Consider the following 56820-nt stretch of genomic DNA (forward strand, 5'->3'; position numbering starts at 1 on the left):
TGCGCAGCGCTTCAACAGCGGCATGGGCACCGAATTCCTGGCGCGCATTGGCGAGCTCGCCAGCGCCGCGCTCTCGCGCCTTCGTTAAGCCTTATCTGCCGTGACTGCGGACGATACGGCCCTGGTAGAAAAATACCTGGAGTACGTCCGCGTCGAAAAACGCCTGGCCACGCGCACGGTCGAGCTGTACGCGCTGGACCTAGGTAAGTTGGCGGCCAACGCCACCCAGGCCCAGGTGGCGCTGCGGGACGTCAAAAACAACCACATCCGCCGCTGGGTGGCGCAGATGCACAGCGGCGGGCGCAGCGGCCGTGGCATTGCACTCATCCTCTCGGGCTGGCGCGGGTTCTACACTTGGCTGGGCCGCCAAGGCCTGGTGGCCAGCAACCCCGTGCAGGATGTGCGCTCCCCCAAAGCCCCCAAGCCCCTGCCCAAGGCCCTGGGGGTGGACGATGCAGTCCAACTGGCCGACTTCGAGAGCGACGACAACGCCTGGCTGGAAGCACGCGACGCAGCCATGGTGGAGCTGCTCTACGGCAGCGGCCTGCGGGTCGGCGAGCTGGTGGGGCTGGACGTGGTGGCTGGCAAAGACGCCAAAGGCTGGGTCGACCTGCAAGCCGCCGAGGCCCATGTGCTGGGCAAGGGCAGCAAGCGCCGTACCGTGCCGGTCGGTGCCTCCGCCCTGGCGGCCCTGCAACGCTGGCTTGATTTGCGCGGCCCCAGCGGCACGGCCAGCGCCGCGCCGTTGCCTGCCGCCCTGGCAGATGCCAGCACGGCGCTGTTCACGGGGCGCAATGGCACGCGCCTCACCGCGCAAAGCATTTGGCAGCGTCTCAGGCGCCGCAGCCAGCTGGCCGGCCTCAACGCCCCGGTGCATCCGCACATGCTGCGCCACTCGTTTGCCAGCCATGTGCTGCAAAGCAGCGGTGATTTGCGGGCGGTGCAGGAGCTGCTGGGCCACGCCAACATCACCACCACACAGGTCTACACCCGGCTGGACTTTCAGCACCTGGCCAAGGCATATGACGCGGCACACCCGCGCGCGAAGTTGAAAAAAGGGTCTTAACTCCCTTTCGCTTGCCGAGTCTCCGAGCCTGCGGAGCGGGCCTGCGGGCGGCCGATTTCTGCGCGTTTGGCAGTATGAGGCCGCCCGCAGGCCCGCTCCGCAGGCGGCGCACTCGCAAGCGACAATACCCGGCTATGAAAACCATTCGCCTGCGCGCCGGCAAAGAGCGCTCCCTGTTACGCCGCCATCCCTGGATTTTTGAGTCCGCCATTGCCAAGGGCGGTGGTGACAGCGGTGAGACCGTGCGCGTGGAGTCGGCTGAAGGCCAGTTCCTAGGCTGGGCAGCCTTCAGCCCGCAGTCCAAGATCCGCGCCCGGGTCTGGAGTTTTGATGAAAAGCAGCGCATAGATGCTAGCTTTTTCATAGCTGCTTGCGCAGCATCCGTGAGGGCTAGAGTCCGATTTGACATAAAAAGTGACGGCGTGCGCCTAGTCCACGGTGAATCCGACGGGCTGCCCGGCCTCATCGTGGACCGCTACGGTGACACGCTGGTGGCCCAGTTCACCTCGGCTGGGGTGGAGAAGTGGAAGGATGTGATTGCCGATGCGCTGTTGGCGGCCACCGGCCTGAGCAAGCTCTACGAGCGTTCTGATGCCAGCAGCCGGGCTCTGGAGGGCTTGCCCGAAGCCACTGGTTGGCTGCGCGGCGAGGGTGCCATCGAGCTCGTGCTGCAAGAGCACGAATGGAAGCTGGCGCTGAGCATTGCCGAGGGCCACAAAACCGGTTTCTACTTGGACCAGCGCGACAGCCGCAAACGCTTTGCCGACACCACGCGCCGCCTGGGCTTCCAGACAGTGCTCAACTGTTACTGCTACACCGGCGGTTTCACCGTGGCGGCGCTCTCGGGCGGCGCGGGCCATGTGACCTCCATCGACTCCAGTGGCCCGGCCATTGAGAAGGCGCGCGCCAACGTGGCGCTCAACGGCTTTGACGCCAGCCGCGCCACCTTCATGGATGCGGACGTGAACGCCAGCCTGCGCGCCTTTGCCGCCGAGGGGCGCACCTTTGACGCCATCATCCTGGACCCACCCAAGTTTGCGCCCACCGTGGCCCACGCAGAGCGCGCCGCGCGCGCCTACAAAGACATCAACCGCTTGGCCTTCAAGCTGCTGGAGCCGGGTGGCGTGCTGTTCACTTACAGCTGTTCGGGGGGCATCAGCGCTGATCTGTTCCACAAAATTATTGCCGGGGCCGGGTCGGACGCCGGGGTGGATGGCTATATCACCGAGCGCATGGGTGGCGCCCCCGACCACCCGATGACGATTGCCTTTCCCGAGGGGGAATACCTCAAGGGCCTGGTGGTCATGCGCCGCTGAGCCACCTACTTGTAGGGTGGGTAGGGGCTTGACAGGCTCGCTACACTCCCCAAATAGCGTTTTTGCACTGCACCATTTTTGGAATTTGAACATGAGCTTGATTCCCGCCACCATCCTGACCGGTTTTCTGGGTTCCGGAAAAACCACGCTCTTGAAGCGCGTGCTGGCCGAGGCCCATGGCCAGAAAATTGCCGTCATCGAAAACGAGTTCGGTGAGGAAAACATCGACAGCGATATTTTGGTGAGCGACACCAATGAGCAAATCATCCAGATGAGCAACGGTTGCGTCTGCTGCACCATCCGCGAGGACCTGCGGACCACGCTCAAAGACCTGGCCGAGAAAAAGCGCAAGGGCGAATTGGACTTTGAACGCGTGGTGATCGAGACCACGGGTGTCGCCGATCCCGGCCCGGTAGCGCAAACCTTCTTCATGGACGACGAGATCGCCGAAACCTATTTGCTGGACTCCATCTTGACCCTGGTGGACGCCAAGCATGCGGTGCAGCAGCTCAACGACCGCCAGGAGGCGCGCCGCCAGATCGGTTTTGCCGACCAGATCTTCATCAGCAAGTCGGACCTGGTGTCCAAGGACGAGCTCGATGCCCTGACGCACCGCATCAAACACATGAATCCCCGCGCGCCCCAAAAGGCGGTGCACTTTGGAGATGTGTCTTTGAAAGAGGTGTTTGATCTGCGCGGCTTCAACCTGAATGCCAAACTGGATATCGATCCCGACTTCTTGAAGGAAGACGATCACGACCACCATGACCATGACCACGCCCATGGAGAGCATTGCGACCACCCCTCGCACCAGCACGGCCATGCGCAAGGTGACCACGGCGGCCATGGCCACCACCATCACCACGATGACGACGTGAAGAGCTTTGTTTTCAAGTCCGACCGACCGTTCGATCCGGCCAAGCTGGAAGATTTTTTGGGCGCCATCGTCAACATCTACGGTCCGCGCATGCTGCGCTACAAAGGTGTGCTCTATATGCAGGGCACCGAGCGCAAGGTGATTTTCCAGGGCGTGCACCAGCTCATGGGTAGCGACTTGGGGCCGGCTTGGGCTGAGGGCGAGCAGAAGTGCAGCAAAATGGTTTTTATCGGCATTGACCTGCCCAAGGACATCTTCCTGCAGGGCATGGAGCAATCTCTCGTCTGACCCACCTTCACAAGACCACCCCAAACACCGGCTGGGAGCCAAATGATTGTCTCGCTTTTGCAACTGATGGGTTTCCCGATGGGGAAACCTGTACACTCGCGCGCCGAAGAAACCCGCGTTTCACCGCCTGCCAAGGCGGCCAAAGCGGCAGCAGCCACCAGGGACCATGCGCAGGCGAGTACTGCCAGGAGACAAGAAGTGAAAGCGACATCCGGGAAAGATTCCAAGGCCAAGGCCGTGACACCCAAAAACGCCAAAGCCAAGCCCGCAGCCAAAGTGGCTGCCAAGCCGGTAGTGAAGGCGCAAGCCAAGACCGCGGCCAAGGCGCCCCCCAAAACTGCGAGCAAACCCGTGGCCAAAAACGTAACTGCGAAAGCCAAAGTGGCGGCCAAGCCGGTGGCAAAAGTCCCTGCCAAACCTGCGGCCAAACCCGCAGCCAAAGTGGTTGCAAAAGCAGCCGCCAAACCCATCGCAAAACCGGTGGTGAAAGCTCCGGTGAAGGTGGCTGCCAAGGTTGTAACGAAGGTGTCCAAGGCAGCCCCCGCTCCAGCCGTTAAAATCAAGGCAGTCCCTGATAAACCGGCGTCCAAGCCCGCTGCCAAGGTGCAGACTCCTGCCAAAGCCACACCTGTCAAAGCGGTTGCCGCCCCAGCAGTGGTCAAAACACCTGCGGTGGCTTCCGTACCCGCTCCTGCGGTTGCGGTGCCTGCCAAGTCAGGCCGCCCTTCCTCCCGGTTGGCACAGCTTACTGTGCCCTCCATGGCGCAATCTGTGGCCTCCACAGCCGCCAAAGCCAGCTATACCCCTACCATGACATCCCCCGTGATTGCCCCTGTGATTCCTGCCGCCGTCAAGAAAGACGCCAAGCTTGTCAACAACTGGAAGACCAAGCCGGTAGCCGAATTGACCGATGCCGAGTTGCTGGCCATGCCCGACTCCGAGTACATGAACGATGTGCAGCTTGCGGCTTTTCGCCTCAAGTTGTCGATTCTCAAGCGCGATATCCTGAACAGTGCCGGTGAGACGACCGAGCATCTGCGTGAAGACACTTCAGTCGTGCCTGACCCTGCAGACCGTGCGACGATTGAAGAAGAGCATGCTCTGGAGCTGCGCACCCGTGACCGCGAACGCAAGCTGCTCAAAAAAATTGAGCAATCCATCTCTCGCATTGATGCGGGGGACTATGGATACTGCGATGAGACCGGTGAGCCCATTGGGGTGGGCCGTTTGTTGGCCCGTCCCACGGCTACGTTGTCGCTGGAAGCTCAGCAGCGCCGCGAGCTCAAACAGAAAATGTTTGGCGATTAATCGCAATTCCTAGCCTGCGGAGTACACCCACTAACTTATGGCGACCAAAGACGACCGACCTGGTTTATTGTCCAAGGTGGCGATGTTTGTGCGCAACCCGACCAAGGATTGGTCGGAGTTGGACCGCGCTGAGCCTGAGCCGGATAGTGGCTATGACAAGCAGGCCTTGAAGGCCATGATTGAACGCAAGCGGCAAAATGATTTTGTTCGCAAGCGGGAATTCGATCAATTGCGCAAGTTACGCAACCGCGATCCGTCTGCTACCGCAGCGCTGGCTCGGCCCTCTTTTTTTCAGACCAGTATCCCCACGGATCCCGACGGCCGTGCGGTCACCCTGAAAAAAATTGATGAAATCGAAGCCCAGATGTCCAAGCAGTGGTGGAAGGGCAAGCAAGACGCCGCAGCAGCTGCACAAACAGGCTTTCCTGTGGCCGGAGCTGCGAGTGCGGTCGTGGCGCCCCCGTCACCCTATGCATCAGCCCCCACGGTGCCAGCGCCCATATCGTCCCGGTTTGAGCCTACCGAGTCGTCTGAGCTGCATTCCAGCGTCTCTGGTGCGGCGCCTTCTGAATATGCCCCCACACAAATGGGGCGGGGTATGCCGCCGCCTATGTCCAGCCATGTTCCCTTGCCAGCGCGCGCGCCGCAAGGTGTTGCAGGTAAGGGCGGCGAGTCTGGAGCTGATCTGACGTTTTCTACCTCCGAGCTTTTTGCTATTGAGGTGGATGACATGGCGACTGACCCTGAGCTGGAGGAGGCCGCCATTCGATTTGCCAATGGCGATGATGCTGGCGCCGAGACTGGTTTGCTCAATGCCTTGCAGAGCATTACGGCCACACCGGAGTCTTCTGTGTCTTGGGCGGCTGCGCTGATGGACTTGTACCGGGCCACCAATAACCGGGCACGATTTGATTGGGCTTTGATGGAGTTGGCCCATGTGTGGGGCAATGCAGTGCCGACATGGGTTTCACTTGCAGATGCATCCCAGGGCATGGACACCACTGCCGCTGCACCGTTTGCCGCCTCAGGTTATGCGCGTCATGTGCAGGCGATAAACAATGCAATTTGGCACTGTCCTTCTCGATTGACGGCCCAGGCGATGGAAGAATTGCGCGAGGCCATGTCTACGCAGCCGATGCCGTGGGTGATTGATTGGTCAGCGATTTCCACTCTGGACGCTGAGGCCATGCCTTTGCTGGGCGGTTTGTTCGGCAGCTTGTGTGACGAACCAGTCGCTCTGCAGTTTGGCGGTACTGACAGCCTGGTGCTGGCACTGCGTGCCGCGACCCCTTCCGGGGATCGTGCGGTGGACCCTGACTGGTGGGCGGTACGGCTGAATGCGCTGCGAACCATGCAGATGTTGGATGAGTTTGAGTTGGCCGCGCTGGATTACTGTGTGACCTACGAGGTTTCTCCGCCCGCGTGGGAGCCTGCTCGTTGCATGTACGAGCCAGCAGAAATTTCTGCGGCTGGTGCTGCAGGGGCCTCGTCAAACTACGAGTCAGCTGCCACGGTACCGATGGGGTTGGACAGTGTGTCAGTGTCGGGCCTGGAGTTGCGCGGTGATGTACTGGGCGATGCCACGCAGGCCTTGGCGGGGCTGGACGCGGCGCGAGACGAAGGCGGTCGAATCGTGGTGTCTTGTCGCAATTTGATCCGCGTGGATTTTTCCGCTGCGGGCAGCATCCTTAACTGGGTGGCCATGCGCCAGTCAGAAGGCAGCACGGTGCAGTTTCAGGATGTTCATCGTCTCGTCGCTGCATTCTTCAACGTTATTGGCATCAATGAGCATGCCAGGGTCGTTCCTCGCGCCATGTGAGTGCGCGCGCACGGTGTGCGCAACGGCTTGATTTGGGTGCGATCCACCCCACATTCACACCATGGAACAATTTCACGGCACCACCATCATTAGCGTACGGCGCAAGACTCCGCAGGGCGACCAAGTTGCTATCGGCGGCGATGGCCAAGTTACCCTTGGAAATATCGTGGTCAAGGGTTCAGCCCGCAAGGTGCGCAAGCTGCACCACGGCAAGGTGCTGGCCGGGTTTGCGGGTGCCACGGCTGATGCGTTCACCCTTTTCGAGCGTTTTGAAGCCAAACTCGATAAACACCAAGGGCATCTTGTGCGGGCCGCCATCGAGCTCACCAAAGACTGGCGTACCGACCGCGTGCTGCGCCGGCTGGAGGCCATGCTGGCAGTGGCTGACAAGGATGCCTCTCTGATCATCACCGGCAATGGGGATGTTCTGGAGCCCGAAAACGGCATCGTGACCATCGGGTCGGGTGGCGCTTATGCGCAGGCTGCTGCGGTTGCGTTGCTCAATCACACCGAGTTGCCAGCAGCGGATATTGTGAAGCGCTCGCTAGAGATTGCGGGCGAACTGTGCATTTACACCAATATGCACCACACCATTGAGACCCTGTGAACGACATGCAAGCATTGACTCCCCAAGACATCGTTGCCGAACTGGACAAACACATCGTCGGGCAGGCACAGGCCAAGCGCGCGGTGGCCATTGCCTTGCGCAACCGCTGGCGTCGGCAAATGGTGGATGCTGCGCTGCGCAGTGAAATTACACCGAAAAATATCCTGATGATTGGCCCCACCGGCGTGGGGAAAACCGAAATTGCCCGCCGTCTGGCGCGCTTGGCGGATGCACCTTTCATCAAGGTCGAAGCCACCAAGTTCACGGAGGTCGGTTATGTGGGCAAGGATGTGGATGCCATCATCCGTGACCTGGCCGACATTGCTGTCAAACAAACGCGTGAGGCAGAAAAAGCCAAAGTGCGTGCCCGGGCCGAAGACGCAGCGGAGGAGCGCATTCTGGATATTCTGGTGCCACCACCGCGCACCGAATTTGGCGTGACGGCCGCCAGCGAGACACCAGAAAACACGGCGCGCCAGACCTTCCGCAAGAAGTTGCGCGAGGGCCAGTTGGCTGATCGCGAGATTGAGGTGGATGTGGCTGCGCCTGCCCCTCAGCTGGAAGTCATGGGGCCAGCTGGCATGGAGGAAATGACGGAACAGCTGCGTGGCATGTTTGGCCAACTGGGCCAGAACAAGCGTCAGACGCGCAAGCTCAAGATCAGCGAGGCGCACAAATTGCTGGTGGACGAAGAGGCCGCCAAACTCGTCAACGAAGAGGACATCAAGACCCAAGCCTTGCATCTGCTGGAGCAAAACGGCATTGTGTTCATTGATGAGATTGACAAGGTGACGTCGCGCAGCGAGGGCAGTGGTGCCGAGGTGTCGCGTCAGGGTGTGCAGCGTGACTTGCTGCCCCTGGTGGAGGGGACGACGGTGTCCACCAAATACGGCATGGTCAAGACCGACCACATTCTCTTCGTGGCTTCCGGTGCTTTTCACCTGAGCAAACCCAGTGACCTGATTCCCGAGTTGCAAGGGCGTTTTCCTATTCGCGTTGAGCTGCAATCCCTGTCGGTGCAAGACTTTGAAGCCATCCTGACGCAGACCCATGCCTCATTGGTCAAGCAATACCAAGCGCTGTTGGCCACTGAGCAGGTGGCGCTGGCCTTCATGCCCGAAGGCATTACGCGTTTGGCCCAAATTGCCTTTGAGGTGAATGAGCGCACCGAGAACATTGGTGCGCGCCGCCTGTCTACCGTGCTGGAGCGCCTGCTGGATGAGGTTAGCTTTGATGCCACGTCTCTGGCGGGACAAACTGTGACCATTGATGCCGCCTATGTCGATGCACGCTTGGGTGAGCTGAGCCAGAACGAAGATCTTTCGCGTTACATCCTGTAAGCCGTTCGGACGAACGGTGCGTGAAATTCTTGTTTCATGCATCACTTTCATAAGGCGCGCTAAGTGCTTAATTTAGAACGATTTTTGCTTGCTGCTCGCCTGCAAAAACGCTTCTAAGTCCTTGATTTCATTGGAAAAAATTCGCGCAAGCCCTCTTGCAAGCGCGGCTTTTGCTGATACAGTGCAAAAAAGTGCAATTTAGTGGTGAAAAGTGCCGCGCAATTGCTATTTCTACGCTGTCGCAACAAAAGTAGGTATTTCACGGTGTTCCAAGGGGCTTCGTCACTCAGTTTGGATGCAAAGGGTCGGTTATCTGTACCGACCCGGCATCGTGACGTCTTGAGTGCGACGGCGGCAGGCCAACTCACGATTACCAAACACCCGCATGGGTGCCTGATGGTGTTCCCCCGCCCCGAGTGGGAAAAATTCCGCGAACGTATTGCGGCACTGCCCATGTCTGCCCAGTGGTGGAAGCGCATTTTTCTTGGCAATGCCATGGATGTGGAAATGGATGCCACGGGTCGCGTGCTGGTATCGCCTGAGCTGCGCGAAGCTGCAGGCATAGCCAAAGACACCATGCTGCTGGGCATGGGGAACCACTTTGAGCTGTGGGACAAGGCCACTTACGACGCCCAAGAGGCGAAGGCCATGCAGGGCGAGATGCCCGATGTCTTCAAAGACTTTTCTTTCTAAGGTGTGACGGTGGAAGCTCCTTGGACCCACACCACCGTCTTGTTGAACGAAGCAGTCGACGCATTGTTCAGCAACGACGGTCAGCCGTATGCGGGTGCGGCTGATGGCACTTATGTGGATGCCACTTTTGGCCGTGGCGGCCACTCGCGCCGCATTCTGGAGCAATTGAGTCCTGCCGGCCGCTTGGTGGCCTTTGACCGCGACCCTGACGCTGTAGCCCAGTCAGCCAGCATCACCGATCCCCGGTTTTCCATTCGCCACGAAGGTTTTTCTCACTTGGGGGAATTGCCTCCTGCCAGTCTGGCTGGCGTATTGATGGACTTGGGCGTGAGCTCTCCCCAAATCGACAACCCACAGCGGGGCTTCAGCTTCCGCTTCGAAGGTCCTCTGGATATGCGCATGGATACCACGCGCGGTGAGAGTGTGGCCCAGTGGCTGGCAACAGCCGAGATCAATCAAATCACGGAGGTGATACGTGAATACGGTGAAGAACGGTTTGCTGGGCCAATTGCAAAGGCGATTGCTGCTCGCCGACAGGAACGGGGGCCAATTTCAACCACCTCCGAGTTGGCCCAGCTCGTGGCTGACACGGTCAAAACCCGCGAGCAGGGCCAGAACCCTGCAACGCGCACATTTCAGGCTCTTCGGATTTTCATCAACGCCGAGCTTGAGGAGTTGCAACAAGCGTTAGATGCGAGCCTGGATGTGCTGGAAGTGGGCGGGCGCCTGGCGGTGATCAGCTTCCACTCGCTGGAAGATCGCATCGTCAAGCAGTTCATCGCCAAGCACTCCAAAGACGAGTACGACCGACGCGCACCGTTTGCTGCCCCCAAAGTCATGAAACTCAAGGCGCTGGACCGCATCAAGCCTAGTGCGGCCGAAGTGGCGGGCAACCCGCGTTCGCGCAGCGCCATTTTGCGTGTGGCACAAAGGATGGCCGCGTGATTCGCTTGAACCTGGTGCTGCTTTTGGCCGTGGTAGCCAGTGCCCTGTATTTGGTAGGAATGCAGTACGAGTCACGTCGAGTGTTTGTGGAGCTGGAGCGTGCGCGCGCTGAGGCGCGTCGGTTGGAAACCGAGTTTGAGCGGCTGCAGGTCGAAAAACGCGGCCAGGCCACCCCTGCGCGCGTGGAGCGCTTGGCCAAAGACCAGTTGCAAATGCGCCAAGCCACGCCGGGCATCACGACCTACGTGACTTACAGCGCTCCCGGAGCCGCACCATGAGCCGTAGCGTGCTCTACACATCCAGTCCCTTGCTGGCCAGCCGCACACCGGTCTGGCGCAGCAAGTTTGTGGTGGGTGTGATTGCGCTGGGCTTTGTGGGGCTGGCGGCGCGTGCGGCCTATATCCAAGTGGTGGCCAATGACTTCTTTCAGCGCCAGGGTGAAGTGCGTTTTGCCCGTACGCTGGACTTGCCGGCCAACCGCGGTCGCATTCTGGATCGCAATGGCTTGATTTTGGCCTCCAGCGTGCCGGCGCCCAGTATCTGGGCGATTCCCGAAGATGTGGAAATGGACAAGGCCCAATTGCAGCGTTTGGCGAAATTGCTGGAGATGCCGGCTGCCGACATCTCGCGCAAGTTGGCCAATGAAGACAAGACTTTTGTCTGGATCAAGCGCCAAGTCGATGCTGCGGTTGCCAAGCAAATCGCAGAACTCAATATCAAGGGCATTTACCAGCGTAAGGAATACAAGCGCGAGTACCCCGAGGGTGAGTCCGCTGTGCATGTGGTGGGCTTTACCAATGTGGAAGACAAGGGCCAGGAGGGGGTGGAGCTCACCTTCAACAAAGAACTGGCCGGACGCAGCGGGTCGCGCCGCGTGATCAAAGACCGTCTGGGGCGCGTGGTGGAAGATGTGGGCGACCAAATCCCGCCTCTTGAGGGCAAGGATCTGCAGCTCAGCATTGATAGCAAGGTGCAGTTTTTTGCCTATCAAAAGCTACGTGATGCGGTGCTCGAAAACAAAGCCAAAGCTGGCAGTGTGGTGGTGCTGGATGTGTTGACCGGAGAGGTGCTGGCCTTGGCCAACTACCCCAGCTACTCGCCTGCCAAACGTGCCAACCTCACTGGCGCACAGTTGCGCAACCGGGCCCTCACGGACACCTTTGAACCCGGTTCCACCATGAAGCCATTCGTGGTCGCCCTGGCGCTGGAGCAGGGCATGGTACGGCCCGAAACGCCGATACAGACTGCGCCCGGCCGTATCACCATCACCGGCTCCACCATTACCGATTCGCACCCCCATGGGGTTTTGTCGGTGAACGAAGTCATCCAGAAGTCCAGCAACGTGGGCACTGTCAAATTGGCCATGCAAATGGAGCCCCACGAGATGTGGGATATGTTCAGCCAGGTGGGGCTGGGGCAAAAGCCCCAGGTGCCTTTTCCTGGTGTGGTGAGTGGTCGTCTGCGCGCCTACAAAACTTGGCGCCCGATTGAACAGGCCACCATGAGTTACGGCTATGGCCTGTCGGCCAGCTTGTTCCAGTTGGCGCGCGCCTACAGTGTGTTTGCGCGTGATGGCGAGCTGGTGCCGGTGACCTTGCTCAAAACCTCGGAGCAGGTGGCCGGTGTGCGTGTGTTTGAGGCGCGCCACGCCAAGGCGGTGCTCAACATGTTGCACATGGCCGCCGGCCCTGGAGGCACTGCGCCCAAAGCCCAGACTATGGGGTACTCCGTAGGAGGAAAAACCGGCACGGCCCACAAGCAAGAAGGCAAGGGGTATGCGGAGAAAAAGTACCGCGGTTTCTTCGTGGGCGTAGCCCCTATTGATAACCCGCGCATTGTGGTGGCCGTGATGATTGACGAACCCAGCAACGGCAAATATTTCGGCGGTGATGTTGCTGCGCCCGTATTCAGCGAAACCGTGCAGCAAACCCTGCGCATGCTGGGCGTGCAACCTGACATGGCGGTGCGCCCCCAGATCGTGACTGAAGCGGTGGAGGAGAGTTTCTGATGCGCCACCTCACGTCACCTCTAGAGGCCGTGCAATGGCTTCGCGAGCGGGGCGCCATTGCCTTGTGCACCGATAGCCGGCAAATTGCTGCGGGTGAAGCCTTCGTCGCTTGGCCCGGTGGGGTTGTGGACGGCCGCGCTTTTGTGGCCCAGGCGCTGGACAGCGGCGCCGTGGCCGCGCTGGTGGAGCAGGACGGTGCGTCCGCCTTCGCGCTGGATGCCACCCGTGTAGCCAGCTATACGGGCCTGAAGGCCGACGCCGGCCTGATCGCCGCCGCGTTCTATGGACAACCATCTGCCGTTCTGCCCGTGGTGGCTGTGACCGGTACCAACGGTAAGACCAGCACGGCCTGGTGGCTGGCCCAAGCATTGAGTGCTTTGCCTGCCGCGCACGCGTTGCCATGCGGTGTGATTGGCACTCTGGGAGTCGGGCAGCCGCCCCATGTGCAGTCCACTGGCTTGACCACCCCGGACCCGGTGCGGGTGCAGCAGACGCTGCGGCAATTTGCAGACCAAGGTTTGCGCGCGTGTGCTATGGAAGCCTCCTCGATTGGGATCGAGGAGCACCGCATGGCGGGGACCCAGATTCGGGTGGCCGTGTTCACCAACTTCACCCAAGACCACTTGGACTACCACGGCAGCATGGCCGCCTATTGGGTCTCCAAGCGCAAGCTGTTTGCCTGGCCCGGTCTCGGCCACGCCGTGGTGAATATCGACGACACACAAGGCGCAGTCTTGGCCGATGAACTGGCGGGCGCGCTGGACCTGTGGACGGTGTCCAGCCAACAGCCTGCACGCCTGCGCGCGCAACAGCTGCGCCATACCGCCAGCGGTATGGCCTTTGACGTGGTGGAGGGCGACCTGTCGTGCCCGCTCCAAGTCGGGGTCGTTGGTCACTACAACGTGTTGAATTTGCTGGGTGTGATTGCCGCCATGCGGTGCCTGGGCGTACCCCTGGCTGACGCAGTCGGCGCCTGCAGCACTTTGTTGCCCGTGCCGGGTCGCATGGAGTGTGTGGGCGGGCAAGGCGCACCGCTGGTGGCCATCGATTACGCCCATACGCCGGACGCCTTGGCCCAGGCTCTGCACGCGCTGCGCCCCATGGCCCAGGCCCGTGGCGGGAACCTGTGGGCGGTGTTTGGCTGTGGTGGAGACCGTGACGCATCGAAGCGCCCCGTGATGGGAGCGATTGCCGCCCAGCATGCCGACCGCGTGGTGGTGACCAGCGACAACCCGCGCAGCGAACGTCCCGAGGCCATCGTGGCACAGATCCTGTTGGGATTGGTGGACAACAAAGGTGTAGAGGTGGAAGTGGACCGCGCTTTGGCTATCCGTGACACGGTTATGCAGGCCGCGGCCAATGACGTGGTCCTGCTGGCTGGCAAGGGCCACGAGGAAACCCAGGAAATTGCGGGTGTGAAACATCCTTTCTCTGACCAGTACCATGCCCTGGCCGCGCTGCGGGCGCGCCAGTCCTCGACCGGAGGTGCCGCATGAGTGCCATGATGACACTGGCCCAAGTCGCCGCATGGCTGGACGGCGCACATCTCGTGGGCCCTGCAGACCCAGCGATTCTGCGGGTCCACACCGACACCAGGACCCTTGCCAGTGGTGACCTGTTTGTGGCTTTGCAAGGCGAGCGGTTTGATGCCAACGCCTTCTTGCACGACGCCCAAGCCCAGGGTGCCACCGCCGTACTGTGCCACGCTGGCTTGCCCGCAGCGGCCTACCCTGTGGGCCTGCCACGCATCGAGGTGCCTGACACCAAGCGGGCTTTGGCCCAGCTGGCTGCCGCATGGCGTGCCCAATTCACTTTGCCCTTAGTGGCGGTGACCGGCAGCAATGGCAAGACCACGGTGACCCAGATGGTTGCTGCCATTCTGGAGGCACAGGCCCCCGGCGGTGCGGCCTTGGCCACCCGTGGCAACTTCAACAACGACATCGGCGTGCCCCTGACCCTGCTGCGCTTGCGCCGCGAACACCGCCTGGCCGTGGTCGAGTTGGGCATGAACCACCCCGGCGAGATCGCCGGGCTGGCCGCCATGGCACAGCCCACGGTGGCCCTGGTCAACAACGCGCAGCGTGAGCACCTGGAATTCATGCACACGGTGGAAGCCGTAGCCCAGGAAAACGGCACCGTGATTGCCGCTTTGCCGGCCGAGGGTGTGGCAGTGTTTCCGCTGGACGATGACTACACCGCCGTCTGGCAAGGCCTGGCAGCGAACCGCAAGACGGTGCAGTTTGGATGGCACGCTGCCGGTTCTGCGCAAGAGGTGCTATGCACTGGCGCCGAGTGGGTGGAAGGTGCCTGGCAGGTTCAGGCCAGCACGCCTTGGGGCGCACTGCAGTACCGCCTGGCCATTGCCGGGCGCCATAACGTGAAGAACTCGCTGGCCGCAGCCGCATGTGCCTTGGCTGCGGGTGTCAGTCCCCAGGCGGTCGTGCAGGGACTGCAGGCCTTTGTGCCAGTCAAAGGCCGTTGCCGTGCCTTGCAGATCACCCACAGCGGTCTGCACGCCACGCTGGTGGACGACACCTACAACGCCAACCCCGACTCCATGCGCGCCGCCATCCAGGTGCTGGCGGATCTGCCGGGCCAGCGCCTGCTGGTGCTGGGGGACATGGGCGAAGTCGGTGAACAAGGCCCTGATTTCCATGCGGAAGCTGGGCGGTTTGCCCATGCCCAAGGCATTTCCCATGTCTTGGCACTGGGAGATATGGCTGTCCACGCCGTTGCCGCCTGCCCCGGTGCCGAACATTTCCCTGATGTCGAGACCTTGATCGCGCGTGCCAGGGGCTTGTTGCCCGGTGTGGCCAGCGTGCTGGTCAAAGGGTCCCGTTTTATGCGCATGGAGCGCGTGGTAGAGGCCTTGGCCCAGCCCGCGCCCGCTACCGGAGGTGGCAACCATGCCGTTTGATATTTTTGGAGCGTTTTCATGCTGCTGAGCCTGGCCCAATGGCTGCAAACTTTGTCGCCCGAGTTCGGGTTTTTCCGCGTGTTCCAGTACCTCACCTTTCGTGCGGTGTTTGCAGCGCTCACCGCCTTGTTGATTGGTCTGGCTGCTGGCCCCTATGTGATTCGCCGCCTGCGTGAGCTGAAGATCGGCCAACCCATCCGTGGCTACGGCATGGAAACCCACCTGAGCAAGAGTGGTACGCCCACCATGGGCGGGGTGTTGATTTTGCTGTCGATTGCCGTTTCCACGCTGTTGTGGGCGGACCTGTCTAATCGTTTTGTTTGGATCGTGCTGCTGGTGACGCTGGGCTTCGGTGCCATTGGCTGGGCCGACGACTGGCGCAAGGTGGTGCATAAAGACCCTGAAGGCATGCGCTCGCGCGAGAAGTATTTTTGGCAGTCGGTCATTGGCCTGTTGGCTGCGCTCTACCTGGTGTTCAGCATTTCGGAGAGTTCCAATCTGCGCGTGATTGAGCTGTTCTTCAATTGGGTGCGCTCGGGCTTTGACGTGAACCTGCCGCCCAAAGCCGGCCTGTTGCTGCCGTTCATCAAAGAGGTGAGCTACCCGCTGGGCGTATTGGGCTTTGTGGTGCTGACGTATCTGGTGATTGTGGGCTCCAGCAACGCCGTGAACCTGACTGACGGCTTGGATGGCTTGGCCATCATGCCGGTGGTGATGGTGGGTTCTGCACTGGGTGTTTTTGCCTATGTGACCGGCAGCGCCGTGTACTCCAAGTACCTGTTCTTCCCGCACATTCCCGGCTCGGGCGAACTCATGATTTTCTGCGCCGCCATGGCGGGTGCAGGCCTGGCCTTTTTGTGGTTCAACACCCACCCCGCACAGGTCTTCATGGGGGATGTGGGCGCACTCGCCTTGGGTGGCGCCTTGGGCACTATCGCCATCATCGTGCGCCAGGAAATTGTGCTGGCCATCATGGGCGGCATTTTTGTGGCCGAAGCCCTGTCGGTGATGTTGCAGGTGACGTACTTCAAATACACCAAGAAGAAATACGGCGAAGGCCGCCGCTTGCTCAAGATGGCGCCGCTGCACCACCACTTCGAAAAATCGGGGTGGAAGGAAACCCAGGTGGTGGTTCGTTTCTGGATCATCACCATGCTCTTGTGCCTGGTGGGCCTGTCCACCCTGAAACTGCGATGAACGAACACGAAGCACACCGCCCCGGCGAGCACCCCGCAGCGTCCCCCCAGGACGGCGGGGTGCTGCCGCATGTGCAAGAGGCTGTGGCAATCGAAATGGTGCCGCTGCCTCCACAAGAGGCGGAGCCCGTGGTCGATCTCGCTACGGCAGACGAGCCTGTGGCGCAGGACATGACCGGGATGCAGGACGTGCCGACGTCGGTGGAGCCCGAGGTGCACGCTGCGCCATCGGTGTCTGAGCCCGCCAAAGACGCCCGGGGCTTGCCCACCACGCTCACGGCCGCGCGCGATGCAGCCGCCTTTGTGGCGCAGATATTTGCGGACACCCAGGCCGAGAAGGTGGAATCTGAACTGCTGGTAGGCGCTACCGTGCCCGAAGCGGATGCGGTCCCGGCCGATGGGGAGACCCAGCCCGACACAGCGGATACCCCTTTTGCGCCGGTGGCAGGTCAACACATTGTGATCTTGGGCTTGGGCGCATCGGGCTTGGCCATGGCGCGCTGGTGTGCCCGCACCGGGGCTGCCAGCATCACCGTGGCCGACACGCGCGCCGCGCCGCCCCAGCTGGCTACGCTGCAGCAGGAGCTGCCCGATGTACGTTTTGTCCCGGGCCCCTTCTCTGCGGCCCTGGTGGATGGGCAGACCCTGCACGCGGTGTACCGCTCACCCGGCTTGAGTCCAGAGGAAATTGCTCCTGTTTTAGGAGCTGCTCGCGCAGTGGGTATCTACGTCGGGGGCGAATTAAGCTTGTATTCCATGGCGCTGCAGGCCCTGCGCAGCCGCCAAGGTTATGCGCCAGCGGTGCTGGCCATCACTGGTACCAATGGCAAAACCACCGTCACCTCACTGACCGGCCAACTGGTCGCCCATGCGGGCAAAAGCGTGGCCGTGGCCGGCAATATTGGCCCCACGCTGCTGGACACCTTGTCTGGGCATCTGGATGCCAACACCCTGCCCGAAGTCTGGGTGCTGGAGCTCTCCAGCTTCCAGCTCGATGGCGTCAGCGGTTTTGAACCCACGGCCGCTGTGGTGCTCAACATCACGCAGGACCACCTGGACTGGCACGGCAGCATGCAGGCCTATGCTGAAGCCAAGTCGCGTATCTTTGGCCAGACCGGCCTGATGGTGCTGAACCGCGACGACGCGACCGTGATGGCCATGTTGCCTCCGCCGGTGCGTGTGAAGCTGCAACGCCCGCAAGAACGCGCCCACACCACTTTTGGTAGTGACATGCCGCAGCGCCCTGGCGACTTTGGCCTGGAAGAAGTGAACGGCATGGTCTGGCTGGTCCGCGCGCTGGAGGCGGACGAAACGCGCCGCAAGCGCAACGAAGCGGCGGAGGAATTGCACTTCCAGCGTTTGATGCCGGCCGACGCGCTGCGCATCCGCGGCCGCCACAACGCCAGCAACGCGCTGGCCGCGCTGGCGCTGTGCGCCGCAGCCGGTTGCGCGCTGGGTCCCATTTTGTTTGGGTTGCGCGAGTACCGGGGCGAGCCGCACCGCGTGGAGCCCATCGGCATCCTGAACGATGTGGAGTTTTTTGACGACAGCAAGGGCACCAACGTGGGCGCTACCGTGGCTGCCTTGCAGGGCCTGGGCGCCGACCGCAAGCTGGTGGTGATTTTGGGCGGTGAGGGCAAGGGCCAGGACTTCACGCCGCTGGCGGCGCCCCTTGCGCGTTACGCGCGTGCCGTGGTGCTGATGGGCCGTGATGCACCGCTGATCCGCGAGGCGATTGCATCTGCAGAGGTGCCGCTGGTGGATGCGGACTCGATGGAGGCCGCTGTCACCCTGGCCAACGCACGCGCCCATGCGGGCGACGCGGTGCTGATGTCGCCCGCCTGCGCCAGTTTTGACATGTTCAAGAACTACGAGCACCGGGCCCAGGTTTTCTGCGCTGCGGTGAAGGAGCTGGCCTTGTCCAGCGGTGTGGACATGGAGCACATGGCATGACCGCCTTGCGCCAAACCCTGATGGGCTGGTTCAGCGCCAAGCGTGATGCGAGCACGGGGCCGCTGCCGGTGCGCCTGGGCGGGCGCGGCTCGTTTGCGGCCAGCACCATGCCCACCCAGGTGAAAGGGTTCGACCAGCCGCTGGTCTGGGTGACGGTGGCGCTGTTGCTATGGGGGCTGGTCATGGTGTATTCCGCATCGATTGCCATGCCGGACAACCCCAAGTTCTCGAACTACACCCACACCCACTTTGTCGTGCGGCATGCGCTGTCCCTGGTGGTCGCCTTTGTCGCGGCGCTGATCGCGTTTCAGTTTCCCTTGCAGACCTGGGAAAAGCTCGCCCCTTGGCTGTTTGTGCTGTCGCTGGTGCTGCTGATTTCCGTGTTGGGGGTAGGGCGCGGCGTGAATGGCGCCAAGCGCTGGATTTCTTTGGGCATCATGAACTTCCAACCGTCCGAGTTGGCCAAGTTTGCGGTGCTGCTGTATGCGGCCGACTACATGGTGCGCAAGATGGAAGTGAAAGAGCGCTTCTTCCGCGCCGTGGCCCCGATGGCTGTCGCTGTGGCGGTGGTCGGCCTGCTGCTGCTGGCGGAGCCCGACATGGGAGCCTTCATGGTGATTGCCGTGATTGCCATGGGCATCCTGTTTTTGGGTGGCGTGAATGCCCGGATGTTCTTCCTGATCGCCGCCACGCTTTTGGTGGCCTTCTCTTTGATGATTGCTTTCAGCGAGTTCCGGCGGGAACGTATCTTTGCCTACCTCAACCCCTGGAGCGAAGAGCATGCGTTGGGCAAGGCCTACCAGCTGACCCATTCCTTGATTGCCATTGGGCGCGGTGAAATCTTTGGCGTGGGGCTGGGCGGCAGTGTGGAAAAGCTGCACTGGCTGCCCGAGGCGCACACCGACTTCTTGCTGGCCGTGATTGGTGAGGAGTTTGGTCTGCTGGGCGTCGTCATGGTCATTGGCCTGTTTTTGTGGCTGACGCGCCGCATCATGCACATCGGCCGCCAAGCCATCGCCTTGGACCGTGTCTTTGCCGGGCTGGTCGCGCAAGGGGTGGGTATCTGGATGGGTTTTCAGTCCTTCATCAACGTCGGTGTGAACCTGGGCGCTTTGCCTACCAAGGGCCTGACCCTGCCGCTCATGAGCTACGGTGGCTCCGCCATCTTGCTGAACCTGGTGGCCATTGCCGTGGTGTTGCGGGTGGACTATGAAAACAGGCAACTCATGCACGGAGGCCGTGTATGAGTTGCCTGTTTCGCCAAAACCGGCACTGCGCGCAGCGCAGCATGGTGCGGAACGCGCCATGGCTGATGCACGGAGGCCGTGTATGACGCAGAAGTGCGCACTCATCATGGCTGGTGGCACCGGTGGGCACATCTTCCCCGGTTTGGCCGTGGCGCAAGCCCTGCTGGATAAGGGCTGGCGTGTGCATTGGCTGGGTGCGCCCGGCAGCATGGAGAGCCGCATTGTCCCGGCCCGTGGTATTCCGCTGGAGCTGGTGGACTTTGGTGGCGTGCGCGGCAAAGGCCTCAAGACGTTGGCGCTACTGCCCTTCAAGCTGTTGCGTGCCTTCTGGCAAAGCCTGCAGGTGGTGCGCCGCGTAAAGCCCGATGTGGTGGTGGGCCTGGGCGGCTACATCACTTTCCCCGGCGGCATGATGGGCGTGCTTTGCGGCAAGCCTCTGGTGTTGCACGAGCAGAACTCGGTGGCTGGCATGGCCAACAAGGTGCTGGCCGGCGTGGCCGATCGGGTGTTTGCAGCCTTCCCGAATGTGCTGAAAAAAGGGGAGTGGGTCGGCAACCCGCTGCGCACCGAATTTCTGAACCTGCCCGCGCCCGAACAACGCTTTGTCGGACGCAGCGGCCCGCTCAAGGTGCTGGTGGTGGGTGGCAGCTTGGGCGCGCGTGCGCTCAACACCGTGGTGCCGCAGGCGCTGGCCTTGATTCCCGAAGCGCAGCGCCCCGTGGTCACGCACCAAGCGGGTGAGAAGCAGATCGACGAGCTGCGCGCCAACTATGCAGCCGCAGGCGTGCAGGCCACGCTCACCCCATTCATCGACAACACCGCGCAAGCGTTCGCCGATGCCGATCTGGTGATCTGCCGCGCTGGTGCCAGCACCGTGACCGAGATTGCGGCTGTCGGCGCAGCTGCCGTCTTCGTGCCCTTTCCGGCTGCGGTGGACGATCACCAGACTTTCAACGCCCGCTTCCTGGTCGACCAGGGTGGCGGCTGGCTGCTGCCGCAGGCGGAAATGACGCCTGCAGCACTGGCAGAAATGCTACAGAAAACAGAGCGGTCCGCGCTGATGCTGCGCGGGCTGGAGGCTAAAAAGATGCAAAAACTCAACGCCACCCAGGCTGTGGTGGCCGCTTGCGAGGAGCTCGCAACATGAAACACGCGGTGAAACATATCCACTTTGTGGGCGTCGGTGGCTCAGGCATGTCCGGCATTGCCGAGGTGCTGAGCAACCTGGGCTACGTCATTTCTGGTTCCGACTTGGCCGACAACGCGACCACTCAGCGCCTGGCGGCCCTGGGTATTCGCACCTATGTGGGCCACGCGGCCGAGAACGTCGCCGGCGCGGATGCGGTGGTCACCTCCACCGCCGTGCAGTCGGATAACCCTGAAGTCATCCGCGCACGCGAGATGAAGATTCCCATCGTGCCACGTGCCCTGATGCTGGCCGAACTCATGCGCCTCAAGCAGGGCATTGCCATTGCTGGCACCCACGGCAAGACCACCACCACCAGTCTGGTCGCCAGCGTACTGGCCGAGGCCGGGCTGGACCCCACCTTTGTGATTGGTGGTCGGCTCAACAGCGCCGGTGCCAATGCCCGCCTGGGCAGTGGCGACCACATCGTGGTCGAGGCCGATGAGTCGGATGCGTCTTTCTTGAACCTGCTGCCCGTGATGGCCGTGGTGACAAACATTGACGCCGACCACATGGAGACCTACGGGCACGACTTTGGCAAGCTCAAGAAAGCCTTTGTTGATTTCCTGCACCGCATGCCTTTCTACGGTACCGCCATCTTGTGCACCGATGATGCCGCCGTGCGCGAGATCTGTGAGCAGGTGACCTGCCCCATCACGAGTTACGGCTTCAACGAAGACGCTGAAGTGCGCGCCGTCAACGTGCGCGCTGTGGGCGGCCAGATGCACTTCACCGTGCAGCGGCGCAACGGCGTGGTGTTGCCTGACATGGAGGTGGTGCTCAACCTGCCGGGCCTGCACAACGTGCTCAACGCGCTGTCGGCGATTGCCGTGGCGGTGGAGCTCAATATTCCCGATGCAGCCGTCGTCAAGGCCTTGGCCGAGTTCAAGGGCGTGGGCCGGCGCTTCCAGCGCTATGGCGATCTGGCGCTGCCCCAGGGCGGCACGGTCACGGTCATCGACGACTATGGCCACCACCCCGTGGAGATGGCGGCCACGCTGGCGGCAGCGCGCGGCGCCTTCCCCGGCCGCCGTCTGGTGCTGGCCTTCCAGCCACACCGCTACACGCGTACCCGGGATTGCTTCGAAGATTTTGTGAAGGTGATTGGTGCGGGTGCTGACGCCGTGCTGCTGGCCGAAGTCTACGCCGCTGGCGAGGCGCCCATCGTGGCTGCCGATGGCCGTTCGCTGGCGCGCGCACTGCGCATAGGCGGCAAGGTGGAGCCCATCTTTGTGGACGAGATTGCCGCCATGCCACAGGCCGCCATCGACAACGCACGCGACGGCGATGTGCTGATGTGCATGGGTGCCGGCTCCATCGGCGCCGTGCCCGGAAAGATTGCTGAAATGCTACAAAAACAGGAGCTGCTTGCGCAGCATGGATGAGGGCTATGGGCCAATTTGATGTAAAAACTGTGAGCGCCGCCGGGCCGTCCCAAGGTGCGAGAGCCCCCTCGGGGGGCAGCGAACCACGCGAAGCGGGGAGCGTGGGGGCCACACTCGGAAAGGTGGCCGTGCTGTTCGGCGGAGATTCCGCCGAGCGTGAGGTGTCGCTGATGTCGGGCGCCGGCGTGCTCAAGGCCTTGCAGTCCAAAGGCGTGGACGCGCACGCTTTCGACCCGTCCGAGCGTCCGCTGGATGACTTGAAGCGCGAGGGCTTTGACGCGCTGCTTCATCGCACTGCACGGCCGCCATGGCGAGGACGGTACGGTGCAGGGCGCGCTGGAACTGCTGGGTATTCCTTACACCGGTTCTGGCGTCATGGCTTCCGCCATTTCCATGGACAAGGTCATGACCAAGCGCATCTGGCGCTTTGAGGGACTGTCCACCCCGGCCTGGCAGCAGGTCAGCAGCGCGGCCCAAACCCACGCGGCGTTTGCGGCGCTGGGCGCGCCCATGATCGTCAAGCCAGCACGCGAAGGGTCGAGCATTGGCTTCACCAAGGTGATGTCCGCCGACCAGTGCGACGCAGCCTATGCCCTGGCGTCGCAACACGACCCCATGGTGCTGTGCGAGCAGTTCATCGCGGGCGACGAGGTCACCTGCCCGGTGTTGGGCTCCAACGAAGCGCCCGAAGCCTTCCCGGTGATCCGCATCGTGGCACCCGAAGGCAATTACGACTACCAGAACAAGTACTTCACCGATGTGACGCAGTACCTGGTGCCAGCCGGTCTGCCCGAGGGGGAAGAGGCCGCCATTCGTGCCCTGGTCAGCAAGGCTTACCAGGTGCTGGGCTGCCGTGGTTGGGCGCGTGCCGATGTGATGATCGACGCCAAGACGCGCACGCCCTACCTGCTGGAGATCAACACCTCGCCCGGCATGACTGGGCATTCGCTGGTCCCCATGTCGGCCAAGGCTGCGGGCATCAGCTACGAAGACCTGTGTGTGCGCCTGCTGCAAGCCACGGCGACCGATGGAGGCGTCTCTGCATGAACTCTCCGGCAGCCACACCGCTGGACGTCAAACTCATGAACACCACCGCTGCGGTGCTGTTCCTGGCGTTTGCCGGCCTGGCCATGGTGGCTGCGGCGCGCTGGGTGTCACGCCTGCCGGCGTTTGACCTGCAGGGCATCAGTGTGTCGGGTGACATGAACCACAACAACCCGCTCACCCTGCGCGCCAATGTAGCGCCCAGTTTGGGTGGGACTTTCTTCACCGTGGACTTGGCGCGGGTGCGCTCCGCATTTGAGTCGGTGCCCTGGGTACGCCGTGCGGTGGTGCGCCGCGAGTTTCCCAATCGTCTGCATGTGAGTTTGCAAGAACACCAAGCCGTGGCGTATTGGGGAGCGGAAGCGGAGTCGCGCCTGATCAACAACCATGGTGAAGTGTTTGAGGCCAATGTGGGAGAGGTGGACCAGGAGAGTTTGCCCCGCCTCCATGGGCCCGAGGGGCAGAGCGCTGAGGTGCTGGCGATGTACCGCACGCTACAGCCGCAATTCGCCAAGATGGACATGCCGCTGGAGCAGCTGGAATTGACCGGCCGAGGCAGCTGGCGCGCCCGACTGGACACGGGTGCCAACCTGGAGTTGGGGCGTGGCACGGCGGACGACGTGGACGCCCGCGTGCAACGATTTTTGAAAACCCTGACGCAGGTGACATCCCGCTACGCACGGCCCTTGACGGCCGTGGAGTCGGCCGACCTGCGGCATGAGAACGGGTATGCCATCCGGCTGCGCGGCGTGAGCACGCTGGCTGCGGATGCGCCCAAGAAGTAGCGCACAAGGTATTGCAGGACCCTATATGGCAAAAGAGTACAAAGATCTGGTAGTGGGCTTGGACATCGGCACCGCCAAAGTGATGGCGGTGGTGGCAGAGGTCATGCCCGGGGGCGAGCTCAAGCTCGCGGGTTTGGGCATCGCGCCCAGCAACGGTTTGAAGCGCGGCGTGGTGGTCAACATCGATGCCACGGTGGCCAGCATCCAGCAGGCGCTCAAAGAGGCCGAGCTGATGGCCGACTGCAAAATCAGCCGCGTCTACACCGGCATCACGGGCAGCCACATCCGCGGCATCAACAGCAGTGGCATGGTGGCGGTGAAAGACCGCGAAGTGACACAGGCTGACGTAGCCCGAGTGGTGGAAACCGCCAAGGCCATCAACATCAGCACCGACCAGCGCCTGCTGCTGGTGGAGCCCCAGGAATTCATCATCGACGGCCAGGACGTGCGCGAGCCCATTGGCATGAGCGGCATTCGCCTGGAAGCCAAGGTGCACATCGTGACCGGCGCCCAAAGCGCAGCGGAAAATATCATCAAGTGCGTGCGCCGCTGCGGCCTGGAAGTGGAGCAGCTCATGCTCAACCCGCTGGCCAGCAGCTTGAGCGTGCTGACCGAAGACGAGCGCGAGTTGGGGGTGGCGCTGGTGGACATTGGCGCCGGCACCACCGATGTGGCTATCTTCACCAACGGCGCGATCCGCCACACCGCAGTCATCCCCATCGCCGGTGACCTGATCACCAGCGACATCGCCATGGCATTACGCACGCCCACCAAGGATGCCGAAGAAATCAAGGTCGAGAGCGGCCACGCCAAGCAACTGCTGGTGGACCCCGAAGTGCAAGTGGAAGTGCCCGGCTTGGGCGACCGTGGCCCGCGCATGCTGAGCCGGCAGGCCTTGGCCGGCGTGATTGAGCCGCGTATCGAGGAAATCTTCAGCCTGGTGAACCAGGTGATGCGCGAGTCGGGCTACGAGGAGGTGCTGTCTAGCGGCATCGTGCTCACGGGCGGCAGCTGCATCATGCCGGGCATGGTCGAGCTGGGTGAGGACATCTTCCTCAAGCCCGTGCGCCGTGGCATTCCCAAATACAACAGCGCGTTGGCCGACATGGTGGCGCAGCCGCGTGCTGCTACTGTCATGGGCCTGCTCGAAGAGGCCCGTCTGGCCCGGATGCGCGGCTACAAGGTGGCGCAAAAAGCCGGCTCGATGAAAACCGCATTCGGTACCGTCAAGGACTGGTTCGTGGGGAACTTCTAACCATGAAACACAAGACATTCCATGCCGCCGGACCGCCGCTGTGCGTGCGGGCCCTGTGGCTTGCGCGGGGGAGTCCACCTTCATAAATGAACACCGACTTCACACCCCCCTTATCCAGTTTTCAAGCATTCATTCAAATAGTTTTTCAGGAGTAACAACATGGCCATCGAAATGATCGAAGAAGAAGCGTTTAACCAAGGCACCCAAATCAAGGTCATCGGCGTGGGCGGCGGCGGCGGCAACGCGGTCGAGCACATGATCCAGACCGCCGTGGGCGGCGTGGAATTCATCTGCGCCAACACCGACGCGCAGGCGCTCTCGCGCAGCACCGCGCACAAGACCATCCAGCTGGGTGGCAGCGGTCTGGGTGCTGGCAGCAAGCCGGACAAGGGCCGTGACGCCGCAGAGCAGGCCGAGGCTGACATCCGCACGGCCATCGAAGGTGCCCATATGTTGTTCATCACCGCCGGCATGGGCGGCGGCACCGGTACCGGCGCTGCTCCCGTGATTGCACGCGTGGCTAAGGAAATGGGCATTCTGACCGTGGGGGTGGTGACTAAGCCCTTCGACTTCGAAGGTGGCCGCCGCATGAGCAATGCCGATGCCGGCTTGTCCGAACTTGAAGCCAATGTGGATTCGCTGATTGTGGTGCTCAACGAAAAGCTGCTCGAAGTGCTGGGTGACGACGTGAGCCAGGACGAAGCGTTTGCCCATGCCAACGATGTGCTGAAAAACGCCGTAGGCGGTATCGCCGAAATCATCAATGTGCCTGGCCATGTGAACGTCGACTTTGAAGACGTGCGCACCGTCATGGGCGAACCCGGCAAGGCCATGATGGGCACTGCGGTGGCCAAGGGCCCGGACCGCGCCCGTATTGCCGCTGAACAGGCAGTAGCTTGCCCCCTACTGGAAGGCATTGACCTGTCGGGTGCCAAAGGCGTGCTGGTGTTGATCACTGCCGCCAAGGGCAGCTTGAAGCTGTCCGAGTCCAAGCTGGCCATGAACACCATCCGCGCCTACGCATCGCCGGATGCGCATGTGATTTACGGCACTGCATACGACGACTCGCTGGGCGAAGAAATCCGTGTGACCGTGGTCGCCACTGGCCTGAGCCGCCAGGGCGCACGCCGCACCGCGCCTCCGCTGCAAGTGTTGCGCACAGGTACCGACAACGTGCCTTTCCATGTGCCTACCCTCAACACCATTGCCCAGCCTTCTGGCGCGGCAGCGGCTCTGGGCGGCACCGGCCACGCGGCCAGCCAGCCCGATTACGGCAGCATGGCCACGCCCAGCGTATGGCGTACCAACCGCACGCAAGCTGCAGCCAAGGTGGACGCACTGTCCAGCGGTGGCATGGACGACTACGAAATCCCCGCGTTCCTGCGCAAGCAAGCGGACTAATAGTGCCCCCACGCTCCGCCGCTGCGCGGGTCGCTGCCCCCCCAAAGGGGCGCGTTTCCCCTTGGGGCGGCCCGGCGGGGAAACCTTGGCATCGTTTGCGTGTGGCCGCTTTCCCCTTTGCAGGGGGCAACACCTGTGGCCCGGCCTAGCCAGGTCCACGGTGTTTCTGGCGGAATACACGCGCTTCGGAGGCCTTTTTGCGCTACTTTTACAATAGACCGGTGCTGAAACAACGAACCCTCAAATCCCTGACCCGCGCCGTTGGCGTGGGCCTGCACAGCGGCCAGCGTGTGGAAATCACGCTGCGCCCGGCTGCGCCAGATACGGGCATTGTGTTTCGCCGCGTGGATTTGCCCAATGCGCCGGACATTGTGGTCTCGGCCGAGTCGGTGACCGATACGCGCCTGGCGTCAACGCTGTCCTGTGGCAATGCCAAGGTGCACACGGTGGAACACCTGATGTCAGCCTGCGCTGGCCTGGGGGTTGATAACCTGTTTGTGGACATTACCGCCGAGGAGATTCCTATCCTCGATGGCTCTGCCGCCTCCTTTGTGTTCCTGCTGCAAAGTGCGGGCATTGAGATGCAAAACGCACCGCGTCGCTTCATCCGCCTCACCAAGCCGGTGGAGGTGCGCGAAGGCGAGGGTGCCAACGAGAAGTGGGCGCGCCTGGACCCGTACCACGGCTATAAGCTGAGTTTTGAGATTGACTTCAACCACCCGGCTGTCGACTCCACCGGACAGCGCGTGGAGTTTGACCTGAGCACCGGCTCCTACTCACGCGACATTGCGCGCGCCCGCACCTTTGGTTTCACCAAAGACGTGGAAATGATGCGCTCCAACGGCCTGGCCCTTGGTGGTGGGCTGGACAACGCTATCGTGATGGACGACTACAAGGTGCTCAATGCCGACGGGCTGCGGTACGACGACGAATTCGTCAAACACAAGATCCTGGACGCCATGGGCGATCTCTATATTGTGGGAAAGCCCTTGCTGGCGGCCTACAGTGCTCGCCGCTCCGGCCACGCGCTGAACAACAAGCTCTTGCGCGAACTGCAGGCCCACCCTGAATGCTGGGAAGTTGTGACGTTTGAGGACGTGAAGCAAGCCCCAGTGGGTTTTGCCCTGCCTGTGCGGGCCTGGTGAAATATGTCGCTCACACTCCGCCATTGCACGGGTTGCTGCCCTCCTACCGTAGGGGGCGCTACACACCGGGAGCTCACTCGCCTTGTGGCGGCCCGACTGCGAGTCGTCCACCCGAGCTAGGCGCATGCTGCTGCTCCGCTGGCTGATTCTGTTGTGCCTGCTGGGTGCGGCTGTGTGTTTTGCCTTTTATGTGGGCAGTGGTAACCCCCGGTTTAAGCACTATGGCTGGGTCACGTTGAAATGGACCCTGTTGGCGGCAGGGGGATTTTTCGCCGTACTCATCCTGGAGCGGGTAGCCTAAGTACCGCAGGGCCCCTAGGAAATGGTGATTCTTGGGTTATATTTTCTGGGTGCAGGCAGGCAGGCAGGCAGGCTGGCAGGCAGGCAGGCAGGCAGGCTTTGGGTTTGGTAGCCCGTCTCACCGGCACGGATTCTAAAAAATATTCACGGAATAAGGGATGGGTATGTTATTCAAGTTGTTTACTTCGCTCGCGGTTTCTCTGGTATTGATGTCTGGCGCTGCCATGGCCCGGCAATCGGTGCCGGTGGTCAATTTCGAAAATGTGGCCATCACCAGCGCATCTGGCAAAACGCCGTCCGCAGAAGCCATCACACAGGCCATCAAATTGGCGAGCGCAGCCAAGGGCTGGACCATCGTTGCCGATGCAGGCTCGGCTCTGTCGGCAACCTTGGTGGTTCGCGACAAGCACACCATCTCGGTCCAGATCAGTACTGCTGGCGACAAGTACTCCATCCGTTACAAGGCCAGCGTGAATATGAACGCCGAAGAGCGCGCAGGACAGATGGAGATCCACCCCAACTACAACAAGTGGGTCAAGGATCTGAATGATGCGATCCGTATTGAGTTCTTGAAGCTCTGATGTCGCACGCCGCAGCAGTTTCTGGCGCGGTGATTTAAAACGAGAGGCTGTAGAGGTCGGTCGGAAGGGTATTCCCTCCGGGCGGCATCTGCTACAGCGTGGGCCATGGTAAATTTATTCTCGGTGGATGAATGGGCTGCTTGGGCGCCTGGCTTGGTAGACCAGGCTGCATGGCGAGCCTGGCTTGCGAATCCCAGTCCGCTGCCTTCTGACGGCAAGCCTTCCCTTGAAGAGATGCCGGCGATGATGCGGCGCAGAGTCGAGCGTCTGGGACGCGCTGCGTTGCAGGTCGCCTATTGGTGCCAAGGTGACACAACGGGTGAGCCTGTCATTTTTGCGTCGCGTTATGGGGACATGCAGCGCGCGGCCGATTTGCTGCAAACGTTGAGTGCCGGTGACGGGCTGTCTCCCGCATCTTTCAGTGTGTCGGTACATAACGCCATTGGTGCGTTGTACTCCATCGCGCGCGGAGACACGGCAAACTATCTTGCCATTGCAGCGGGAGATGCTACTGTGTCCTCCGCATTTACGGAGGCCATCGGGCACTTGGCGGATGGCGCCCCTGCAGTGATGGTCGTTGTGTATGAAGAGCCTTTGCCTGGCGTGTATCAGGCCTACGCAGGTCAGGTCCTTTTTCCGCGGGCTTGGGCTTGCAGACTTGTGCCTGTCACGCAGCAAGGCATTTCCCTGGAATGGTCTGAAAATCCAGCGTCTGAGGCGGCTGAAGCCACGGATCTTGCAATCCTCAAGTTTGTCACGTCTTCCGCTCAGGCCGAGCTGCGTGTGGGTCGTTGCCTTTGGACGCGGCATGCGTAGTCAATGCGGACGTGCTTGGCGGGTATTTGCGACAGGGCTTGCATTTGCCACCTTTGGTCTGGGAGGCTTGTTGCTGAGGCTGATGTACTTTCCGGCCTTGAAGCACTGCTTCTGGCTCAGTCGCCAGCAGGAGTCCCGCATGGCACGCAATGCGGTGCAGCGGACCTTCCGCTGGTTTGTATGGTGGATGGCTGCCCTGGGCGTTATGAGTTTTGAAATCCGCGGGCAGGAACGCCTGAATCGCACGGGGTTGCTGGTGTTGGCGAACCACCCGACGCTGATTGATGTGGTGTTTCTGATCTCTCTACTGCCCAATGCCGATTGCATTGTCAAAAGTACGTTGGCACGCAATCCATTTACGCGTGGGCCCGTCAGGGCGGCAAACTACATCTGCAATGATTCCGGTGCTGGCATGGTGGAGGACTGCATACATTCCTTGCGGCAGGGCAGCAATTTGATTATCTTCCCTGAGGGGACGCGCACGGGTGTAGACGGCAAAATCACCTTGCAAAGAGGGGCCGCAAATGTTGCCGTGCGCGGGGGGCGGGACATTACGCCGGTGCGCATTCATTGCGCCCCCAGAACCCTGACCAAAGGGCTTGCTTGGTGGCAGGTGCCCAGTGCGCGGGCGCATTTTGTGATCGACGTATGTGACGACATTGATATTCAGTCCTTCCTGGATGAAGGACCCGGCGATGCGCTGGCAGCGCGGCGATTAACCCATTTTTTGACAAACTATTTTTCGGGAAGCGATTTGAACCATGGCCTTGCTTGAACAAGAGTTGAAAGAGATCATCATTGAAACGCTGAATCTCGAGGACATCCGGCCGGAGGACATTGACACCTCCGCCGCCTTGTTTGTGGATGGCCTGGGACTTGACTCCATTGACGCACTGGAGTTGGGGCTGGCTCTGCAGAAGCGCTACGGTATCAGCCTTTCTGCAGACTCCGCAGAAACCCGCTCTCATTTTGCGAGTGTGCATGCTTTGGCTGCCTTTGTTGCATCCGCCCGGACACGCTAAATAAACCCAACTCGCAACGCACGGTCCCAAAGACACGAGACACTTATGACGAAACAGGAACTATTTGAGCGCCTCCGCACCATCCTCCAGGATACTTTTGACGTGCCCTCCGAGAAAATCCATCTGGAAGCAAGGCTCTATGAAGATCTGGATGTGGACAGCATTGACGCGGTGGACATGATTGTCCAGTTGCGCCCCTTGCTGGGCAAGCGCCTGCAACCTGATGCCTTCAAGTCGGTGCGCACACTGCACGACGTGGTGGAAACGGTGTATGGCCTCCTTAACGACCCGACGACCTGAGCTGCATGCGTGCAGTGCTTCTGAGTGTTGTTACCCTGCTGTATCCCCTGATGGTGTATTGGGGGCTGGGGCATGCCGAGCCACGCTGGCTGGCCTTGTTGCTGGCGGGCATGGCGATTGCACGTGCCCTGACAACACGTGACAAGGTCTGGCTTATGGCCGCCGGCGGAGCATTGTTATTGTCTCTTGTGAGTTTGTTGGGCAACCAGATCTGGCCCTTGAAGCTCTACCCCGTGCTGGTCAGTTTGCTGCTGCTGGTGGTGTTCGCGACAAGTTTGATCCAGACTCCCACGGCCATTGAACGGATTGCAAGAATTCGGGAGCCGGACTTGGACGCCGCTGGCGTCGCCTATACCCGTACTGTGACGAAAGTATGGTGTGCATTTTTCATCATCAATGGAAGCATTGCTCTGGTCACTGCGGTGTGGGCCAGTGAGGCGATCTGGGCCTTGTATACCGGCTTGATTTCCTATGGTCTGATGGGCGTTCTCTTTGCTGCGGAGTTGCTGGTGCGGCGGCGTGTGAGGGCGCGTCATGGTTAGTTTCTTGCATGTTGCGGAACTTCTGGCCGCAGGCCGTCCCGGCGATCACCTTGTCGCTTGGCAAGGTAATACGCCTGTCTTGTACCGGGAATTTTTGTCCAAAGTGGGTGGCTGGCGCGCCACCTTTGAGGCGCAAGCCGGGAGCAAATGGGCGCTGTACTTTGACGATAGCCTAGAGTTTTCTGCTGCCCTCTTGGGGGCTTGGCATGCCGGCAAGATGGTGTATTTGCCGGGGGATAACTTGCCGGCAACGTTGGCGAGTTTGCGTATTGACGTAGATGGTTTTGCCGGAGATTTCCCGACTGATACCGGTAACGTCCTGCACCCTGTCGACTGCTTTCCGGAATGCACGTGGGCCCCATTGGCCTTGGACACGCTGGTGCTGACGGTTTACACATCCGGCTCCAACGGGGCTCCATCTGCCATTCCCAAATATCTTCGCCAGCTCGATGCCGAAGTGGCAACTCTGGCGCAGAGGTGGGACTCAGATCTGGGTGATGCCACAGTACTGGCGACCGTGTCGCACCAACACATATACGGCCTGCTGTTCCATGTGCTGTGGCCGCTTGCTTCAGGGCGGCCATTGCTGGCTATGCGGCTGCCGTACCTCGAGTCGGTTGTGGCTGAGTTGACGCTGCGGCCTGCGGTGTTGATTGCCAGCCCGGCCCATCTCAAGCGCTTGCCTGTGGGTCTGGATTGGAAATCTGTGCAGCATAACCTGCGCGCCGTGTTTTCGTCGGGCGGGCCATTGCCCGAGGAGGCTGCACGGCAATGCCATGCGTTGATGGGCGGGACGCCGACTGAGATTTATGGAAGCTCGGAAACAGGCGGGATTGCGTGGCGCCAAAACCAATCAAATGGCACTGCGTACTGGACGCCGCTGCCGGGCGTTTCTGTGCGATTAGAGGGCGAGGCTCTCCAGGTGCGCTCACCTCATTTGCCTGATAAGACGTGGTTCCAATCTGCGGACAAGGCCCAGTTGCATCACAAAGGGTTTGTTTTGCTTGGGCGTGCAGATCGCCTGGTCAAGATTGAGGAAAAGCGTATTTCGCTGACCGCCTTGGAACGCAGCTTGATGGCGTCGGGCTACCTGGACAGTGTGGCTCTCGTCTTGTTGCCTGGTGAGCGTGTTGGCCTGGGCGGTATTGCGATTCTGAACGAAAAGGGCTGGGCAAAAATCCAGCTGCATGGCAAGCAGGCACTCAACCAGGCCTTGCACGCCTGCCTAGTGGGGCAGGTGGAGACCATTGCCATTCCGCGCCGGTGGCGGTATGTCTGGGCTTTGCCTGTGAACAGCCAGGGCAAGACAGCGCAGTCTGCCTTGGTCGAGTTGTTTGATCCCCGTGATCCTCAGGCGCAGCTGATGGCGCGTGAGCCTCTGCGCGCGCATCTGCGTATCCCCGTGTCTGCACGCTTACCTTACTTTGAGGGGCACTTTCACCAAATGCCTATCCTGCCGGGTGTTGCGCAGGTGGAGTGGGCGATTGCGTACGGAAAGAAGCTGTTTTCATTGCCACCCCATTTCTTGCGCTTGGAGACTATCAAATTCCAGCGTGTGATTTCGCCAGGGGATGTGGTGGATCTGTATTTCGTGTTTCTGCCCGAGCGTTCGAGCCTGGAGTTCAAGCTGCAATCTGCCGAGGGCCAGCACGCAGCCGGGCGCATCGTATTTGGAGCCCGTCCGTGAAAGTGTGTGTTGTGGTCCCCGTATATAACCACGGTGCAACTGTGGGGGCGGTCGTCGCCAGCTTGCAGGCCCACGGTGTGCATTGCATCGTGGTGGACGATGGCAGTGAGCCGGTGTGTGCTGCCATCCTGCACGATTTGCATGTGCGGGCACCTGCGAATGTGGGGTTGGTCCGCATGCCGCACAACGGCGGCAAGGGTGCGGCGGTGATTGCGGGCATGCAGGCCGCGTGGGCGCAGGGATTTACCCATGCGCTGCAGGTGGATGCGGATGGCCAGCATGCAATGGAGGACGTTCCCCGTTTCATTGCGCTGGCCCAGACCCTACCTGATGCCGTGATCTGTGGCTGCCCGGTGTATGACAACACCGTGCCCAAAGGGCGCTTGTATGGCCGCTACCTGACCCACGTCTGGGTATGGATCAACACCCTGTCTTTTGACATTCGTGACTCCATGTGCGGCTTTCGGGTCTATCCCTTGGCAAACACCGTGGCCTTGCTGAATGAGGTTCGCATCGGCCGGCGCATGGATTTTGATACCGAAATCATCGTACGCCTGTATTGGCGCGGCGTGCCGGTGGTCAACCAACCCACGCGTGTCCGGTACCCGCAGGGCGGCATTTCCCATTTCAGGGCCTTGCAGGACAACGTGTTGATCAGCCGGATGCATGCAATGTTGTTTCTCGGCATGCTGTGCCGTGCGCCTGCATTGGTGATGCGCAAACTGCGACAAAGGACCGGATGACAAAACGGGTACCAAGCCAGCATTGGGCGCATATTGGCGAGAGCACGTTTGTCTGGGGCATCTGGTTTCTGTACGGCGTGCACCGGCTGTTCGGCCGTTGGCCGTTCCGGGTGTGCCTGTACCCCGTGGTGTTTGCCCTGTGGTGCATGCATTCCCGTGTGCGGCGGGCCTCCATGGAGTATTTACAGCACATGGAGCAGAGTACGGGGGCACTGGGGCACGCACCGCGCGCGCGCGACAGCCTGCAGCACCTGTTGCTCTTCGCCGAAACCCTGCTCGACAAGCTGCTTGCAGTGTCCGGGCGCTACCGCTTTGAACATGTTCAGACCGAGGGACGGGAGTCTTTGTACGAAGCTGCGCAACAGCGACTGGGCGGCGTGATTGTGGTGGCACACATGGGCTGCCTTGAATTGTGCCGGGCGATGGCCGAGCACAGTCAGGCGCTGAAGCTTAATGTGCTCGTGCACACTAAGCACGCCACCGAATTCAATCGCGTCTTGCAGAAACTCAATCCTGCCAACAGCATCAATCTGATCGAAGTAGAGACCATCAACCTCGCGACATCTCTGGTGCTGTCCGAGAAAGTGGCGCGTGGTGAATATGTCGTGATTGCTGGTGACCGGATTCCTGTGACCGCTAGCCAAACGGTAGATGTCGAGTTCTTGGGCCGGCAGGCCCCCTTTCCGGTGGGGCCGTATGTTTTGTCGAGCCTGCTCAAATGCCCGCTGTATTTCTTGGGTTGCATTCACGCGGGCCGGGGTTACATCGTGCATTTCGAGCTGCTGACCGAGCAGGTCGTTTTGCCGCGCGGGCAGCGGCAGGCGCATATGGCGCAATACGCGGCGCTCTATGCCCGCGCATTGACGGCTTTGCTGGTGCGATCCCCTTATGACTGGTTTAACTTTTTCCCCTTTTGGGATCAATCTCATGACATACGACTCCCTTGACCCTGTTGTTTTTGACGGGCAGCGCCTTTCCATTGAAGACGTGGTGGATTTGTCGCGTCGCAGCCGTGGCGGGCAGTTGTCTGATGCACCAGACTTTCGCAAGCGGATTGCCAAGGGTGCAGAGTTTCTGGATCGCTTGTTGGCGGAGGATGGCGTGATTTATGGCGTCACCACAGGCTACGGGGATTCGTGCACGGTGACCATCCCGCCCGATCTGGTGCCCGAGCTTCCGCACCATCTGTATGCCTACCATGGCTGCGGTGCCGGGCGCTACCTCACCCCCGAAGAAACACGCGCTGTGTTAGCCGCACGTCTGGCCTCCCTTTCGCAGGGCATGTCGGGTGTCAGCGTGGGGTTGCTGGAGCAGATTGCCCATTTGCTGCAGCACGATGTGCTGCCCCTCATTCCTGCGGAAGGGTCGGTGGGGGCTAGCGGAGATTTGACGCCGCTGTCTTACCTGGCGGCGGTACTGTGCGGCGAGCGGGATGTCCTTTTCCAAGGCTCTGTGCGTCCTGCCGCCGAAGTGCTCAAGTTGCTGGGCATCCAGACCCTGCGCCTGCGCCCTAAAGAGGGCTTGGCCATCATGAACGGAACTGCCGTCATGACTGCCATGGCTTGTCTGGCGTGGCAGCGAGCGAACTACCTGTGCCAGCTGGCCACGCGCCTCACTGCCATGAATGTGTTGGCCAGTGCCGGTAATGCGCACCACTTCGACGAAGCCCTGTTTGCCGTGAAACCGCATGCCGGCCAGCAAATGGTGGCCGCCCGTATTCGCGAAGATCTGGCGTCTGATCGTCCCAACCGCAATGAACAGCGTCTGCAGGACCGGTATTCGCTGCGTTGTGCTCCTCATGTCATTGGGGTGCTGCAGGACACTCTGCCATTCTTCCGGACCCTGATTGAAAACGAGCTCAATAGTGCCAACGACAACCCCATCATTGATGGTGAAAACGAGCGAGTTCTCCACGGTGGTCATTTCTATGGCGGACACATTGCCTTCGCCATGGATGGATTGAAGAACGCGGTTGCCAACGTGGCTGACCTGCTGGACCGCCAGCTGGCATTGTTAGTGGATACGCGCTTCAACCATGGACTTCCGTCCAATCTGTCCGGGGCCAAGGGGCCTCGGGCTGCCATCAACCATGGTTTGAAGGCGTTGCAGATCAGTGTGTCGGCCTGGACCGCAGAGGCCTTGAAGCAGACTATGCCGGCCTCCGTGTTCAGCCGGTCCACGGAGTGCCATAACCAGGACAAGGTCAGCATGGGAACCATTGCCGCAAGAGATTGTCTGCGTGTGCTGGAGCTTTCCGAGCAGGTGCTGGCATCCATGCTGATTGCGGCGCGCCAGGGCATTGCGCTGCGCAGGGACATCGGTTCGCCTTTGGCGCTTTCTCCTGCGTTGGCGCGCATGCAGAGTGCGCTCGAAGCGCAAATTCCCTTGCTGGAAGAAGACCGGGCGTTGGACGCGGAGTTGCGCGCCTTGGTACAAGGCATTCGGGCTGAACAGTGGGCCTTGTATGAAGCCTGATCTGAGTCACGAGATTACGCTGACGCCGGCGTTCCATGACCTTGATCCCATGGACATCGTCTGGCATGGAAATTACGTCAAATACCTGGAGGTGGCGCGTAGCGCACTGCTGGCCAAGTTCGGATACGACTATGTGGAGATGCGGGAGTCCGGTTATGCCTGGCCGATTGTCCATTTGCATCTGAAGTATTCAGGCATGGTGGTGTACGGGCAGCAAATCAGAATCCAGGCGAAAATCACGGAATGGGAAAACCGCCTGCGCATCGAGTACGTGATCTCTGATGTGGCAACGGGGCGGCGCCTCAACAAGGCGTACACCATCCAAGTGGCCCTGGAGATTGCGTCGCGCCAGATGCAATATGTCTGCCCGCAAGTACTGTGGACCAAGCTGGGAGTGCAGCCATGATGCGCTGGCTTCTGTGCTTGGCCATGGCCGGTGTTGCCTTGTTGGGGCATGCGGGAGAGCTGTCTGCAGATATTGCGGCACGCCTCGCTGATGCGCCGGTGATTCGGGGGCAGTTTGAGCAGAAGAAGACGCTGGTCGGCTTCCGTCAGCCGCTGGTGTCCAGGGGCGATTTTTTATTGTGGCGTGACCATGGTGTGGTGTGGCATACGCTAACGCCATTCGACTCCCGCCTGGTGCTGAGTCGGCGCCGCATGACGAGCACACAAGGTGGAGCCACCTATCAAATGGATGCCCAGAAAGAACCCGGACTGCTGATCGCGAACGAGGTGATGTTTGCGGTGCTGGCGGGCAATGTGGGCGCGCTCAGCCAGCGGTTCCAGATCAGTGGGAGCTTGATGGGGGCCGACGCGTGGCAGCTCAAGCTGGTGCCTCGCGATGCCGGATTGGCCAAGGTATTCAGGGCCATTGAGCTCAGCGGTGCCCGCTATGTCCAAGAGGTCAAGCTGGAAGATGGCAGTGGGGACGTCACTGCCATCCGGTTCAGTCAGCTCAAGTCCGCTACCGAAGTGGCGCCTGATGAGGTAAAGAACTTTGCTGACTAGACCCGTCGTCTCTCGTTGGCTGGCCTTGATATGGGCGGGCCTGATGTTGCTTGTTGTGGTGGATCAGTTCCATTTCTGGCAATCGTCCCGGCTCGATACTGATGTACTCGCCTTGCTGCCGCCGGATGAGCAGCAACCCGTCATCGATGCCATCACGCGAAAACTCACGGATGAGAATGGTCGGCAGCTGGTGCTTTTGGTGGGAGCCAAAGATTGGGCTCAGACCCGTAAGGCGGCATCTGTCTTGCGTGAGTCACTGGCATCTCAGGCGGCCTTGCTTCAGCCTGCCGAACTCAATGCCGGATCGGTGGATGCCGCCCTGGCGTTCTACAAACCTTGGCGCGATCGCCTGCTGAGTCCGGGACAACGCCAGCGCCTGCAAGACGCAACGCCAGAGCAACTGAAGTCCATGGCCTTGATGCGACTGTACCAGCCTGCAAGTGCTTCGTTGACCGACTGGCGCCAAGACCCATTGGGCTCCTGGCAGGACTGGTGGATCGCTCGCGGAGGGGAGAGCGACGTTCGCTTGCGTGATGGTGATCTGTGGCTGAACGGCCAGGGGCAGGAGTGGATTCTCATGCCGTATGAAAGCCGCTCTGCTGCGTTTGCGGTGAGCGGGGCCGCGCCATTGACGGAGGCCCTAAACCTTGCCCGTCTTGCGGTTGCCCATGCCTTGCCGGACTCGCGGGTGCTGGCGGCCGGGGTGCCTCTGTACGCTGAGGCTGCAGCAGCGCAAGCCAATGATGAGATGTCGACCATTGGCCTCGGGTCTTTGCTGGCGGTTTTGCTCCTAGTGTGGCTCGCGTTCCGGTCCATACGGCCCATTCTGCTGGTCGGGCTTTCCCTGCTGGTGGGCTGTGCTGTGGCGCTTAGTGTCACGGCCTTGCTGTTTGACAAGGTGCATCTCCTGACACTGGTCTTTGGCTCCAGTCTGGTGGGGGTGGCTGAGGACTATGGGTTTCACTATTTTTCTGCGCGCCAGGGCAAGGCCGAACATCAAAAATACAACGTGTTGCGGGCTTTGCTCCCCGGCCTGTTTTTGGCTTTGGCTACCAGCGTCCTTGCGTACCTCACCTTGGGCATTGCTCCATTTCCGGGTTTGCAGCAGATGGCAGTCTTTTCTGCAACGGGCTTGTGCGCCGCGTTCCTGACGGTGCTGTGCTGGTTTCCTAGTCTGGACCGTGGCCCTTTGGTTCAGACGCCTTTCGCAAGCAAGGTTGCTGACATTTTGCAGCGGTGGCCACGCCTCCAGTTTCGGGGGCGGCAAGCGCTTGTCATTGCAGTCATTTCTCTGCTAACTGTAGTCGGCTTGCTCCGCCTGGACAGTCAGGATGACATTCGGCAGCTCTACAGTGCCCCCAAGGCTTTGCTGACGGAACAGATCGCTATCAACCAGTTGCTAGGTTTGCCCAGCCCCGCGCAGTTTTTCCTGGTTCAAGGGGATTCTGCCGAGCAGGTGCTGATACATGAGGCCGCATTGACTGCGAAGCTGGAACCCCTGGTTGCACAAGGCACGCTGCGCGGGTACCGGGCGGTATCTGACTGGATACCAGCGCTGGCTGTGCAAGCGGAAAACCGGGCATTGACCCAGAAAGCGGATGCTGCGGCTTGGAAGGCCATCGAAGACGCGACCGGACAGGCGCACGTGCCAGCACCCTCGGCTTCGGATGCCCTGTCGCCAGAGGTCTGGTTTGCCAGTCCTGTGTCCGCAGCCATTCGTGCCCAGTGGTTGGGGGCCTTCCAAGGGCAGCACTATAGCGTGATGCTGCTGCGTGGCTTGCCCGCAAAGGAGCTGCGGACGGTGGCGGACGTCGCCCTTGGCCTGCAGGGTGTCCAGTGGGTGAATCGCACGGAGCAGATATCCGGTTTGATGGCGCGCTACCGGTTCGTGATGGCGGGCTATCTGGCTGTCGGCTATGTCGCGGTACTGCTGGTGTTGCTGTGGCGCTTTCGCCGCCAGGCGTGGCGCGCCTGGATGCCTACCTTGCTGGGCAGTTTGATGACTTTGGCTATCTTTGGCTGGACGGGGCAGCCCATCCAGCTGTTCACCGTACTGGCCCTGCTGCTGCTGCTTGGCATGGGCGTGGACTATGGCATCTTCCTCTTGGAGCACCCGGAAGATGGCAGCGCCTGGGTGGCGGTGGCACTGGCCGGGGTCAGCACCCTCTTGTCCTTCGGGCTGCTGGCCTTGTCCGCCACGCCGGCCTTGCGTGCCTTTGGCCTCACCATGCTGCTGGGTGAGGTGCTGGTCTGGGTGCTAACACCTTTCTTTCGACCTTTTCCGCCCCCTGTGCCAACAGTGAGCCCCTCTCATGCTTGATGTCCTGAATAAATTTGTACTTACCCATATCCGCACCATCGAAATGATTGGTGTGCTGATGCGCATCTTCAGCTTCAGTCTGGTGAGCTGGCTGGGCCCTCAGAGCCCGTTCATGTTTGTATGGATTTTCAACACCATTGATGCCGTCATGCTGGCCTGGTGTTCTCGTGCGCGCCGAGACTCTGCGTACACCCTGCTCAATACGTTCTGGATATTGGTCGGGGTCGTCGGCATTCTCAGAGCCGGAAACTGGGTCCACTGAATAGAGAAAAAGGGAAAACAATGCGTGTTGAACAAACAGAAATACTGATCATCGGTGCGGGCCCGGCTGGAGCTGTGGCGGCAGGCCTGTTGCGCAAGCAGGGTCGTCAGGTGTTGGTGCTAGAGAAAGAACAGTTCCCTCGCTTTTCGATTGGTGAGAGCCTGCTCCCCCAATCCATGGCGTATATCGAGGCTGCAGGCTATTTGCAGGACGTCGTGGAGGCTGGGTTCCAGTACAAGAACGGCGCCGCCTTTCAGCGTGGTGACAAGTACACGGCGTTTGATTTCCGCGAAAAGTTCTCCAGCGGCTGGGGCACCACCTACCAGGTGCAGCGTGCGCATTTTGACCAGGTACTTGCAAATGGCGCAGCCAAGGCGGGCGCGGACGTGCGCTACCAGCATCAGGTGGTCGCCGTGGATGTGGCGGGTGAGACGCCGTTCGTCAGTGTTGTGGCACCCGACGGGGAGACCTACCGGGTCAACGCCCGGTTTTTGTTGGACGCCAGCGGGTTTGGGCGCATTCTTCCGCGATTGCTGGATCTGGAAACGCCGTCAGCATTTCCGGTGCGCGGCGCCTATTTCACCCATGTGGAAGACAACATCCCGCCAGGGACTTTTGACCGCAGCAAGATTCTGGTGAGCGTGCACCCCTTGCACGTGGATGTCTGGTTCTGGACCATTCCGTTCTCCAATGGCAGATGCTCCCAGGGCGTGGTGGCACGTACCGATTTTCTGGACAAGTACAGTGGCTCCGAGCTGGAGCGTCTGCGAGCGATCATTGCCGAGGTACCTACGCTGTCGGGTTTGCTCAAGGGCGCGAACTGGGATACGCCGGCGCGCAAATTGACCGGGTACGCTGCGAATGTGAAATCCCTTGCAGGACGAAACTTCGCCCTGCTGGGCAATGCAGGCGAGTTTTTGGACCCCGTTTTTTCCAGCGGCGTCACCATCGCGTTCAAATCTGCCAGTCTCGCCGCCGCCGCGATTGACCGTGAATTTCAGGGCGAGACCGTCGACTGGCAGGCAGACTATGCAGTGCCCTTGAAGCAAGGAGTGGATGCCTTCCGCGCCTTTGTGGAGAGCTGGTACGCAGGCGGCTTCCAGGACGTGATTTTCAAACCGGACCAATCTGTAGAAGTCCGCAAAATGATCTCGGCCATTCTGGCGGGCTACGCCTGGGATCGGCGTAACCCCTATGTGGCTGAGCCATGGCGGCTGAAGACCCTGGAGCAGCTGTGCGCCGTCTGATCTGCCTATGGCTCGTCGTATTGTTGGTGGCGTGCACGCCGCAGCGCCCAGCGACGGGCATCGTGCCCGAGTTGCGCCTGTCGCCTGCGTCGTTTGGCGCTAGCCTGAGCCTGACCCAGCGCTTGACGGTGGTGCGGATTTCCAATGGCGCGCAGCCGCTGGCGGCACAGGCCCCCGTACTGGACGCCGTGCTGGAGGTAACCCCTGATGCTCTGCAACTGATCGCCATGGCGATCGGGCAGCGGCTCATGACGTTGAAGTGGGATGGCAAGGAATTGCAACTCCGGCGTAGCCCGATGCTGCCGGCGGAGGTGGATGCGTCTCACATCCTGCGCGATGTGCAGTTGCTGTACTGGCCTGTGGAGGTGATCCGCAGCCACTTGCAGCCTGGCTGGTCTTTGGTGGAGTCTGCCCAGCAACGCCAATTGCTCCTGAATGGGAAAATGCAGGTTGACATCCGTTACAGCGATGCGTTGCGGTGGTCGGGGCAGGCTGATCTAAACAACCTTGCGGAGGGCTACCGCCTGCAAGTGGAGTCCCGCGACAACGGAGGCAATGTGCCATGAGCTCTTCTGCCCTGTACCTGAACGCCATGGGGATGGTGAGTGCGCTGGGCGCCGACAAGGAGTCCTCTCGCGCCACCCTGTGGGCAGACGCCTGCGGCGGCGTGGCGCCGGGGGGGGGCTGGCCTGCTGATCGCAGCTTGCATCTGGGGGCTGTTCTCGGGCCCTTGCCTGATCTGGATGTGTTGCCTACATCGCAGCGCAGCCGCAACAATGCCCTGATGCTGATAGCCCTGTCGCAAATCCGCCAGGAGGTGGATGCTGCCCTGTCGACATGTGGAGCCAACCGTATGGCCGTGATACTGGGCACCAGCACCTCTGGCATAAGCGAGAGCGAGGCCGCGATGGCACAGCACCATGCAAGTGGTGCACTGCCCGAAACATTTGACTTGGCGCAGCAGGAGATCGGTTCCCCAGCTGAGGCCTTGGCGGGCCTTCTGGGTGTGACCGGGCCGGCCTACGTGGTCTCCACTGCTTGTTCTTCCAGTGCCAAGGCATTTGCCAGCGCCGCACGTCTTTTGCGCGCAGGCGTGTGCGATGCCGCCATTGTGGGTGGCGTGGATTCGTTGTGTCAGTTCACCATTGCCGGGTTCTCCGCGCTCGAGTCGATCAGCGTGTCGCGCTGCAATCCGATGAGTGCGAACCGCAACGGAATCAATATTGGTGAAGGCGCCGCCCTGTTCCTGGTGACTCGGAAACCCGGCCCTGTGCGCCTGGCCGGTTGGGGTGAGGCGTCAGACGCGCACCACATCTCTGCGCCAGACCCCTCGGGGAAGGGTGCTGTGGCCGCCATGCGGGAAGCCTTGCAGCGCGCACAGTTGCAAGCTGCAGAGGTGAACTACCTCAACATGCATGGCACGGCCACGCTGCAAAACGACGCGATGGAAAGCAAAGCCATCTGGGAGCTGTTCGGTGACCATGTCCCTGTGAGCTCTACCAAGCCTTTGACCGGGCATGCCCTGGGTGCGGCCGGGGCCATTGAGGCGGCCATCTGCTGGCTAAGCCTGGTGGACAACCCGACGGGTCTGCTGCCACCCCATTGGTGGGATGGTGCGGTGGACGCGAGCCTGCCCGCCATCAGCCTGGTGAAGCCCGGGCAACTGCGCGGGCAGGCGCTGGACTATGTGATGAGCAACTCTTTTGCTTTTGGCGGAAGCAACGCCTCCCTGGTCTTCGGGCGGGTTGCCTCTGCTGCGCAAGACGCCGATTCGAGCCTGAACGCCGCCGGCATTGCACCGGTGGAAAGTCTGGTGCCGCATTCCGGCAGCATGAGCCTGCTGACCCGTGTGGTGCAGGCCGATGCGCAGGGGCTGCAGGCCGAAGTGCACATTCACGCAGAAGACCTGTTCTGTGTGGACGGCGTGGTCGGCGGTTGGGTGGGCTTGGAGTACATGGCCCAGGCGATTGCAGCTTGGGCCGGGTGGCATGCCCGGCAGCGCGGCGAGTCGCCCCGCATCGGTTTTTTGCTGGGGTGCCGCAAGTACACCAGCCAGCGCAGTGCGTTTCTCCCAGGGGAGCTCTTGCACGTGCGTGTGCAGGTTCAGTTTCAGGCCGACAACGGGTTGGGCCAGTTTGATTGCCAGATCGAGATTGCCGATGAGCTTGTTGCCACTGGCGCGCTGACGGTGTTCGAGCCACCGAATGCCAATGAGTTTTTGCAGGAGACAAACCTTGGATGACAAGACCGTACTAGTGACCGGCTCCAGTCGTGGCATAGGGCGTGCCATTGCCTTGCGCTTGGCGCGGGATGGCTACAACCTGGTGCTGCATTGCCGCAGCGGTATCGCTGCTGCCGAAGAGGTCGCTGCGCAGATTCAGGCCATGGGGCGTTCTGTGCGTGTGTTGCAGTTTGATGTGGCGGACCGGGACACCACTGCTGCGGTGCTGCTGTCCGATGTGGAGGCGCACGGCTGCTACTACGGGGTGGTGTGCAATGCCGGTATTGCCCGCGACAACGCGTTCCCCGCACTTTCTGCGGAGGACTGGGATATGGTGATATACACCAATCTGGATGGTTTTTTCAATGTGCTGCACCCCCTGAGCATGCCCATGGTGCGTCGCAAAAAGCCCGGACGCATCGTCACGTTGGCGTCGGTGTCGGGCATCATGGGCAACCGTGGGCAGGTAAATTACAGCGCCGCCAAAGCTGGCATCATGGGTGCTACCAAGGCGCTGGCTGTTGAGCTGGCCAGTCGCGCCATCACGGTCAATTGCGTGGCACCAGGTCTGATAGATACCGAAATGCTAGATGCCCGCCTAGTGGAAGAGGCGCTCAAGATCATTCCGGCCAAACGCGTAGGCAAACCCGAAGAGGTTGCCGCTGTGGTGAGTTTCTTGATGGGGGAAGACGCGGCGTACATCACGCGTCAGGTGATTTCCGTGAATGGGGGGATGGTGGGATGAAGCGTGTTGTGATCAGTGGTATCGGGGCCATCAGCCCATTGGGGCACGATTGGGCGACGGTGGAGTCGCATCTGCGCGAAGGACGCAATGCAGTTCAGGTCATGAAGGAATGGGCTGACTTCGACGGCCTGAACACCCAGGTGGGGGCACCCGCCGCACCGTTCTCCTTGCCAGCGCATTACAACCGCAAAACCTTGCGCAGCATGGGTCGGGTTGCCGTCATGGCCACCCGCGCCAGTGAGCTGGCACTGGAAGATGCCGGCCTGCTGGGGGATGCTCTGGTCAAGAGTGGGCGCATGGGCATTTCGTATGGCTCCTCCGCAGGAACACCCGCCTCCATCGGCGACTTTGGCCGCATGATCACCGAGAAGTCGACCGAGGGCATCAACGCCACTACTTACATCAAGATGATGTCCCACACGGCGGCGGTCAACATTGGCGTGTTCTTCGGCATCACGGGGCGCATCATTACCACCTCCAGTGCCTGCACATCAGGCAGCCAGGGCATTGGGTACGCCTTCGAGTCCATCCAGTCGGGCAAGCAGGTGGCCATGCTGGCCGGTGGCGCAGAAGAGCTCGACGCGACCGAGGCTGCCGTGTTCGACACCCTGTTTGCTACCAGCGTGAAGCACAACGACTCCCCCGAACTGACGCCACGCCCCTTTGACGCAGACCGCGATGGTCTGGTACTTGGGGAGGGCGCGTGTACCCTGGTGCTGGAGGAACTCGAGCACGCTCGGGCCCGGGGCGCCAAGATCTATGCAGAAATCCTGGCCTACGGCACCAACAGCGATGGCCGCCATGTCACCCAGCCCAACACCGAAACCATGATGACAGCCATGCGCTTGGCGCTGGAGGGTGCGGGGCTGGAGCCCTCGGATATCGCCTACGTCAATGCCCACGGAACGGCCACTGACCACGGCGATGTGGCGGAATCTGCAGCGACGCATGCAGTCTTTGGTGAACGGATGCCCATCTCCTCCCTCAAGAGCTATATGGGCCACACCCTGGGTGCATGTGGGGCGCTGGAGGTGTGGATGAGCTTGGAAATGATGCGTTCGGGCTGGTTTGCCCCCACGCTCAATTTGCGGACAGTGGACCCACGCTGCGCAGCGTTGGACTACATCATGGGCGAGGGCCGGCGCATTGAGCACGACACCATCATGAGCAACAACTTTGCGTTCGGCGGCATCAATACCTCGCTGATCCTGCGACGGTGGCCGTCATAGCCCAAGGGGTATTTTTGCTGGCTACATGCGATGCCTTGCTGGCCCAATGCCCAGCGGGGTTTCTCGCCTTCTTGACTGCCAGCGAGCGCAAACGGCTAGATGCCATGGAGGGGAATCGGCGGCGTGAACAATTCATTGCCGCGCGCTGGCTACTGCGCAGTGTCTCCGTGGCCCAGTGGGGCGGCCACTGGATGGATTGGCAAACCACTGCAGAGCGGGGGCATGTGCCGCAACTTCTCGCGCGGAGTGATTGCCACCTTTCACTCTCGCACAGCGGTGACGTGTTGGCTGCTGTTGCAGGCAATGGGCCACTGGGAGTCGATCTGGAGTGTGCGGGAGTTCGCGTGCGACCAATCCTGGCCATGGCGCAGGCGGTATGTCATCCCGTGGAGCAGCGGCACCTGGAGGTGCAGACCCTTGAGCAGGCTGCTCGAGATTTCCTCGTTTTTTGGACTCAAAAAGAAGCTTGGCTAAAGTGTCAGGGCTATGGATTGGACTTCGGGCGTATGGCCTCTGTCGCCTTGCGGGACTCCGGGGCGGCAGAAGCCAATACCTGGAGTTGGCAAACCCAGTCGCTTACCCTCAGTCTGCATGGCTTATTGGCGGGTAACGTCCGTTGTGCTGGTTGGCTGGGAGGCTGCCATGCTCCTCCACCTGTGCGCGTCGGGCGAATGGTCGAGCTGTCTTGAGCCTTGGATGCCGCTGGTGGCAGGGGCATTTTCGTTGGCGGTTTTGGACGGGAATTGCACAATAGAGTTCACCCGGACCTTCGCCGGGAAGGATTGATCCATGAATTCTTTGTCTTCGATCGCTTTGTCGGGCATGAATGCGGCGCAAACCTCGCTCAACGCCAGTGCCCACAACGTGGCTAACCTGGCCACCGATGGTTTCAAGCGTCAGGAAGCAGTGCAAACCGAGCAACCGCAGGGGGGCGTCAGCACCACGGTGCGGCAGGCTGAGGTGGCTGGCAATGCGCTGGAAACCGATGTGGTGACCCAGTTGCAGGCCAAGCACAGCTTTATTGCCAATCTTGCGGTTTTCAAGACCAGCAACCAGATGGCTGGGGCCTTGCTGGACACCAAGGTCTAGGGTGCTGGCTCGTAGTTTTTGACGATAGCGTCCAAGCGGCCCTCGGCACGCAGTTTGTCGACGGCCTGCTGCAGCTTGCGTACCATGAGCGGGTTGGTCTGCCGGTTCAGGGCAAAGTAGTAGCCGCCATCGTCACTGAGTTTGAGCAATTTGGTGACGCTGCCAGCAGGGCGGCCCACACTGCGCAGGTTCCAAGCCATGCCAACCTCCGTGTCCACCATGGCTTGGACCATATCCCCCATCAACATCCGAAAAACAGCGTCGTTGGAGCTTTCTTCAACCAAGGCGCTGGCCGGTACCCCCGCTGCTTGCAAGTCTTGCTGCGCGGCTTCTTCGCGCACAACCCCAATGCGCAATTGCGCCAGCTCTTTGGCGTCGCGCACAGGTTGCCCTGAGATATTGCGTGTGTAGACCCAGGTGGTGCGCGGAAGCAGGGGGCCCACCCACACGAAGTGGTCTTCCCGTGAGGGCTTGCGCGCCGTGGTGTAGAGCACGGTATTGGGCGTGTTGCGAACCACGCGGTAGCCACGCGCCCAAGGCACGACCTGAAAGCTGCAGCGCAATTCGGCCAATTCACAGGCTGCGCGCAGCACATCGGTGGCAATGCCTTGTACTTTGCCTGACTCGGCAAAGTTGTAAGGGGGCCAGTGTTCGGTGTATGCCACCAATCGTTGGCCCAGGGCCTCGCTTGGCGTGGCACATACGCTGAGTGACGCAACGCTGGCGAGCGCAAGCAAAACGCAGTGGGGGACCCGACGAAGAGGCATGGGGATGACGAATGTAAAGACTCGTCATCGTAACTGCGATTTATTTAATGGCGCTGACTTGCATCAACTTGGTGCGTTTAGCGCTGTCGCCCGGCCCGGTACGACACTTTGCCATTGCCCCCAACCCCGTCAGCCGCCGCGAGACGGGCCATGGCCTTGCCCGCATGGGCGTGGGTGATGGCCAGGCCCAGCGCATCGGCGGCATCTGGCCCGGGCAGGCCGGGTAGGCTGAGCAGGCGTTTCACCATTTCCTGGATCTGGTCCTTGTGCGCGCGACCGTGGCCGGCTACTGCTTGCTTCATTTGCAGCGCTGTGTATTCAGCCACTGGGAGTCCGGCCGTGACCAGCGCGGTGATCAGTGCTCCGCGGGCCTGCCCCAATAGCAGGGTGGACTGCGGGTTGACGTTGACGAACACGATTTCAATCGACGCACAGGTGGGCTGGTAGCGCTGCACCACCTCGCCCATGCCGTCAAATAGCACCTTCAGGCGCTCAGGCAGGGCACGCGTGTCCAGGTGTTGGGTGCCAATGGTGCCACTGGCCACGTAGCGCACATCAGCGCCCACCACATCCACCACGCCGAAGCCGGTGGTGCGCAGTCCGGGGTCAATACCAAGGATTCGCATGCTATGAATTCAGGAGCTGCTTGCGCATGCTGCACAAGGGCTAGAGATCAAAATACCATCTCGCCGAATGGAAGAAAACGGGCGCAGCAAAACACAGTGCATCGACCCGGTCGAGCAGGCCTCCAGCACCGGTTACGCCGTTGCCCTCGCTTCCCCAGCTCGGAATGCCGCGGTCGCGTTTGAGGGCCTTCATCACAAAATGTCCCATGGACCCGGCCACACAGGCAATGAAGCTGAACGCAAACGCGGTGCCCGGCACCCATGGCGTGATGCCGGCCAACAGCGCGCCGAACACGCTGGCGACACCAATCCCAATCCACCAGCTGGGCCAGTTGAAGCTCTGGCTGATGGCGGGCGCAACAGGCGCACGTTGCAGCTTGCGCGAGACCAGGTGCTGTGTGGCCATGCAGGTCTGCACTACCAGCACCAGAAAGAACACCATAAAGGCGTTTTTGTTGTTGTAGCCGGGGAACTCGAGCATCAGCAGCGCGGGCACGTGGCTCATGCCGTAGATGCACACCATGATGCCCCATTGCAGCTTGGCATTGCGCTCCAGAAAGCGCTGCGGGTCATTGGCCAGTGCGCTGGTCAGCGGCAGGGCCAGGAATACATAGACCGGAATGAACACCGCAAACATGTCGAAGTGCTCAGTGCCCACCAGCCAGTACTGCAATGGCAGCACTACAAAAAAGGCCAGTACTAGGCTGCGGTGGTCGCCGCGGCGGGTGGGTGAGAGTGTCAAAAACTCGCGCAGCGCGAAGAAGGACACCAGGCCGAACAGCGTGAGCGCCACCCAGTCGCCCGCCACCCAGCCGACCCAGAACACAAACATCATGAACCAGCTGGTGCGGATCACGCCGTCCAAGCTTTTGAGCTCCTTGCGACGCAGATCGCCCGCAGCATCATCGCCATATTCGCGCAGCGACAGCACAAAGGCCACGATGCTGGAGAGCAGCAAGAGGCCAAACACGATGATGAACAGCGCGCCAATCTGCTGTGTGGCGGTGAGGTTCTTCAGATAGAAATACATAAACGCCTTTACACCTCGCGCAGCGCGATCACGGCGTTGCGCGCACGCGTAGCGAAACTGCGGTGGTCTTCCCCGGCTTCGACCTGCATGGGCGCACCGAAGGTGACGGAGCACAGCACCGGCACCGGCACCACCTCGCCCTTGGGTAGCACGTGCTGCACGTTGTTGATCCAGGCGGGCACCAGCACCACATTCGGAAAGCGGGTGGCCAGGTTGTAGAGCCCGGCCTTGAAGGCCTGGGGTTCTTCGGCATGGCCGCGTGTGCCTTCGGGGAAGAGAATGATGGAATCCCCGTTGGTGAGCGCCTCCACCAGTGGCTCCAGCGGGTCTTCATCGGCCGTGCGGTCGCGCGAGACGTAGATTACGTTGAAGACGGCGCTGGTCAGCCATTGTTTGAACGGTGTCTTGGTCCAGTAGTCTTTGGCTGCGATAGCGCGGGTGATGTGGCGCAGCTCCTTGGGCAGGGCGGCCCAGATCATCACCAAGTCAGCGTGGCTCTGGTGGTTGGCAAAATAAATGCGCTGTTCGGCCTTGGGCGGGCAACCGTGCCAGCGCGCCTGCGCACCGGTCAGCACCCGGATCAGACCGAGCAAAAAGTAACTCATCAACTTGGCTAGCATGGCGGGGATGATACCTACCGAACTTCCCTGTTGAATTCGGGGGTTTGTGCGCGCTGTCTCCGGCGGGCAGGGTACTCCGTTCCGTTCGTGTCTCCCGGCCCTCCAGGGCCGGGGGACACGAACGGCGGTGCTCACCCCTGGTCCGCTGCGGGTGAGCACCAACACGCTGCGCTAGAAACGGGAGTCAAGGCAGTTGCGCATCCGACATGCGCGCCACAATCGTCCCCGCTCGGTTGGCCAGGTAGCCCGAGTTGGGCACCTTCTCAAAGTACTTGGGCCTCGGCAACATCACGGCCAGACGTGCCGCCTCGTAAGCGCTGAGCTTCGCTGCAGGTTTGCGGAAATAGTGCTGGGCTGCAGCCTCCGCACCAAACACGCCTTCGCCCCACTCCACGCTGTTGAGGTAAATCTCCAGAATGCGCTGCTTGCTCAGCAACTGCTCCAGCAACAGCGTCAGTACAAACTCCTGGCCCTTGCGCATCAGCGTGCGTTCGCCCGAAAGAAACAGGTTCTTGGCCAACTGCTGCGTGATGGTGGATCCGCCCACAATCTTGGGCGGTTTGGGCAGGGCCTTGCCCGTGGCGGCGCGCGACTCGGCGCGCTGCTCGGCCTTGGCATTCTTGGCCCAGGCTTTCTCCAGTGCTTCCCAGTCCACCCCGTCGTGCTGGCTGAAACCGTCATCTTCTGATGCAATCACCGCTCGCTTGAGATTGTCCGAAATCTGCGCGTAGTCCACCCACTGCTGGCGCCAGCGTAGCTCGCCCTTTTCGGCGGTGACGCGCCAGGCTTCGGAGCGCTCAAAGGCCGTGCTCTGCGGGGCCACCACGGCCATGGCGGCAATGCGGCCCACAAAGTAGAGTTGTAGTGCCAGCAAGGCCAGCACACACAGCCAAATCCAACGCCACAGGCTCTTCATTGCGATGCCGAAACCTTGGCTTCCAGGGTCTCGTCACGGGTGAATTTGAAGCGCGAGACCACCAAAATCTGGTCGGCCTGGCGGCGCATGGCCGCGCTGAAGTTGCCAAATGGGCCTGCGGTCCGGGCAATGGCTTCGGCCCGTTTGTCCAGTACTGTATTGCCGGAACTTTGCACTACGTCGGTGTCGATCACGCGGCCGTCATGGTTGACAGTGACGACCATGGTCAGCTCGCCATAGAGTTTTTTGCCACCGCTTTGGGGAAAGTTCTCGGTGCCGCGGTCTTCAATCGCACGGCGCAGGCTGTCGTAATACACCGCGTAGACCTCTTCCCGCACGGCCGGGCTGATGTAACGCTTCTTGGGTCGCGCGTTCTCCATGTTGATGCGCCGTTCGATCTCGGCCAAGAGCTTGACCAGCTGGCGGCGTTTTTCTTCACGTTCGGCTTGCTCGGCCTTGTTGGCCGCTTGGCTGGGGTCGGGTGGGGGCAGGGCGGCCAGCTGGTTTTTCACCTGGGCCAGCAGGAGGTTTTGCTGCTCTTGCAGTGTCTGCAGCTTTTTTGCCGACTCTTCCTCTAGAGAGTCACCCACGTCGGTCAGCAGGGACGGCGGCAAAGGGCTGGTGGCCCGGCCTTTGTCTGCATCACCACCGCCAGCCAACGAGGTCTGCGCGATGGCAGTCGCCTTGTCGGGCTTCTCGTTGCTCTTGGCATTCACCAGAATCACTTCCAGCGGCTGGTCTTCGAACACGCGGTTGAAGGCCTCGGGGTCCACAAAACGCACGGTCAGCAAGACCGCGTGGACCGCGATGGAGGCGCCCAGCGCCCATTGGAGGGTGGTGATGTTGTGCAGCTTCACGAGGCAGAATTATCGCTGGCGCCTTCGGGGGCCTCATTCACGTCCACGGCAATCGCAATCGGGCCGGCCACATCGTCTTCGTCTTCACTCTCGTCCGCCTCGGTGCTCGGGGTTTCGGCTGGCGCATCCAGTCGCTCCACCACCGTGCCGTGCACGTCCAGCGTGATCAGGTCCATCTCGCCGAGCTTCACGCGCACCTTGGCGTTGCGCGGCAGGCCTTGCGCGCCCATCACGGGCAGCACCAGCGGAATGTCGTCGGCGCGCACCATGTTTTCCTTGAACACGGTGGCCACCAGCTCGGTGATGCCGTGCTGCTGCACATAACGCATGGTCCAGAAGCGCTCCATGGCGCCCTGGTAGCCGTTGTAGGCGCTGTAGGCCGCATCGAACTGCGAGATGATGGAAAACAGGTCGGCGTCCTTGGGCTTGAAGGGCGCCACCAGGGCTGCAGTCTTGCCGTGGCGCGCGCAGGCGATGATTTGCCACTGGTTCACGAGGTCGGTGTAACGCCGCAGGGGTGAGGTGGCCCACGCGTAGCTCTTGACCCCAATGCCCGCGTGCGGCAGCGCCTTGGTGCCCATGCGCACCTTTACGCCGGGCGCCAGGCTGGCCTGGCTGCGGTAGATGGCGGGCACGCCCATCTCGGCCATCAGGTTGCCCCAGGTGCTGTTGGCCAGGATCATGGCCTCGGCCACGATCAGGTCCAGCGGCGCGCCACGTTGGCGGATGCTGATGAGCACGGTTTCGTCGCCCTGCGGCTCGGCGCCATCGTTGCTGGTCAAGGCCCCCACGCTTCCCGCTTCGCGTGTTGCGCTGCCCCCCGATGGGGCTTCTGCCGCTTGAGGCGGCTCGGCGCGGCGGAGGCGGAAGTTGTAGTCCGGCCGGTTGAAGGTCTCGGGTTTGCCGCGCACCACCTCGCGTTTGGCCTTCAGGTCACGCGCCAGGCGGTATAAAAATGATAGCTGCTCGCGCAGATTCGACGCGGGTTGGGTGGCATTTTGATGCTCAAATTCCGTGTCGGTCAGCCATTGCTCGGTTACCACCGCGTCGAGCTGGTCGTGGCGCAGGTTGTGCGCAATGGGGACGCGCTCCAGCTTGGTCTCGCTGGCCTTGATCTCCAGCGTGGCTTCATCCAGCGTCACATACAGCGACACGGCGGGGCAGTCGCGCCCTTCCTGCAGCGTATAGGTCTGCACCACGTCGTCGGGCAGCATCGTGACCTTGTAGCCCGGCATGTAGACGGTGGACAGGCGGGCGCGGCCCAGCGCGTCCACGGGGCTGCCCGGCAACACGGCCAAGCCCGGTGCGGCGATGTGGATGCCGATGGTGACCGTGCCACTGCCCAGGCCCTGCAGGCTCAGTGCATCGTCAATTTCGGTGGTCTGCGAATCGTCGATGGAGAAGGCTTGCACCGGCGCCAGCGGCAACTCATCGGCAATGGCTGGCGCGGCGATGGCGGGAAATCCCGTGCCCTTGGGGAAGTTCTCCAGCAAAAAGCGTTTCCAGTGGAACAGGTAGGGCGACGCGATGGCGCCGGCTTTTTGCAGCAGTTCCAGCGGTGCGGTGTGTGTGGCGCGGCTGGCTTCGACCACGGCCTTGTACTCGGGCGCGTTTTTGTCGGGCTTGAACAGGATTTTGTAGAGCTGCTCTTTGATCGGTTCGGGGCAAGTACCTGCGCCCAGGTCCACGGCCCACTGGGCGATTTGCTCGGCCTGCAGGCGCTTTTTCTCAATGGCGGCCAGGGCTTGGGCAATGATGTCGGCGGGGGCCTTCTTGAAACGGCCCTTGCCCGCGCGGCGGAAGTAGTGCGGTGTGTCAAACAGCTTGAACAACATGCCAGCCTGCTCGGTCAGCGTGGCGTTGGTCGAAAAATAGTCTTTGGCCAGGTCGGCAAAGCCGAACTCGGTGTCCGGCGCAAATTCATAGGCCATGTCCAGCTCAATGGCTTGCGCCTGGGCCTGGGCGGCCGCCATCAGCTCTGCCGGGGCAGGCTTCTCGAACTTGATCAGGATATTGGCGCCCTTGACCTTGACGCGCTTGCCGGAATCCAGCTCCACCTGTGCAGAGGCTTCCGCCTCTGACAGCACACGACCGGCCATGAACTTTCCGGCTTCTTCAAACAGTACAAACATAGGGGCAGATTGTCCCTGCAAATGGAGGCGGGCCCGGGAAGGCGGTTTCAGACCAGATGCAAAAAGGCCAGCAGGCGGGGCATATGGGATTCAAAGTCACTCAGCGCGTGGTCTCCGCCCTCCAGGAGCACCTGGGGGCTGTTGGCATACCGCGCATGCATTTCGCGCCAGTCCAGCACCTCGTCGCCCTTGGCGATGAAGGCCAGATAACGCTCCGGGTGGCCCAGGGGGCCGCAGGCAAGCGCCTTCAGCTCGTCCACGTACTCCGGGCAGAAAGAAAAAGCGCTCGGCTGGGTCGTGCCAGCTGGTTTGCTCACCGATGTACTTGGCCAGGTCCCGCGCCGGGGCCACCGCCGGGTTGACCAGCACAGCGCGGCAGCCCGTGTGTTCGGCCACATGGGTGGCGTAAAAGCCGCCCAGGCTGGAGCCCACCACGGCCATGGTGTCCCATGGCCAGGTGGCAATGCCGTCCAACAGCAAGGCCATGGCGTCTTTGGGCGAGGGTGGGAGCTGCGGGCACCACCACCGCACCTGCGGGTGGTGCGCCGCCATGTGGGCGGCGAGTTGGCGCGCCTTGGTGGACTGGGGGGACGACCGGAAGCCGTGCAGGTAAAGCAGGTGGGTGGTCGGATGTTTCGTGGAATCGGATGCCATGGGGCCATGATAGTTGGCGGGATAATTGCCCTCTTATGTCTTACCAATTCGGAAAAGTCCCTCTGCGCCAGCGCATCGCGCCCTGGTTTGCAGGTTTTGATGGGCCGCTGGCGTTTGCGGTTTTCATGCTGGCTTGTGCGGGCATGCTCACCATGTACTCGTCGGGTTACGACCATGGCACCCGCTTTGAGGACCATGGCCGCAACATGCTGATCGCTGCCACCATTATGTTTGTGGTGGCCCAGGTGCCGCCGCAGCGGTTGATGGCGGTGGCCGTGCCTTTGTATTTGGTGGGCGTGGCGCTGCTGATTGCGGTGGCAGTGTTTGGCATTACCAAAAAAGGTGCGCGGCGCTGGGTGAATGTGGGCATCGTGATCCAGCCCAGCGAGATTCTCAAAATTGCCATGCCGCTGATGCTGGCCTGGTGGTTTCAGAAGCGCGAGGGCCAGTTGCGCCCGCTGGATTTTGTGGTGGCAGGCTTGCTGCTGCTGGTGCCAGTGGGGTTGATCATGCGCCAGCCGGATCTGGGTACTTCGTTGCTGGTGCTGGCCGCGGGCCTGGCGGTCATCTTTTTTGCCGGCATGAGCTGGAAGCTGGTGATTCCGCCGGTGGCGATTGGCTTGGTGGGCATTGTGCTGCTGGTGGTGTTTGAGCCACAGTTGTGTGCCGACGGCGTGCGCTGGGCGGTGCTACACGATTACCAGCAGCAGCGCATCTGCACCCTGCTGGACCCGACGCGGGATCCGCTGGGCAAGGGCTTCCACATCATCCAGGGCATGATCGCCATCGGCTCGGGCGGGGTCACCGGCATGGGTTTCATGAAAGGCACGCAAACCCACCTGGAGTTCATCCCCGAGCGCACCACCGACTTCATTTTTGCGGCGTTCTCGGAAGAATTTGGCCTGATTGGCAACCTGTGCTTGCTGGCTGCCTTCGTATTCCTGATCCTGCGCGGCTTGGCCATTGCGCTGGAAGCGCCTACGCTGTTCTCGCGCCTGCTGGCCGGGGCAGTGACCATGATTTTCTTTACCTACGCCTTTGTCAACATGGGCATGGTCAGCGGCATCCTGCCCGTGGTGGGTGTGCCGTTGCCGTTTATCAGTTACGGCGGTACCGCGATGGTCACGCTGGGGCTGGCGCTGGGGATTTTGATGTCGATCTCGAACTCCAAACGTCTCGTTCAGTCATGAACATTGGTATCGTTGGCGTGGGCAATATGGGCGGCGCCATGGCGCAGCGCCTGTGCAGCCTGGGCTGGGCGCCTTGGGTGCACGATGTAGATACGGTCAAAGTGCGGAATTTATTGTCTTTTGGTGCTCTAGCCCCCTTGGATATTGCGCAAGCAGCTACTGAATCCATAGCAACTATCGTCTGTGTGGTGGATGCTGCCCAGACCCGCGATGTGCTCTTTGGCGCGGAGGGTCTGGCGCCCCACTTGCCCCCAGGCCATGTGGTGCTGCTGTGCCCCACCATTGCCCCGCAAGACGTCGAATCTATTGCCGCCCAACTGTCTGAGCGCGGCATCCACACCATCGACGCCCCCATGTCCGGCGGCCCTGCGCGGGCACGCGATGGCAGCATGAGCCTGATGGTGGCTGGCGAAGATGCTGCAGTAGAGCGGGTGCAGGCCTTGCTGGATGCGTTGTCCACCAAAGTCTTCCGCATCAGCCAACGCGTGGGTGACGGCGCGCGTACCAAGCTCGTCAACAACCTGTTGGCTGGCATCAACCTGGTGGGTGCGGCCGAGGTCATGGCGTTGGCCGGCCGTATGGGGCTGGATTTGAGCCGCACACTGGATGTGGTGGAGCAGTCTAGCGGCCAAAGCTGGATAGGCAGCGACCGCATGCGCCGCGCTATCGCCTGCGACCTGGCGCCGCGCGCCCACTTGACGCTGCTGGCCAAGGACACTCGCCTGGCGCAGGAAGCGGCCGAGCACGTCGGCTTTGCCGGCCCACTGGGCGCCAGCGCCAGTGCGGTGTTTGCCGCCGCAGTAGCCGCAGGCATGGAAGGGCTGGATGACGCGGCCCTGCTGACCTTTCTGCAGCGGCCTAAAATGGCCGAATGATCACCCGCGAACCCACCATCGAACGCTTGGCCACGGCCAAGTCCCTGCTGCTGACCCCGTTTGGGCTGGACGAGAGCCATCTCACCAAAGCCCTGAACGAAATCAAGGCGCATCAGGTCGATGAGGCAGACCTGTACTTCCAGTACACCCGCTCCGAGGGCTGGAGCCTGGAAGAAGGCATCGTCAAAACCGGTTCTTTCAGCATCGACCAGGGCGTGGGCGTGCGCGCGGTGAGCGGCGAGAAAACCGCCTTCGCCTACTCTGACGACATTTCCGAAGCCAGCCTGCTGGACGCGGCGCGTACCGTGCGCACCATCTCCAGCGCGGCCCAGTCCAAGCGTGCCAAGACGCCCGCCACCAAGATCGCCAGCAGCCGCAAGCTGTACGCCGGCCTGGACCCGATTGCCACCCTGGACAGCACCACCAAGGTGGAGCTGCTGGGCAAGGTGGAAAAGCTGGCGCGCGCCAAAGACCCGCGCGTCATCCAGGTGATGGCCGGTTTGGCCAGCGAATACGACGTGGTGATGGTGGCGCGGGCTGATGGCACGCTGGCCGCCGATGTGCGCCCACTCGTGCGCCTGTCGGTCACCGTGATTGCCGAGCAAAAGGGCCGCCGCGAGGTGGGCTCGGCCGGCGGTGGCGGTCGTTTCGGCTTGGCTTATTTTGCCGACGCGCAGATTGAAGAGTATGTGAATCAAGCGGTGCACGCGGCGTTGACCAACCTGGATGCGCGCCCCGCACCTGCCGGCGAAATGACCGTGGTGCTGGGCTCCGGCTGGCCCGGC

The 56820-nt window shown here is 61.3% G+C and carries 55 protein-coding genes and 3 pseudogenes (1 of these 58 only partly in view); 49 read left to right on the top strand and 9 right to left on the bottom strand.

Features of this window, described 5'->3' with window-relative positions:
• The 44 genes and pseudogenes from U5O12_RS01820 to U5O12_RS02035 all read left to right on the top strand — a co-directional run.
• Positions 1 to 88: pseudogene (locus U5O12_RS01820) on the top strand (DUF484 domain-containing protein); the annotation flags it as partial.
• 12 nt (positions 89 to 100) lie between these two features.
• Positions 101 to 1066 (top strand): tyrosine recombinase XerC, encoded by a 966-nt coding sequence (locus U5O12_RS01825; protein WP_322576990.1) that lies wholly within the window; start codon positions 101 to 103, stop codon positions 1064 to 1066.
• A 134-nt stretch (positions 1067 to 1200) separates the two neighbouring features.
• On the top strand, positions 1201 to 2382 hold the full coding sequence (locus U5O12_RS01830) for a class I SAM-dependent rRNA methyltransferase (protein ID WP_322576991.1): 1182 nt from the start codon (positions 1201 to 1203) through the stop codon (positions 2380 to 2382).
• A gap of 91 nt (positions 2383 to 2473) precedes the next feature.
• Complete coding sequence (locus U5O12_RS01835; RefSeq protein WP_322576992.1) at positions 2474 to 3547, top strand: GTP-binding protein; 1074 nt, start codon at positions 2474 to 2476, stop codon at positions 3545 to 3547.
• Positions 3548 to 3745: 198 nt separating this feature from the next.
• On the top strand, positions 3746 to 4855 hold the full coding sequence (gene dksA, locus U5O12_RS01840) for an RNA polymerase-binding protein DksA (RefSeq protein ID WP_322576993.1): 1110 nt from the start codon (positions 3746 to 3748) through the stop codon (positions 4853 to 4855).
• A 37-nt stretch (positions 4856 to 4892) separates the two neighbouring features.
• Complete coding sequence (locus U5O12_RS01845) at positions 4893 to 6674, top strand: STAS domain-containing protein (RefSeq protein ID WP_322576994.1); 1782 nt, start codon at positions 4893 to 4895, stop codon at positions 6672 to 6674.
• Positions 6675 to 6735: 61 nt separating this feature from the next.
• Positions 6736 to 7281 carry an ATP-dependent protease subunit HslV gene (gene hslV, locus U5O12_RS01850; RefSeq protein WP_105262083.1) on the top strand — a complete coding sequence of 182 codons (546 nt, stop codon included), beginning with the start codon at positions 6736 to 6738 and terminating at the stop codon, positions 7279 to 7281.
• 5 nt (positions 7282 to 7286) lie between these two features.
• On the top strand, positions 7287 to 8621 hold the full coding sequence (gene hslU / locus U5O12_RS01855) for an ATP-dependent protease ATPase subunit HslU (RefSeq protein WP_322576995.1): 1335 nt from the start codon (positions 7287 to 7289) through the stop codon (positions 8619 to 8621).
• Positions 8622 to 8885: 264 nt separating this feature from the next.
• Positions 8886 to 9314, top strand: a complete 429-nt coding sequence (gene mraZ, locus U5O12_RS01860; protein WP_094482051.1) for a division/cell wall cluster transcriptional repressor MraZ — start codon at positions 8886 to 8888, stop codon at positions 9312 to 9314.
• Positions 9315 to 9323: 9 nt separating this feature from the next.
• Positions 9324 to 10259, top strand: a complete 936-nt coding sequence (gene rsmH, locus U5O12_RS01865; RefSeq protein WP_322576996.1) for a 16S rRNA (cytosine(1402)-N(4))-methyltransferase RsmH — start codon at positions 9324 to 9326, stop codon at positions 10257 to 10259.
• Entirely contained in the window at positions 10256 to 10537 is a 282-nt protein-coding gene (ftsL, locus tag U5O12_RS01870; RefSeq protein WP_322576997.1) for a cell division protein FtsL, read from the top strand. Before rsmH ends, ftsL begins: the two co-directional genes overlap by 4 nt.
• Positions 10534 to 12267 (top strand): penicillin-binding protein 2, encoded by a 1734-nt coding sequence (locus U5O12_RS01875; RefSeq protein WP_322576998.1) that lies wholly within the window; start codon positions 10534 to 10536, stop codon positions 12265 to 12267. Before ftsL ends, U5O12_RS01875 begins: the two co-directional genes overlap by 4 nt.
• A complete protein-coding gene (locus U5O12_RS01880; RefSeq protein ID WP_322576999.1) occupies positions 12267 to 13763 on the top strand; it encodes a UDP-N-acetylmuramoyl-L-alanyl-D-glutamate--2,6-diaminopimelate ligase in 1497 nt (498 codons plus the stop codon). Before U5O12_RS01875 ends, U5O12_RS01880 begins: the two co-directional genes overlap by 1 nt.
• Positions 13764 to 13768: 5 nt before the next feature.
• Positions 13769 to 15184, top strand: a complete 1416-nt coding sequence (locus tag U5O12_RS01885) for a UDP-N-acetylmuramoyl-tripeptide--D-alanyl-D-alanine ligase (protein ID WP_416221430.1) — start codon at positions 13769 to 13771, stop codon at positions 15182 to 15184.
• 18 nt (positions 15185 to 15202) lie between these two features.
• Entirely contained in the window at positions 15203 to 16381 is a 1179-nt protein-coding gene (mraY, locus tag U5O12_RS01890) for a phospho-N-acetylmuramoyl-pentapeptide-transferase (RefSeq protein ID WP_094482060.1), read from the top strand.
• Positions 16378 to 18333 (top strand): UDP-N-acetylmuramoyl-L-alanine--D-glutamate ligase, encoded by a 1956-nt coding sequence (gene murD, locus U5O12_RS01895; RefSeq protein ID WP_322577001.1) that lies wholly within the window; start codon positions 16378 to 16380, stop codon positions 18331 to 18333. The genes mraY and murD overlap by 4 nt, the downstream gene beginning before the upstream one ends.
• Positions 18330 to 19580 (top strand): putative lipid II flippase FtsW, encoded by a 1251-nt coding sequence (ftsW, locus tag U5O12_RS01900; protein WP_416221423.1) that lies wholly within the window; start codon positions 18330 to 18332, stop codon positions 19578 to 19580. Before murD ends, ftsW begins: the two co-directional genes overlap by 4 nt.
• Before the next feature lie 82 nt (positions 19581 to 19662).
• Positions 19663 to 20727 carry an undecaprenyldiphospho-muramoylpentapeptide beta-N-acetylglucosaminyltransferase gene (gene murG, locus U5O12_RS01905; protein ID WP_322577002.1) on the top strand — a complete coding sequence of 355 codons (1065 nt, stop codon included), beginning with the start codon at positions 19663 to 19665 and terminating at the stop codon, positions 20725 to 20727.
• Entirely contained in the window at positions 20724 to 22151 is a 1428-nt protein-coding gene (gene murC, locus U5O12_RS01910) for a UDP-N-acetylmuramate--L-alanine ligase (protein WP_322577003.1), read from the top strand. The genes murG and murC overlap by 4 nt, the downstream gene beginning before the upstream one ends.
• A 101-nt stretch (positions 22152 to 22252) precedes the next feature.
• A pseudogene (locus U5O12_RS01915) lies at positions 22253 to 23198 on the top strand (D-alanine--D-alanine ligase).
• The gene (locus tag U5O12_RS01920) at positions 23195 to 23980 is read left to right on the top strand and encodes a cell division protein FtsQ/DivIB (RefSeq protein ID WP_322577004.1); all 786 of its coding nucleotides are present in this window, start codon (positions 23195 to 23197) and stop codon (positions 23978 to 23980) included. Before U5O12_RS01915 ends, U5O12_RS01920 begins: the two are co-directional and overlap by 4 nt.
• Before the next feature lie 25 nt (positions 23981 to 24005).
• Positions 24006 to 25235 carry a cell division protein FtsA gene (gene ftsA / locus U5O12_RS01925; protein WP_322577005.1) on the top strand — a complete coding sequence of 410 codons (1230 nt, stop codon included), beginning with the start codon at positions 24006 to 24008 and terminating at the stop codon, positions 25233 to 25235.
• 159 nt (positions 25236 to 25394) lie between these two features.
• Positions 25395 to 26636: a cell division protein FtsZ gene (gene ftsZ / locus U5O12_RS01930; protein WP_322577006.1), complete on the top strand. Its 1242-nt coding sequence runs from the start codon at positions 25395 to 25397 to the stop codon at positions 26634 to 26636.
• Positions 26637 to 26857: 221 nt separating this feature from the next.
• Positions 26858 to 27781: a UDP-3-O-acyl-N-acetylglucosamine deacetylase gene (gene lpxC / locus U5O12_RS01935; protein ID WP_322577007.1), complete on the top strand. Its 924-nt coding sequence runs from the start codon at positions 26858 to 26860 to the stop codon at positions 27779 to 27781.
• 124 nt (positions 27782 to 27905) lie between these two features.
• Complete coding sequence (locus U5O12_RS01940; RefSeq protein WP_322577008.1) at positions 27906 to 28082, top strand: hypothetical protein; 177 nt, start codon at positions 27906 to 27908, stop codon at positions 28080 to 28082.
• 163 nt (positions 28083 to 28245) lie between these two features.
• Positions 28246 to 28662, top strand: a complete 417-nt coding sequence (locus tag U5O12_RS01945) for a hypothetical protein (RefSeq protein WP_322577009.1) — start codon at positions 28246 to 28248, stop codon at positions 28660 to 28662.
• A 105-nt stretch (positions 28663 to 28767) separates the two neighbouring features.
• On the top strand, positions 28768 to 29478 hold the full coding sequence (locus U5O12_RS01950) for a beta-ketoacyl synthase chain length factor (RefSeq protein ID WP_322577010.1): 711 nt from the start codon (positions 28768 to 28770) through the stop codon (positions 29476 to 29478).
• 139 nt (positions 29479 to 29617) lie between these two features.
• Complete coding sequence (locus tag U5O12_RS01955; protein WP_322577011.1) at positions 29618 to 30253, top strand: lysophospholipid acyltransferase family protein; 636 nt, start codon at positions 29618 to 29620, stop codon at positions 30251 to 30253.
• On the top strand, positions 30240 to 30500 hold the full coding sequence (locus U5O12_RS01960; protein WP_322577012.1) for a phosphopantetheine-binding protein: 261 nt from the start codon (positions 30240 to 30242) through the stop codon (positions 30498 to 30500). The genes U5O12_RS01955 and U5O12_RS01960 overlap by 14 nt, the downstream gene beginning before the upstream one ends.
• A 45-nt stretch (positions 30501 to 30545) precedes the next feature.
• A complete protein-coding gene (locus U5O12_RS01965; protein WP_322577013.1) occupies positions 30546 to 30800 on the top strand; it encodes an acyl carrier protein in 255 nt (84 codons plus the stop codon).
• A gap of 5 nt (positions 30801 to 30805) precedes the next feature.
• Positions 30806 to 31342 carry a hypothetical protein gene (locus U5O12_RS01970; protein ID WP_322577014.1) on the top strand — a complete coding sequence of 179 codons (537 nt, stop codon included), beginning with the start codon at positions 30806 to 30808 and terminating at the stop codon, positions 31340 to 31342.
• A gap of 79 nt (positions 31343 to 31421) precedes the next feature.
• Positions 31422 to 33029, top strand: coding sequence for an AMP-binding protein (locus tag U5O12_RS01975; RefSeq protein WP_322577015.1), 1608 nt, complete (start codon positions 31422 to 31424; stop codon positions 33027 to 33029).
• Complete coding sequence (locus U5O12_RS01980; RefSeq protein WP_322577016.1) at positions 33026 to 33772, top strand: glycosyltransferase family 2 protein; 747 nt, start codon at positions 33026 to 33028, stop codon at positions 33770 to 33772. The genes U5O12_RS01975 and U5O12_RS01980 overlap by 4 nt, the downstream gene beginning before the upstream one ends.
• Before the next feature lie 77 nt (positions 33773 to 33849).
• A complete protein-coding gene (locus U5O12_RS01985) occupies positions 33850 to 34719 on the top strand; it encodes an acyltransferase (RefSeq protein ID WP_322577017.1) in 870 nt (289 codons plus the stop codon).
• Positions 34700 to 36247 carry an aromatic amino acid ammonia-lyase gene (locus U5O12_RS01990; protein WP_322577018.1) on the top strand — a complete coding sequence of 516 codons (1548 nt, stop codon included), beginning with the start codon at positions 34700 to 34702 and terminating at the stop codon, positions 36245 to 36247. The genes U5O12_RS01985 and U5O12_RS01990 overlap by 20 nt, the downstream gene beginning before the upstream one ends.
• Positions 36237 to 36653 (top strand): acyl-CoA thioesterase, encoded by a 417-nt coding sequence (locus tag U5O12_RS01995; RefSeq protein WP_322577019.1) that lies wholly within the window; start codon positions 36237 to 36239, stop codon positions 36651 to 36653. The genes U5O12_RS01990 and U5O12_RS01995 overlap by 11 nt, the downstream gene beginning before the upstream one ends.
• Positions 36650 to 37255, top strand: a complete 606-nt coding sequence (locus U5O12_RS02000; protein ID WP_322577020.1) for an outer membrane lipoprotein carrier protein LolA — start codon at positions 36650 to 36652, stop codon at positions 37253 to 37255. Before U5O12_RS01995 ends, U5O12_RS02000 begins: the two co-directional genes overlap by 4 nt.
• Positions 37256 to 37298: 43 nt before the next feature.
• Entirely contained in the window at positions 37299 to 39575 is a 2277-nt protein-coding gene (locus tag U5O12_RS02005; RefSeq protein ID WP_322577021.1) for an MMPL family transporter, read from the top strand.
• On the top strand, positions 39568 to 39837 hold the full coding sequence (locus U5O12_RS02010) for a hypothetical protein (RefSeq protein WP_322577022.1): 270 nt from the start codon (positions 39568 to 39570) through the stop codon (positions 39835 to 39837). The genes U5O12_RS02005 and U5O12_RS02010 overlap by 8 nt, the downstream gene beginning before the upstream one ends.
• Before the next feature lie 20 nt (positions 39838 to 39857).
• A complete protein-coding gene (locus U5O12_RS02015; RefSeq protein ID WP_322577023.1) occupies positions 39858 to 41084 on the top strand; it encodes an NAD(P)/FAD-dependent oxidoreductase in 1227 nt (408 codons plus the stop codon).
• Entirely contained in the window at positions 41072 to 41650 is a 579-nt protein-coding gene (locus U5O12_RS02020; protein ID WP_322577024.1) for a DUF3261 domain-containing protein, read from the top strand. The genes U5O12_RS02015 and U5O12_RS02020 overlap by 13 nt, the downstream gene beginning before the upstream one ends.
• Entirely contained in the window at positions 41647 to 43326 is a 1680-nt protein-coding gene (locus tag U5O12_RS02025) for a beta-ketoacyl-ACP synthase (protein ID WP_322577025.1), read from the top strand. Before U5O12_RS02020 ends, U5O12_RS02025 begins: the two co-directional genes overlap by 4 nt.
• The gene (locus tag U5O12_RS02030) at positions 43295 to 44050 is read left to right on the top strand and encodes a 3-ketoacyl-ACP reductase FabG2 (RefSeq protein ID WP_322577026.1); all 756 of its coding nucleotides are present in this window, start codon (positions 43295 to 43297) and stop codon (positions 44048 to 44050) included. Before U5O12_RS02025 ends, U5O12_RS02030 begins: the two co-directional genes overlap by 32 nt.
• Positions 44047 to 45279 carry a beta-ketoacyl-ACP synthase gene (locus U5O12_RS02035; protein ID WP_322577027.1) on the top strand — a complete coding sequence of 411 codons (1233 nt, stop codon included), beginning with the start codon at positions 44047 to 44049 and terminating at the stop codon, positions 45277 to 45279. The genes U5O12_RS02030 and U5O12_RS02035 overlap by 4 nt, the downstream gene beginning before the upstream one ends.
• Before the next feature lie 260 nt (positions 45280 to 45539).
• Here the strand turns inward: U5O12_RS02035 and U5O12_RS02040 are convergent, their stop codons facing one another.
• Positions 45540 to 45737, bottom strand: coding sequence for a hypothetical protein (locus tag U5O12_RS02040; RefSeq protein WP_322577028.1), 198 nt, complete (start codon positions 45735 to 45737; stop codon positions 45540 to 45542).
• On the opposite strand from U5O12_RS02040, the gene U5O12_RS21095 reads away from it, so the two are divergent.
• Positions 45642 to 45968: a 4'-phosphopantetheinyl transferase superfamily protein gene (locus U5O12_RS21095; RefSeq protein ID WP_416221431.1), complete on the top strand. Its 327-nt coding sequence runs from the start codon at positions 45642 to 45644 to the stop codon at positions 45966 to 45968. The genes U5O12_RS02040 and U5O12_RS21095 overlap by 96 nt on opposite strands.
• A 100-nt stretch (positions 45969 to 46068) precedes the next feature.
• A complete protein-coding gene (locus U5O12_RS02045; RefSeq protein ID WP_322577029.1) occupies positions 46069 to 46368 on the top strand; it encodes a flagellar basal body protein in 300 nt (99 codons plus the stop codon).
• On the opposite strand, the gene U5O12_RS02050 is transcribed toward U5O12_RS02045, so the two are convergent.
• The 8 genes and pseudogenes from U5O12_RS02050 to U5O12_RS02085 all read right to left on the bottom strand — a co-directional run bounded on the left by U5O12_RS02050 (position 46365) and on the right by U5O12_RS02085 (position 53970).
• Positions 46365 to 47033, bottom strand: a complete 669-nt coding sequence (locus U5O12_RS02050; RefSeq protein ID WP_322577030.1) for a substrate-binding periplasmic protein — start codon at positions 47031 to 47033, stop codon at positions 46365 to 46367. The genes U5O12_RS02045 and U5O12_RS02050 overlap by 4 nt on opposite strands.
• A gap of 179 nt (positions 47034 to 47212) precedes the next feature.
• Positions 47213 to 47761 carry a crossover junction endodeoxyribonuclease RuvC gene (gene ruvC, locus U5O12_RS02055; RefSeq protein ID WP_322577031.1) on the bottom strand — a complete coding sequence of 183 codons (549 nt, stop codon included), beginning with the start codon at positions 47759 to 47761 and terminating at the stop codon, positions 47213 to 47215.
• Between the two features lie 40 nt (positions 47762 to 47801).
• Positions 47802 to 48791: a phosphatidate cytidylyltransferase gene (locus U5O12_RS02060; protein ID WP_322577032.1), complete on the bottom strand. Its 990-nt coding sequence runs from the start codon at positions 48789 to 48791 to the stop codon at positions 47802 to 47804.
• An 8-nt stretch (positions 48792 to 48799) separates the two neighbouring features.
• A complete protein-coding gene (locus tag U5O12_RS02065) occupies positions 48800 to 49411 on the bottom strand; it encodes a lysophospholipid acyltransferase family protein (protein WP_094482088.1) in 612 nt (203 codons plus the stop codon).
• Between the two features lie 184 nt (positions 49412 to 49595).
• Entirely contained in the window at positions 49596 to 50327 is a 732-nt protein-coding gene (gene mtgA, locus U5O12_RS02070; RefSeq protein ID WP_322577033.1) for a monofunctional biosynthetic peptidoglycan transglycosylase, read from the bottom strand.
• On the bottom strand, positions 50324 to 51184 hold the full coding sequence (locus tag U5O12_RS02075; RefSeq protein WP_416221424.1) for an energy transducer TonB: 861 nt from the start codon (positions 51182 to 51184) through the stop codon (positions 50324 to 50326). Before U5O12_RS02075 ends, mtgA begins: the two co-directional genes overlap by 4 nt.
• The gene (locus U5O12_RS02080; protein ID WP_322577034.1) at positions 51181 to 53316 is read right to left on the bottom strand and encodes a ribonuclease catalytic domain-containing protein; all 2136 of its coding nucleotides are present in this window, start codon (positions 53314 to 53316) and stop codon (positions 51181 to 51183) included. The genes U5O12_RS02075 and U5O12_RS02080 overlap by 4 nt, the downstream gene beginning before the upstream one ends.
• A 47-nt stretch (positions 53317 to 53363) precedes the next feature.
• Positions 53364 to 53970 (bottom strand): annotated as a pseudogene (locus tag U5O12_RS02085) (YqiA/YcfP family alpha/beta fold hydrolase).
• Between the two features lie 35 nt (positions 53971 to 54005).
• Between U5O12_RS02085 and rodA the strand changes: the two are divergent.
• The 3 genes in view from rodA to tldD are tightly spaced (each overlapping or abutting the next) and all read left to right on the top strand, a layout consistent with a single transcriptional unit that may run on beyond the window.
• On the top strand, positions 54006 to 55160 hold the full coding sequence (gene rodA, locus U5O12_RS02090; RefSeq protein WP_322577035.1) for a rod shape-determining protein RodA: 1155 nt from the start codon (positions 54006 to 54008) through the stop codon (positions 55158 to 55160).
• The gene (locus U5O12_RS02095; RefSeq protein WP_322577036.1) at positions 55157 to 56035 is read left to right on the top strand and encodes an NAD(P)-dependent oxidoreductase; all 879 of its coding nucleotides are present in this window, start codon (positions 55157 to 55159) and stop codon (positions 56033 to 56035) included. The genes rodA and U5O12_RS02095 overlap by 4 nt, the downstream gene beginning before the upstream one ends.
• Positions 56032 to 56820, top strand: the 5' portion of a protein-coding gene (gene tldD / locus U5O12_RS02100) for a metalloprotease TldD (RefSeq protein ID WP_322577037.1). 672 nt of this gene lie beyond the right edge of the window; 789 of the gene's 1461 nt are visible here — the first part of the coding sequence; its start codon is at positions 56032 to 56034; its stop codon lies beyond the right edge, outside the window. The genes U5O12_RS02095 and tldD overlap by 4 nt, the downstream gene beginning before the upstream one ends.

This window comes from Rhodoferax sp., assembly GCF_034519335.1.
In the GTDB taxonomy this organism is placed as follows: Bacteria; Pseudomonadota; Gammaproteobacteria; order Burkholderiales; family Burkholderiaceae_C; genus Allorhodoferax.

Excerpts from the sequence above, each read along its gene's own strand:
- U5O12_RS01950 (WP_322577010.1), top strand. The coding sequence starts at position 28,768 with ATGGTAAATTTATTCTCGGTGGATGAATGGGCTGCTTGGGCGCCTGGC.
- mtgA (WP_322577033.1), bottom strand. The coding sequence starts at position 50,327 with ATGAAGAGCCTGTGGCGTTGGATTTGGCTGTGTGTGCTGGCCTTGCTG.
- hslU (WP_322576995.1), top strand. The coding sequence starts at position 7,287 with ATGCAAGCATTGACTCCCCAAGACATCGTTGCCGAACTGGACAAACAC.
- ftsZ (WP_322577006.1), top strand. The coding sequence starts at position 25,395 with ATGGCCATCGAAATGATCGAAGAAGAAGCGTTTAACCAAGGCACCCAA.
- U5O12_RS01885 (WP_416221430.1), top strand. The coding sequence starts at position 13,769 with ATGATGACACTGGCCCAAGTCGCCGCATGGCTGGACGGCGCACATCTC.
- U5O12_RS01955 (WP_322577011.1), top strand. The coding sequence starts at position 29,618 with ATGGCACGCAATGCGGTGCAGCGGACCTTCCGCTGGTTTGTATGGTGG.
- rodA (WP_322577035.1), top strand. The coding sequence starts at position 54,006 with ATGTCTTACCAATTCGGAAAAGTCCCTCTGCGCCAGCGCATCGCGCCC.
- U5O12_RS01990 (WP_322577018.1), top strand. The coding sequence starts at position 34,700 with ATGACATACGACTCCCTTGACCCTGTTGTTTTTGACGGGCAGCGCCTT.
- murC (WP_322577003.1), top strand. The coding sequence starts at position 20,724 with ATGAAACACGCGGTGAAACATATCCACTTTGTGGGCGTCGGTGGCTCA.
- U5O12_RS02010 (WP_322577022.1), top strand. The coding sequence starts at position 39,568 with ATGCTTGATGTCCTGAATAAATTTGTACTTACCCATATCCGCACCATC.
- U5O12_RS21095 (WP_416221431.1), top strand. The coding sequence starts at position 45,642 with ATGGCGCAGGCGGTATGTCATCCCGTGGAGCAGCGGCACCTGGAGGTG.
- hslV (WP_105262083.1), top strand. The coding sequence starts at position 6,736 with ATGGAACAATTTCACGGCACCACCATCATTAGCGTACGGCGCAAGACT.
- U5O12_RS01845 (WP_322576994.1), top strand. The coding sequence starts at position 4,893 with ATGGCGACCAAAGACGACCGACCTGGTTTATTGTCCAAGGTGGCGATG.
- U5O12_RS02035 (WP_322577027.1), top strand. The coding sequence starts at position 44,047 with ATGAAGCGTGTTGTGATCAGTGGTATCGGGGCCATCAGCCCATTGGGG.
- U5O12_RS02025 (WP_322577025.1), top strand. The coding sequence starts at position 41,647 with ATGAGCTCTTCTGCCCTGTACCTGAACGCCATGGGGATGGTGAGTGCG.
- U5O12_RS01960 (WP_322577012.1), top strand. The coding sequence starts at position 30,240 with ATGGCCTTGCTTGAACAAGAGTTGAAAGAGATCATCATTGAAACGCTG.
- murD (WP_322577001.1), top strand. The coding sequence starts at position 16,378 with ATGAACGAACACGAAGCACACCGCCCCGGCGAGCACCCCGCAGCGTCC.
- ftsA (WP_322577005.1), top strand. The coding sequence starts at position 24,006 with ATGGCAAAAGAGTACAAAGATCTGGTAGTGGGCTTGGACATCGGCACC.
- U5O12_RS01835 (WP_322576992.1), top strand. The coding sequence starts at position 2,474 with ATGAGCTTGATTCCCGCCACCATCCTGACCGGTTTTCTGGGTTCCGGA.
- U5O12_RS01995 (WP_322577019.1), top strand. The coding sequence starts at position 36,237 with ATGAAGCCTGATCTGAGTCACGAGATTACGCTGACGCCGGCGTTCCAT.
- U5O12_RS01875 (WP_322576998.1), top strand. The coding sequence starts at position 10,534 with ATGAGCCGTAGCGTGCTCTACACATCCAGTCCCTTGCTGGCCAGCCGC.
- U5O12_RS01970 (WP_322577014.1), top strand. The coding sequence starts at position 30,806 with ATGCGTGCAGTGCTTCTGAGTGTTGTTACCCTGCTGTATCCCCTGATG.
- U5O12_RS01945 (WP_322577009.1), top strand. The coding sequence starts at position 28,246 with ATGTTATTCAAGTTGTTTACTTCGCTCGCGGTTTCTCTGGTATTGATG.
- U5O12_RS01965 (WP_322577013.1), top strand. The coding sequence starts at position 30,546 with ATGACGAAACAGGAACTATTTGAGCGCCTCCGCACCATCCTCCAGGAT.
- U5O12_RS01940 (WP_322577008.1), top strand. The coding sequence starts at position 27,906 with ATGCTGCTGCTCCGCTGGCTGATTCTGTTGTGCCTGCTGGGTGCGGCT.
- U5O12_RS01880 (WP_322576999.1), top strand. The coding sequence starts at position 12,267 with ATGCGCCACCTCACGTCACCTCTAGAGGCCGTGCAATGGCTTCGCGAG.
- U5O12_RS02065 (WP_094482088.1), bottom strand. The coding sequence starts at position 49,411 with ATGCTAGCCAAGTTGATGAGTTACTTTTTGCTCGGTCTGATCCGGGTG.
- U5O12_RS02015 (WP_322577023.1), top strand. The coding sequence starts at position 39,858 with ATGCGTGTTGAACAAACAGAAATACTGATCATCGGTGCGGGCCCGGCT.
- U5O12_RS02095 (WP_322577036.1), top strand. The coding sequence starts at position 55,157 with ATGAACATTGGTATCGTTGGCGTGGGCAATATGGGCGGCGCCATGGCG.
- U5O12_RS01920 (WP_322577004.1), top strand. The coding sequence starts at position 23,195 with ATGAACTCTCCGGCAGCCACACCGCTGGACGTCAAACTCATGAACACC.
- U5O12_RS02000 (WP_322577020.1), top strand. The coding sequence starts at position 36,650 with ATGATGCGCTGGCTTCTGTGCTTGGCCATGGCCGGTGTTGCCTTGTTG.
- mraY (WP_094482060.1), top strand. The coding sequence starts at position 15,203 with ATGCTGCTGAGCCTGGCCCAATGGCTGCAAACTTTGTCGCCCGAGTTC.
- U5O12_RS02045 (WP_322577029.1), top strand. The coding sequence starts at position 46,069 with ATGAATTCTTTGTCTTCGATCGCTTTGTCGGGCATGAATGCGGCGCAA.
- U5O12_RS02080 (WP_322577034.1), bottom strand. The coding sequence starts at position 53,316 with ATGTTTGTACTGTTTGAAGAAGCCGGAAAGTTCATGGCCGGTCGTGTG.
- U5O12_RS01830 (WP_322576991.1), top strand. The coding sequence starts at position 1,201 with ATGAAAACCATTCGCCTGCGCGCCGGCAAAGAGCGCTCCCTGTTACGC.
- U5O12_RS02060 (WP_322577032.1), bottom strand. The coding sequence starts at position 48,791 with ATGTATTTCTATCTGAAGAACCTCACCGCCACACAGCAGATTGGCGCG.
- U5O12_RS02005 (WP_322577021.1), top strand. The coding sequence starts at position 37,299 with ATGTTGCTTGTTGTGGTGGATCAGTTCCATTTCTGGCAATCGTCCCGG.
- murG (WP_322577002.1), top strand. The coding sequence starts at position 19,663 with ATGACGCAGAAGTGCGCACTCATCATGGCTGGTGGCACCGGTGGGCAC.
- ruvC (WP_322577031.1), bottom strand. The coding sequence starts at position 47,761 with ATGCGAATCCTTGGTATTGACCCCGGACTGCGCACCACCGGCTTCGGC.
- ftsW (WP_416221423.1), top strand. The coding sequence starts at position 18,330 with ATGACCGCCTTGCGCCAAACCCTGATGGGCTGGTTCAGCGCCAAGCGT.
- U5O12_RS02030 (WP_322577026.1), top strand. The coding sequence starts at position 43,295 with ATGAGTTTTTGCAGGAGACAAACCTTGGATGACAAGACCGTACTAGTG.